The organism is Pedobacter sp. ISL-64, assembly GCF_018613605.1.
In the GTDB taxonomy this organism is placed as follows: domain Bacteria; phylum Bacteroidota; class Bacteroidia; order Sphingobacteriales; family Sphingobacteriaceae; genus Pedobacter.
Genome location: NZ_JAGGPU010000006.1, coordinates 749,728 through 807,398 on the forward strand (window position 1 = coordinate 749,728; position 57,671 = coordinate 807,398).

Below are 57,671 nucleotides of genomic sequence, written 5' to 3' on the forward strand. Positions count from 1 at the left end.
TTCTAAAAAGAACTTATGCGAAACTACTTTATGGTCTACTGTGGCATCATTACGACGTAACTGTTCAAAAGCTTCAGTTTCCTGTGCATTAAGTTTACCTAAAAGGTAATCTTCAATAATTGCATCTAACTCCAAATCGTTTCTCATTTCAAATTATGGTTGAAAAAATATTTTCTTTAACCTTTGCAGGCATTTATATTTCTGCGTTTTTGCATTATCGGTATTGGTATAACCAAACTTTTCGCAGATATCCTGCATGGATAAATTGTGGATATAAAAATCCTGAATAATGGTTTTACAAGGTTCGCCCAGATGATCGAGCGCCGATTGCATTTTTACAAAAGCAGCATCCTTTTCTTCATGATGCTCTACATCTTCCTCAACAGCAAATACATCTTCATAATCAGTAATATTACCGGCTTTTTTACTGTTTAGGCTAAGTTTTTTTAGCCAAATACGCCGACATACCGAATAAATGTAGGTTTTGAGTTTGCTGCTCAGCTCAAAATTGCCTTCCTTAATTTTGTTATATAAAATTATTATACCTTCCTGATAAACATCTTTTGCATCATCTTCATCACCGTTATTATTCAGGATAAATTGCAAAACCATTGCATAATAAGCCTTGTATAACTTGTTAAGTGTATCTTCTGAGTTATTTAGAATACCTAAAATAACCTCTCTATCTGTTGGAACTGAACTCTTTAAACTGTTATTCACTAGTTAATACATTTTTCTATAAATAGTAACCCAATATTAGACAAAAAAATATTTATAGCTACTATAATTGCTTAATACAAACTTAAAGCAAACGGTAACCCAAACCTCAAAAAAAAATATTTTAACTTTTTTGTAAATTATCGGGTTACCTTTTTACCTTTGCGGCATTAATAAGAAATTAATTACTTAAAAAAATTCAAAAATGAAAAATGCATTCAAATTAGGCTTTTTAGCTTTAGCTTTATCTTTATCAGTTGTTGCTTGTAACTCAGAAAAAAAAGCTGAAGGTACTGATACTACTTTAACTGATTCTTCTACTATCGTTACTGATACTACTGCAAAAGATACTACAGTTAAAGATTCTACAGTAAAAGATACAACTGTAAAAACTACTACAACTACAGAAGAAGTTAAACACTAGTCTAACTTTACTCATAAAAAAGGCTCCTGATGTAAAATCGGGAGCCTTTTTATTTTTTTTACTTTTTTTTTATTTTTTTGGGTTACCTTTTTAAATAAGTGGTATTAACAGGTAAATTAATTAATTACTTAAAAATACTCAAAAATGAAAAATGCATTCAAATTAGGCTTTTTAGCTTTAGCTTTATCTTTATCAGTTGTTGCTTGTAACTCAGAAAAAAAAGCAGAAGGTACTGATACAACAGCTACAGATTCTTCAACTATCGTTACTGATACTACTGCAAAAGATACTACAGTTAAAGATTCTACAGTAAAAGATACTACTGTAAAAACTACTACAGAAAAAACTGAAGTTAAACACTAGTCTAACTTACTTATAAGAAAAGCCTTTGGAAATTCATTTTCTAAAGGCTTTTTTATTTTATCAGAAAAACGGGTTACCTTTTATCATTTTAGGCATTAACAGTATATAGTAACCCTAAAACAGATATCAAAATGAAAAATGCATTCAAATTAGGCTTTTTAGCCCTAGCTCTATCTTTAACAGTTGCTGCTTGCGGCGAATCAGGTAAAAAAGCTGATGGTGCTGACACAACAGTTACAGATTCATCAACTATTATTACTGATACTACTGCTATTGATACTACAGTTAAAGATTCTACTGTAAAAGACACTACAGTTAAAGCTACTACTACAAAAGAAGAAGTAAAACACTAATTATTTTTACTAAATAACATAAAAAAGGTCGCGTTTTCATATCGCGACCTTTTTTATTTAAGAAAACAGGATTAATTCTTGTCTTTTTTGTATAAATTAGTAATTAATTAATTTTCAAAACCAAACAAATTAAAAAAAAATGAAAAATGCATTCAAAATGGGCTTCTTAGCTCTAGCTTTATCCCTATCCGTTGTTGCTTGTAAATCAGAAAAAAAAGATGGCGCAACTAATTCATCTAAAGTTGATTCTACAGTTGTAGATACTACTGTAAAAGATACAACCGTTAAAGACACTACAGTAAAAGACACAACTAAAAAATAGTTTTAGCTATTACTCCAAAAAGCCTTGGAAATTCTAAGGCCTTTTTTATTTTATATTAATTTCTAGGAATCAAGACCTTAAAATCCATCAATTGTAGTAAATTTGCGGCAAAAATATAATCCGCATAATGAATTTAACATCACTACAAGCTATTTCACCAGTTGATGGCCGTTACAGAAAAACAACCGAAAGTTTAGCTGCTTACTTTTCTGAAGAAGCCTTAATCAAATACCGTGTTTTTGTAGAAATCGAATATTTTATCGCACTTTGCGAAATCAACCTGCCTGGCTTAGAAAATTTTGATAAAAATCTTTATGCCCAATTGCGCAAAATCCACGAAAACTTCTCAGAAGTTGATGCCTTAGAAATTAAGGAAACTGAAAAAGTAACCAACCACGATGTTAAAGCTGTCGAATATTTTATCAAAAGTAAATTCGATGCGCTATCACTTCAGCACTATAAAGAGTTTATCCACTTCGGGTTAACCTCTCAGGACATTAATAATACTGCCATTCCTTATTCTATTAAATTAGCATTGAATGAAAGTTATTATCCGGCAATTAATACACTGATCGAAAAGATAAATGCCTTGGCTACAGAGTGGAAAGATATTCCGATGTTGGCACATACACATGGCCAGCCGGCCTCTCCTACCAAATTAGGCAAAGAGTTTTTGGTTTTTGCCGAACGCTTGGCTATTCAGGTAGAAAGTTTAAAAAACATCCCTAATAGTGCAAAATTTGGTGGCGCTACTGGAAACTTCAACGCACATCATATTGCTTACCCTACAGTAAACTGGGTTAATTTCTCTAACCAGTTTGTTAACGAGACTTTGGGCTTAACACGTGCACAGCACACTACACAAATTGAACATTACGATCAATTTGCAGCTCAATGTGATGCTTTAAAACGTATAAATAACATTATTATAGATTTGGACAGAGATATCTGGACATATATTTCTAAAAACTATTTCAAACAGAGAATCAAAGCAGGAGAGATTGGTTCATCGGCTATGCCACATAAGGTTAATCCGATCGATTTCGAAAATGCTGAAGGAAATGCAGGAATTGCCAATGCTTTGTTCGAGTTTTTCGCTGCTAAATTGCCAATCTCACGCTTACAGAGAGACTTAACCGACTCTACTGTTTTAAGAAACGTAGGCGTTCCTTTTGGACATACCTTAATTGCTATTAATTCTACGCTACGCGGATTAAACAAGATTTTATTAAATGAAGCTGCTTTACATGCCGATTTGGACGAAAACTGGGCAGTTGTTGCCGAGGCTATTCAAACGGTTTTAAGAAGAGAGAACTACCCTAACCCTTACGAAGCCCTAAAAGAATTAACCAGAACAAATTCAAAAATCAATGCAGCAAGCATTGCTGAGTTTATTGAAGGTTTAGCAGTTTCTGAAGCTGTTAAGGTGCAATTGAGAACGATTACACCTTTTAATTATACTGGCGTTTTCTAGTCAAATTAAATTGACGTTAAGCAGACAGCTTACAAAGGTTTTATTAGTGAGTAATTGTTAATTTTGTTTATTCAAATTGATTAAGACATGACGATTAACGTATATACAGAACAGACTCCAAATCCAGCTACCATGAAATTCATGGTAAACAAGCTGTTAATAAATGGCAGTGAGGATTTTGCAACTAAAGAGAGCGCAGAACATTCGCCTTTTGCTAAAGAGTTATTTAAGTTCAACTTTGTTTCTGGCGTTTTTTTCGCCAGCAATTTTGTTACCATTACCAAAACAGATGACGCAGAATGGGCTGATATTGAAGCTATTTTAAAAGAATTTGTTAAGGGCGCTGTAGAATCTGAATTAAAAATTAAAGAAGCAACTACCGAAGAAGCTCCTGCTTTTGAGGGTACAGAAACCGAAATTAAAATTCAGCAGATTCTGCATGATTACGTACGCCCAGCTGTTGAACAGGATGGTGGTGCAATTACATACAAATCATTCGATGAAGGTGTGGTTACAGTAGAATTACGTGGTTCTTGCAGTGGTTGTCCATCTTCTACCATTACGCTTAAATCTGGTATCCAAAACTTATTGCAGAGAATGGTGCCGGAAGTTACAGAAGTTGTTTCTGAAGCGCTTTAAAATTGTGCATTTTTCATAGTACATATAGTGAAAAGGTCCCGATGAGAATCGGGACCTTTTTTGTTATGCGCGTTCAGTTTCGTCATCTCGACTGAAGCACAGCGGAATGGAGAGATCTACAAGTTAATTTTAATATCTACAGATTTCTCCACTACGGTCAAAATGACGATCTACGAAGGTAGCACCTTAAAAATACTGCTTAATCGCAGTTAACATTTCAGCAGTAAGTTTACCATTGGTAGCCAAAATCTCTCTTTTTTCAAAGTAATCATTTCCACCTGAGAAATCGTAAACCTCTCCTCCAGCCTGCTGCACAATAAAGCATCCGGCTGCAAAATCCCATTGCTGCAGATTGTATTCAAAAAAAGCATCGAAACGTCCACAAGCTGTATATACCAAATCTATTGCTGCCGCACCAATTCTACGTACACCGTGGCTTTTCTGCATCATTTCGGTCAATAATTTTAAGTACTGAGGCTGTTTATCAAACTGATAATATGGAAAACCCGTCGCCAACAAACTTGAACGCAGATCAGGATTTATAGAAACTTTAATTTCTTTCTTATTCATAAAAGCAAGTCCGCCTTTATACGAATAGAACATTTCTCCCCTGTTTAATTCGTAAACTACACCAATTACAGGTAATCCATCTTCATAAAGCGCCACACTTATACCGTAAGTTGGAATGCCATGGATAAAATTGGTTGTACCATCCAAGGGATCAATTATCCAGGTATGGGTTTTACCTGTACGGTTAATGGTTTTCTCTTCGGTTATGAAACCCGCATCGGGAATTAATTTTTCGAGATTTTGAACCAGTTTCTGCTCTGCTGTCTTATCAACATAAGAAACCATGTCATTTAATCCTTTGTATTCTATTTTTTGAACATCGAACTGCATTGCTTCTTTACGGATAAAATTTCCTGTAAGCCTTACAATCGATATTACTTTTGTACACAGTAATTCGTAATTCATAACTATTTAACAGTAAAACGAGGCGTTTATTGGATGATAAATGAACTTATAGGGCATTAAGCCAGTTGATTCCTGTTCCTTAAAGCATAAGCACTTAATGCGATGCCGCCAACAACAAGAAAAGTAGAAATCATTTCTGCCTGGGTAAAAGACAAACCAAAAACATGGTATTTAGAGTTTACACGGATTAATTCTATGCAAAAACGCTCAATACCGTTCAAGATCATGTAAATACCAAACATTAAACCAGGCGCTTTTATTTTATCTCTGATTCGCCATAAAAAGGCAAAAAGGATTAAACATATAATTACTTCGTAAATTGGCGTTGGGTAAACACCTTGTGCCAATTCGTTGCAAAACTTCCCGGTACAACCAGGAATTGGAATTCCTTCGCCTACTACATTATTCGGATATTTGTAAGACCACAGCCAATCTGGAAGCCAGGAAAATGGCTTTGGATTATTATTTACAATGCCCCAGTCGCCATCTCCGGCCAAATGGCAACCAATACGTCCTACTGCATAAGCCAGCATCATTCCCGGCCCGCCTACATCAAGCATATGGAGCGGTTTAATACCATTTCTTTTAGCAATAATTAATACAGCCGCACCGCCGCAAATTAAACCACCATAAAAAGTTAAACCACTAAAAGATAATAACCGTTCGATGGGATGTTGAACAAAATCATCCCAATACTCTAAATTATCGAAGAATTTAGCTCCTAAAAATCCCCAGATCGCAGCCCAAACAATCAGATTACTCATCGTTTGGTATGGGTGGATGGTTACCTGTGTTTCTTTTGGCTTATCCAGCTTGTGTTTATTCTTTTCGGTATAATCCCAATAAGCAAACAAACCGGCGAAAAACAGCCCGCCAATTATATTTCCTTTGGTCGACATTAAAATAGCCTGTGCATCATTTACAAACAGTTTATAGTTTAACAATGCATAAACCAATTTATAACCAATAACAAAACCGAAAAGGCCATTCATGATCAGCTCTGAGGTGGTAGCAGGTTTGCCAACCACAATTGTCTTTTTAATTGGGTGGAGTATGCCTAATGCCTCTTTACGCTTAAGCTCTTTGGTAAAAGCCCAGTAACCGGCAACAAAGGCCAACGCTACAAAAACACCGAAAGTATTAAATGGAAGCGGTAAATTAATGCCGAATAAGTATTCTAAAAAATGTGAAACGGTAGGAAACATACAAATAATTTGTTGCGAAGATAGGAAAGAAAGACCAAAGCTGAAAGATTAAAGCGGAAAGCTTAAAGACTAAAGGAGAAAGACCAAAGCGCTTAGTTAAAAGGCCGAAAAAGCGTGTAAAAATCTTTTTTTTGGAAAAGAGTGGTTCTTTATTTCATCGGTTAGTACAGTCCTGCTCTGCGCTTTACTTCGTGTTCGCTCCAATCCAGGTTTATTTAACTAATTACGGTAGTTCCCAGGGGGTATTTTGATCAAGAGATATCAATTCCATCATCCATCTTATAATTTTCCATATTTAAGGTCCTTCGACTACGCTCAGGATGACTAATCGAGGGAATGTGAAAATATAAATTTTGACTCAAGACTTCCGTCCAATGACTCGGGACTAAACTAATGATGTGTGTGAATAGTTTCCAGTTCAGCTACTTCTACTTCTCCATCGGCAGTAATTTCTAAAAGCTTAACCGCTTTTAATTCATTTACCATAACCGGATCGTATTTGGCACGTACTTTTACATAGTTTTTGGTGAAACCATGCATGTAACCCGATTTCTGATCTGCCTCGAAAAGCACTTCGGCTTCAGCACCAATTTGAGATTCGTAGAAAGCCCTACGTTTTTTATCAGATAAAATATGGAGCATTTTACTGCGCTCATTACGCTCGCTGCCCTGCACAACACCTTTCATTTCGGCTGCAGCTGTTAATTCGCGCTCAGAGTAAGTAAATACGTGTAGATAAGAAATATCAAGCTGATTTAAAAATTGATAGGTATCCAAGAAATCTTCTTTCGTTTCACCAGGAAAACCAACAATCACATCAACACCAATACAACAATGAGGCATTACTTCCTTAATTTTGGCAACACGTTCTACATACAAATCGCTACGGTAACGACGGCGCATTAAACCTAAAATTTTATCAGAACCCGATTGTAAGGGAATATGAAAATGTGGAACAAACCTTTTCGAAGTGGATACAAACTGAATGATCTCATTGCTCAAAAGATTTGGCTCAATAGATGAAATACGGATTCTTTCAATTCCTTCTACCTCATCTAAAGCTTTAACAAGGTCAAAAAACTTATCTTCACGCTGACCGTTTCTAATTCCGAAATCGCCAAGATTTACACCAGTTAAAACAATTTCTTTAACACCGCTATCTGCAATCATTTTTGCGCGATTCACCACATTTTCAATGGTATCGCTACGACTTGCACCGCGTGCTAAAGGAATGGTACAATATGTACAAGGATAATCGCAGCCATCCTGTACTTTCAAAAAAGTACGTGTCCTATCGCCAATCGAATAAGAGGCAATAAAATTATGGTTTACTTTCTCTATATTTTGCTGATGAATAAGGGTTTTCGGTTGCTTGGTTAAATCGGTAATATATTCCACTATCCTGAATTTTTCTGCAGCGCCTAAAACCATATCAACACCTTCTATTTCGGCAATTTCCTGTGGTTTTAACTGCGCATAGCAACCTACAATAGTTACAAAAGCATTAGGAGAATATTTTAAAGCTTCTTTAACAACTTTACGGCATTTTTTATCGGCATGCTCCGTAACAGAGCAGGTGTTAATCACATAAACATCGGCCTGATCCTGAAACTCTACTACAGCATAACCCGCATCGGTAAATAACCGACCAATAGTTGATGTTTCAGAGAAATTTAGTTTACAACCTAATGTATAAAATGCGACCTTTTTCATTGAGGCTGCAAATATAAGAAATTTGTTCGGAGTTGGGAGCTTGCAGCAGCTATAGCACACAAATTACAGTGTATTAACAAAAGATTAGTTTGGGGTTCAGTGTTTAGAGTTTGGAAAATTTTATGAAATAGATTAATTTACTCAATACCCACAACTCAACACTCCTAACTAATCTTCCTGCCACCGATAACTTTCCTGCTCGAAACCTGCCAGGTCTAACACCCGGCTAATTACAGTGCCGGCAACTTCTTCTATTGTTTGAGGCAAACTGTAAAAAGACGGATTGGCCGGACAGATGATTCCACCCGCTTCGGTTACGGTTTTCATATTGTTGATGTGGATTAAACTGAACGGGGTATCTCTTACTACAGCTATTAATTTCCTGCGTTCTTTTAACACAACGTCTGCTGCCCTTGAAATCAAATCGTTCGATATTCCATGTGCTACCCTACCCAAAGTTCCCATAGAACAAGGAATAATAATCATGGTATCGTATTTTGCCGACCCTGAGGCAAAAGGAGCATTAAAATCGTTTTTGTTATAAAAGGTAAAGTCTTTAAAATGGTTATAATCCTGATTCCCCAGTTCGAATTGCCAAACCGCTTTTGCATTATCGCTCATCACTACACCAACTGCCTCAACCTGATCTTTTAATGTTAATAACCGGTCAAATAAAACCTTTGCATAAATAGATCCGCTGGCACCTGTAACCGCAACAATCACTTTCTTTTTCATCATAACACAAAAATAGTTTTTCTAAATCCATTAAAACAAAAAAGGGCCAGAACATTGTTCTGACCCTACATCTACCTATGAAAAACATACCCTCGAAAGGGTAAGAACAAATATATATAAATTTTTAAAAAAATTTAAGCAAGAAATGTTAAATCGCTTAAATCAAACATTTAATTTAAAAACAAAGCACAAAGCGCTGATTACCAGACAAATAATTTTAAAGAAAAAACACATAAAAGCTTTTTTCCTACTTAAAAAGACATCATTTTCAACAAATTATCGTTTAAGATTGTCTTAGAAATCAGTCATAAACACCAAGTAAGGTCCTACTTTATAATTAGGCTACTGATTTTTACACTTTTGACTTTACAATTTTTTCATATTGATATAACATAAAATCAATTCGATTGCATAAAAACATTCTGGCGATTTTACAAATATAATCTCGAATGAATGCTCTTTCGTAACTGAAGAGCAAACGAAATATTATATACCATTTTTATACTCCCTTATATGTATGAATGTTTAACGATAACAGACCAGGGACTAAATACTGAACCACAACAACTTACAATCAGACAGAAAAACATCACACTTACTATTTATACCGTTCTGTATGATAAATATTATATCATCCTTACAAATCGGTTGGTGATTAGCTGCTTAACGATTATATTTGAAAAAGTGTCAACTTAAATTTATGATAGATTTAGCCTCTCCATTCTTAAAAGCACTGTTAAAACATTCGAAGAACCCCATAATTATTTTTAAGGTAAAACCGATATTGGTGGTGGTAGAACATAACGATGCTTACCAAGCTTTAATTGGGCGGATTGGAGGAAAATTAAAATTCTATGATATTAACATTATCCCAAACCTCCTGTCTGCTACTGAAAAGGTACTTCTGATTAAAACAGTTCAGAAAGTAAGTGAGCTTAAAGCAAAAGCTACGATGGTTATTCATCCCATTTATTCTAACTCGCCAAATGTAAAATGGGAATTGGAATTCTCGCCGGTATTACAAAACGACCGCCCGGTTGAATATATCATCTGTTCATTAAAAGAAATTCCGTTAGATGAAAATGACCTTGAGCATATTTTATTTGAACTTTCAGAAAGTGAAGCACGTTTTAGAGGATTTTTTGAGCAGGCTCCTCTGGGCATGTGCGTATTAAAAGGTCCGGAGCTTATTACAGAATATGCAAACGATAATATATTAAAACTTTGGGGCAAGACAAGGAAAGAAGTAATCGGGATTCCACAAGAAAAGGCACGACCAGAGCTCGAAAAACAACAAGCACTTGTAGCGCATGTAAAAGATATTTTTAAAAACGGCCAACCCTTAACAATCAATGAATTAAAAATCTCGACACCTATTTCAGACGGTTATTTCATCGCTTTTTATGAGCCGTTAAAAAATGATAAAAATGAAGTAAGCAGAATTTTAGTGATTATTAAAGATATTACGGAGCAGGTAAATTTCAAAAAAGAACTACTTAAAGCTAAAGACATTTTAAAAATAGCCATGGATGCATCAGAAATGGGTTCATGGAATATCGATCTGGAAAGCAAACAGATACTTTTATCGGAAAGGGCACAACAAATTTACGAACTGGAAAATAACAGGTTGGGTATAGAAGAAGCCAAATCATTGATATCTATGGAAGACATCGGGCACCTTACCAGTGGCATCAGACGTGCATTACACCATCGAAATGCTTTTAACATCGAATATCAGATTAACTTGAGTGGCATAAGCGCTAAAAGCAAATGGTTAAGAACAGCAGGAAAAGCCTATTATAACGAACAAGGAAAAGCCGTTTATATTGCCGGAGCTGTTTTGGATATTACAGAACATAAACAGGACGAAATTAGAAAAAACGACTTTATCGGTATGGTAAGTCACGAACTTAAAACTCCACTAACATCGTTAAGTGCTTATGTACAACTTTTACAGCATAAATTTAAAGAAACGGATAACGACTTCACCATTCAGATACTTGACAAGGTAAATGTTCAGTTAAAAAGAATGTCGTTAATGATCGACGGCTTTTTAAATGTATCCTTATTAGAAGCTGGCAAAATTTTATTGAACAAAACAAATTTTGATTTAGTTCATTTGATTAAAACCATAGCTGAAGAAAATAGAATTGTTTTACCCAGTCATTTCATCCAGGTGATTGGTACGGAAGAAATGATTGTAAATGCCGATATGGAGAAAATCGGCAATGTGATCACTAACCTGATTGGAAATGCAGCGAAATACTCAAAAAAGAACTCTTTAATTGCAATAAAGTGCGAAACACAAAAGGATTATGTAGTTGTTAGTGTGGAAGATGAAGGTATAGGCATTAGGGAAAATGATATACCCAAACTTTTCGACCGTTTTTACCGCGTAGAGAGCCCCGACACTAAAACAATTGCAGGATTTGGAGTTGGCCTGTATATTTGTGCCGAAGTAATTGAAAGACATCATGGAAAAATTTGGGCAGAAAGCAAATTGGGTAAAGGTTCTACATTTTATTTCAGCTTACCCGCTACAAATGACCTATAATAATGTTTAACATTAATTTGCTTTGGGCAAGTGAAACTAACCTCTTATTTCTTCCATTTCTAATTTAACATTAACCGCTACCAAACCACGTTTGTGTAATTCTATTTCAAAAATTATTTTCGAATTTATATTAATTTGATCAGATATATTATCTAATTGAAAGTGAATATCCTGGCCATTTTCGTCAATAATGATTCCGTGTCCATATTCAAAGTCAATTTGAGTAACGTCTCCCTTCCTCCTATCGCCCATTACAGAATATTTTTTATAAATAACAGACAATTATAGTCATTTTACGTATAATTAAAAATACATAAAATTATTTTTCTGCACAATTATTAATATTTCATATACCTTTTATGATTACTAAAACGAATTAATAGAACAGAATGAACGATTTTGACTTTATTTTAATTATGATTGAAATGTTATTTTTTCTTTCAAACAGCTGGTTTACAAATTGTTATTACAAATAAAAAAAACTATTTTTATTGAACCAAATCGAGCTTGTGCGTGTTATTAACTGAATTAATCATACCAATCATGAAAAATCTCATCCAAACCCCGAGCATTAAAGAAGAAATCATCTTATTATCCGAAGAAACGGATCGAAATTATTGGGCTAAGCGTTTAGGCGTGAGTTCTGAAGTTTTGAAATCTGCGGTTAGGGCAACAAGAAGCATTATGTTAAATCAAATTACAACTTATTTAAACCAGCAAAAGAAAAAAATCAGCATTTCCTGATTGTTAAATCGGTATAATTATCTGATTAGAAAATTATAGTTCATTTAGTGTATTAACGGCGACAAGTACTTCTTTGCATTTAAATGAGATGGTTTTAAATCTTTTCATGAATGCAATGGCTCTTTATATATAATATAAAGAATTACGAAATGGCAACTACAATAAAAACAGCAAGCGCTACTAAAAGGCTTACATTCTCTGTAGTCATAAAATTTATTTCAATCGAACTTATTGCGTTGTCCAAAGGACTCCTACGGAGAGCTTGTCCAAACGTTTAAGAATGCCTTCGGCAGGCTACCATTGACAGATTCAAAAGAAAGGTCGTCATTACGAGGAGGAACCACGAAGCAACCTTTCACGCTAGTAATCCTTTCCGTAAAGATTGCTTCGTCGGCTGAAAAAGCCTTCTCGCAATGACGATAATCTGAGGAGATTTAATCTCTAAAATTCTCCCGTCACTAATATTGATTTTTATACAATAAATAACCCTCAGGATGACAAATCGATACTAATGATACAGCTTCTTCTATTTTACGATTAATACTTTAATCTTCCTGTACAATAAGCCAGTAGATTAACAGATTCTTTTGAAATTTTCTTGGGATTAAGGTTATCCTTGATGTTGGTAACTGCGGTTCCAAGCTTCTCTTGCAACAGATCGAGTATTCCAATTATATTTTCTGGTACTATGGTTAAGGATAATAAGGGATAATATTTATTCTCCAGGTCCTTTTTCTGATTATTTGTCGCCAAATCTAAAGTCCATTCTTCAGTTGCAGAAAAACCATATTCGTGCCTTGTATTATTAAGTTCGTACAAAAAAACTTTTGCCTGAACTTTCGGATCGTTACTTGCCATTTTTACCTGGCTTTTTTGCAAATAGATCTATCTCGACCTTTGCCGACTTACCTTTTCCTGATTGATAATCAGACGGTGCTTTTTTATTAACACCAGCCTCTTTCTTTTTGTCTCTACTCATCTTTAAATGATTACAGTTTGATAAGACCAATCATCATTGCATAAACAATTCGGTGATTGGAATAAAAAAATACTCATCTAAAATTTAAGATTAGAGAATACCGCAATGGCACATCAGCGAGAGAAAAGCAATGTAATTAGATTATTAATTACTGACATAATCAAATATACATTTATAATAGGCTAAAATCGTCATATCAATATGGTTATCGAGATATATTTTACCTGCGATAGCGATGCCAAACCCTATACCATTTTTTATTATTAGGGTAACTGCGATGCGATGTTCTGTTGTTTATCATTATAGCGACTAACAGTAAAATACTGGCGCCAGATAAAACCGGGCACAGTACGTACAAATAGCCTAACGAATGGATTTTAGCAGACCCGATATTGGCTATTAGTGCGGTAGCCCCACCTGGGGGATGCAGTGTTTTGGTAATCTGCATCAATACAATAGATAAAGAAACCGACAAGGCAGAAGATAACCACACTTCGCCGGGAATAAGTTTATGAACGGTAACGCCTACCAATGCACAAATCACATGCCCACCGATTAAATTCCTCGGCTGTGCCAGTGGGCTGTTTATAATTCCATAAATAAGTACCGATGAGGCACCAAATGAACCGATAAGAAATAGATTATCGTTGGCGGTAAAGTATTTAGAATGGAGTAAGCCAATAATGCCAATACCTAAAAACGCTCCAATAAATGTCCAAACGTGTTCTTTAAAATCTACTAGAGTTTCTTTGTAAACAATATATTTTGCTGTGCGAAGGTGCTTTCTTATTCGTGTTCTCATAACCTGTACTGGAGCGCGTGCAAAATTAGCAAAATATACAAGGGAAAAGAGAAAGCTTTATAAATAAAAAAGGGTTGAAAAATTAATCTCAACCCTTTAAAATGATTATTATTTCTGATTTTATTTTTGAGATTGCTCAGGCGCTTTTCCGATCAGATCCATAAACTGATCTAATTTAGGTGTAATAATGATCTGTGTACGTCTGTTTTTCGCTTTCCCTCCTGCTGTTGTATTATCAGCAATTGGATTAAATTCACCACGTCCACCTGCGGTTAACCGCTTAGGATCGACAGCATATTTGGTTTGCAATACCTGAACCACTGATGAAGCACGCAAGGCACTTAAATCCCAGTTGTTTCGGATATTGGTTTGAGCGATAGGCACATTATCGGTATTACCTTCAATCAGCACATCATAAGTATCGTAATCTTTAATGATTTTGGCGATTTTGTTTAAAGTTTCTCCCGCTTTATCGGAAACTTCGTAACTACCTGATTTATACAACATGTTATCAGCTAAAGAGATATAAACTACGCCTTTAAGCACCTGTACATCAACATCTCCCAACTCTTCTTTACTTAATGATCGTGTCAAATTATTAGTCAACACCATATTAAGTGAGTCACTTTTATTTTTGGCATTTACCAGTTGTTTGATGTATTTATTCGAGCTGTTAATTTCATCAACCAGTTTCGAAATGTTAACATTGCCCTGGCTACTAGAATTTAAACATTTGTTCAAAGCATCCTGCAATGCAGTTACATTGGCTTTTTCTGAGGCAATCTGTTCTTCTAAACTTTTAACCCTGCTGGTGCTGCCACTAAGCTCGCGTTGGCTATCCTGGTATTTATTACTTAACTCCTGGTTCCTTTCTCTCAACTTGGAATAGGTATCCTGAAGTTCTGCATATTTCTTATTGCTTACACAACCAGCTGCAAGCGCAATGGCAAAGAGCATTATGGGAATTGATTTGTATAATTTCATAATCTTATTTTTATTTATTATAATAAGTTAACAAATTCCTTGCCGCAAAGTTCAATACCGGCCTGAACCGGTGTTAAAAAGCGTTAATCTTTACCGAATCGAAGCTAGCCAAAGCTTTATACGTTCTTAATCCTATACTACCAGATTGATATTGATTATCTGTTGCAGAAAGAATGGATTTTGCCGACCCGTTTATAAAAACATCAAATTTATCTCCTTTCGCCACTATCTTTAAGGTATATATTTTGTTCATTTCAACAGGATATTTTCCTGAACTTATAACGGTCCATTTTTGTCCGTTAGCTTTCCCCAACAGTACCGTTCCATTAGACTGATCCAAACCCACATAATACCCTTGGTAAGCATCGGCACCAATTGCCGGGTCAGAAACCCTGAACATTAAACCAGCATCACCGGCAGTATTGATTTTAACATTTGCCTGGTAAGTAAAATCTTTAAAATCTGTCCCATTAGCCACATATTTAGATCCATTTATACCATAACCACCAGAGCCTGAGTTTGATGCCGAATTAACCTGTCCATCTTTCCAAAACCAGCCACCTCCATAAAAAACCCAATTATTGGCCATTCCCTGATCAAAATTTTCGGCCAAAGCCTTATTTATTTTTTTTGGCTGACCGATTACAGGAAAACAGCTTAAGCGTATATTTTCAGATCCATAAGGTACCAAGGTAACTTCTTCCTGCTTTTCGGTTGAGGAAATTGGACTAAAAGGCACATCAAAAGCGGCTACTTTGTTGTATCCTAGCGTCCATGACGGAATCTTTTTTGCCTGGACCTTTAATTTAACCGGTGCATTCGCGGCAATAAAAGGATTTTCGGGCATTGTAGCGCTCACCACATTAACGTCGCTTAAATTACCTTTATTTAATACTAAACCATAGTTCCATGCCGATTCCGGATGGATTTCGTAATCCGTAAAGCCAGCAACCGCATGTGTTTTGGTTACCTTATCTGCTGCCTTAATTTCTAATGCATACACAATAGGACCACGTTCTACGCTAATGGAATTGTTTACTTGGGCCTGAGTAGTAATTTGCATCGGGAAATTCAGTTCTATTTGATCCTGATTTTTCCATTCGCGGGATATGGTAAACATTTCACCGGCTTTTACTCCTTTTAATATAGTTCCATTTAATTTAATACTTGGTTTTACACTCCACGCTGGGATTCTTAAAATCAATGGAAAGGATGTAGAAGTGGTAAGCCCCATTTTTAACCTAATCTGTTCTTCGAAGGGATAATTGGTTTCTTCGGTAATTTTTATTTTTTTATTGTTGGCTAACACAGTTTCTATTTCCATTGGGCCATAGGTAATTACTGCCAAGCCGTTCTCGGGGGTAGCCACTACACTACTTTTTACAAAATAAGGCCAGCCCATATGCATATTATAGCGGCAGCATCCATAACCTGAATAAGGACTAGAAACGATACCTGAGCTATAATCTTGATTAAAGCCATGCTCACCATGAATACTTTGAACCTGATTGGGTAATGTATAATATGAATGGTTTTTAAAATCCCTGCTAAACTGAGCAGGTAAAGCATTAAAGGCCACTTTTTCCAACTGATCGCCAATACTTACATCGTGAATAACCTTTGCCGCAGTTTCTAAACTCTGCATCCATTCTACCACAGTACAGGTTTCTACTCCTTCTATGCTGCTTGTACCCGCCAGAAATTCAGTTCCTGAACCTAAACCTTCTGGCTGACCATGGTCGTGCATAATGTGCGCTATACCTTTGGAAAGTGCTTCAAGATTAGAAGCACGATCTTGAAGTTGAGCATAAAGCACTGGGAATTTTAAGGCTTGAGCTACATTAACCATATGTTTTGGCTGAAAATCATCACCAAAAAAGTAAAACCCGTTGTTGCTATAAATATCGATCCAAGGGTATGCCTGTTGTTTTAACTTTTCTACGAGTCGTAATAAATCCTGATTGCCGGTTTTATTGTAAAGCCAAATGGCTATTTCCATATTATCGCCTGCTCTTGATTTACCCCATTCCTTTAACGGATCGCCATCAAGATTAGCCAGTTCATATTTGAAATATTTTGACAGAAAAGGAATTACCCTTTTATCATTTGTGGCCTCGTAATAGCTTTGCAAAGCATACATCATTGGCATGCGTGGCCACCAATCTTTCATTTTCGGCGGGCCAAATAATCCGTTGGCTTGTTGATTGTTCAAAGTCCAATCGATGTACTTTTGTGCTTTTGCTTTTAGCCTAGGATCATCTAAAGTATAAGCCAATGCTACCAAACCTTTAACATAATATGGTACCCGCTCCCATCCATTCCCATCGCCTCCTAGCCAATCGGAATTTTTGCCCAGATTATCTTTTTCAGGGTATAGCTCTTCTGCCATTCCCGTTGCACCATCTCTTTGCTGCTCCAATTGTTTTAACAACCATCCTTTGGCTTTAATACTCCCCATGGGCAATTGCACATAAACATGTTGTTTTAAGGGTTTTTTGTTGAATTCAGTTAAATTCTGGGCATTTAAAGTATGAATAGATAGACAGGAAACCAGAAAATAGATTGGGGTAAATATTCTTTTCATAAAAAGGATTATTGGTTAGATAATATTTCATAAAACTAATAAATATGAGCGAATATTAAAACGATTTAGTAATCTTATATTCAAACAATTCAAAAAGCAATGTTAAGTTGGTTAAAGCACACCTAAACGCTGAAAATAATAAATTGAAAGGAAAAAAAATTATACAGTTTGCAAGCCTGGAGATTTACACCAGATTGTGATATATACCTATTTTTAACTTGCCACGGTAAGCATTGGCCTTGTTCTGTCATCAAGCTTTTGGTGGAAACTGAGATTAGTTCTATATTAGATCTAGAGAGCGTTAATTTAGAATCGGGGGATAGCCATTGGTATTCCCCGTTCTTATTTTTAAGCAAACATTTTATACTGAAATGCTTGTACAGCTGGCAGAAATTACTTTCCAATCTTCTCTCACTTTACCCCAAACCCTTAACCATTGATATTTGCCGTTAAGTAGAATATTTAAATAACTTCCCTTAATAAAAAGACTTGCAGAAACAATAACAATAGATTCAAAAACACGTATTTCCCGTTTGGATACATTGATTTTGGTAATTTTGATCATGCCACTCCGGTAGACATCCAGATCCATCTCTTTATCCAACACATTCCCATACTGATCATGAAAAAGCATTCCATCAGCAAACAATAAATCGAGTATCTTCAGGTCTCTTCTTTTAAATCCATCTAATAATTTTTCTTCTAGGTCGGCAATCAGGAGAATGGTTTCCTGGTCTGATAAAATATTTGGCATAATTTCCGGTTAGCTAGTAAAAATATAAAGTAAGCCACAAAGAATAGCGTAACTTTAAATATTGCCTGCATTACACGGATTTAACCACACACATTGCACAAATTTTTATCAATTATTTCTTTGCAAAGGTAAGGCCTTCCCAGGTATCTGTTCTGAATGGTGATGCTGGCAAGCCATCATTACTAACCAGGTTACATACAGGATTATTTCCCCATGCATAACGAACCGCAACAGGATTTGCCACTTGGTCGCTACTTACGATGATCTGATTCCCCTGGATGCTTGCTTTGGCCCAATAAAATTTCTTATCTGCTCCAGCGATAGCAAAACCGGTTAGTGCTGCACCGTCTACAGCTTTTAATCCATTTTCTGTATTGCTAAAAGTTAAACGGATCTGTTTTCCTTCTACTTTATTTGATTGATAAATGGGACCAGAATAGTTTATTTTCTGACCATATGTTTTAGCCAGGGCAATTAAGGCTAACCTTCTGCCCACCTCTTGTTTGTTTTTAGGGTGAATATCTTTTGCATCACCGATATCAATAATGGTAGCCATGCCTGTATTCGGTAGCGCAAGTGTTTTTTGTTGGGCCTCTCTAAGTTCTGCCCAGGCAGATTCTACTGGAAAATGATCAATCTGCATAAAATTGGCCAGTTGAACGAAATAGAATGGAAAATCTCCCTGCCCCCATTTCTGTCGCCAATCTTTAATCATCGTTGGAAATAATTCCCGGTATTGGTAAGCTCTATCGGCATTACTTTCTCCCTGATACCAAATGGCACCTTTAATTGAAAATTGCAGGTAAGGATGAATCATCGCATTGTACAAAACGGTTGGTCTGTTAGGGCCATTTTCTTCATAGGGTTTAGCTTCAATATTTTTAAAATCTACACCCACTTTATACTTCCAGTCGCCAGCTAAAGAAATTTTCTCTGCCGTGTTGTTTGTTAAGCTCAAATCTTTGGCATCACCATATATGCCGCCGCCACCACCACTATCAAAAACCCTAACGGTAATGGTATTTTCACCTATTTTTAGCAGATTTGCAGGGATCGCATATGTTCTACCAACATTATACCCTGCCGTTTCACCCACTTTTACTCCGTTTACGAAGGTAATATCGTTATCATCAATTGTACTTAAATTAAGTTTAGCACCGTTTGTTTTCCAGTTTTCGGGGATGTTAATCTTTTTTGTAAACCATACAATGCCATCAAAATTTTTAAGGGCTGCATCTTCCCACAAAGTCGGCAAAGTCATGCTTTTCCAGTTTATAGTTTCTGCCAAAGCCCATTTTGTTTCTCCAGCCTGATAACCCGAATCTTTCTCGGTTGTCATTTTAATCCAATTCTGCAGTTTTTCTTCGTAAGAAACTGTTGAAGGATTTTTAGCTAATTTTTGGATCTTATCAACTGCGGCAGAAAAATCGGCCATTTTTTTAAGCGATTCGGCACTTGTCCAGGCTTCAGCAATTGTTCCTCCCCATGAGGTATGGATTAGGCCAATAGGGATTTTAGTTTTTTCATACACTTCGCGGGCGAAGAAATACGCTGTAGAAGAAAACTCAGCAATATATTTTGGGTTACATTCCTGCCAACCACCATTAGTCACTTTGGCGTCGTTAAGTGGAAAACTACTGGTAATATGTTCTGCCTGCAATAAACGGATATTTGGAAATTTAGCATCAGCGATTTCTTTTTCGTGGTTAAGGATTTTCCCCCACCCCGCTAAAGGCATTTCCATATTCGATTGGCCGGAGCAAATCCAAACATCCCCTATTAATACATTGTTTAGCACCAATAATTCTCCATCGGAAATGGTGATGGAAAATGGACCGCCGTAACCTGGCGTTGCCACTTTAATTTTCCAATTGCCACTGGCATCGGCAATAGCCCCATAATTAATTTTATTCCACGAAACCGTTATCTTAACCGCTTTACCAGCTGTGGCTTTACCCCAAATGGCCGCATTTGTTTTTTGCTGCAAAACCATATTGTCGCTAAATACTGACGGCAATAAAATTTTTGACTGTGCTAGTAGCGAGCTGAAGAGGAATAATGCGATAATAAGTATAGATTTTAACTTAGAGATGCTCATATTTTAACCTATTTTTTGATGATTAGAAAGCGAATGTACATTTTATGTCTGTCAACATCAATATATATGTCTGCTCTTCACAAATTTATGATAAAAATGAAGCAAAATTCATTCAATTAGTTTGGGTAAGAATATCATTTTGCTTATTTTGCAGGTCTAAAAGAACATTTCTGGATTTAAGTTTGATTTAACCGGATGTTCTCTCAAATTACTGAATTAATGGTTAAGATTTTTATAGGTGGCCTTCCTGACAATATCCAAGAGATGGATTTGGCAATATTGGTTAGCCTTCATGGTAGGGTAGAAACGATTAAAATTGTCCGCGATAGAGCTACTGGCAAGTGTAAAGGCTATGCTTTTTTAGAAATATACAGTTTACCGGATGCTAAAAATATTGTATCTACCTTGAATGGAGAAACTTTTAAAGGCAATGTAATTACGGTTAAAATATCGGAAGAAGAAAGTGGTGTTCAAGCGGCAAAGCCAAAAACCAACCAACCTTTTAAGAGTAAAAGGCCTAGGTTACAGCGCTAATTCACTCTTAATCTATATTTTTCATTCTTCCCCTGTAATTTTTTTCCGTATTATAAAACGGTATTATCTCGTTTTAGCAATGCATCCATGCTTTCTTTTTTTATTGTATCATTAAGAATTGAAGGACATTAAAGTTTTATCCTTCTAATTTAACTGCATATCGCAGTAGAATTCTAGACATTCCCTCGTTTCATCGATTAATTTATTTCGGCCATAAACTTTTTAATCCAGTTCTAAACATATATTTTGCAAGTAAGTGTTTCGACTTCTATTAAACGCGTTTTGCAGATATGGAAAATTATGCCATTGTAATATTTATTTTAGCTGTGATGATTGGCCTTTCTGCTATTGCCGATCGAATTAAGATCCCATATCCTATTTTATTGATTATAGCTGGAATAGCAGTGGGTTTTGTTCCATCTTTGCCACCAATTGATATTAACCCTGAAATTATATTTTTAATATTCCTACCACCATTGCTTTACGATGCCGCTTTTAATATCTCATTCAAGGAATTTAAAACCAATATCAATACCATATTTACATTGGCCATTACGCTGGTTTTTATCACCGCTATTGGTATTGCTGTAGTTGCCCACTATATGATTCCGGGGATGAGCTGGCCGGTATCTTTTGTATTAGGTGCAATTCTTTCTGCTACTGATGCAGTTGCTGCCATGAGTATTACCAAAGGATTAGGTTTGTCTCACAAAACAAATACCATATTGGAGGGCGAAAGCTTAGTTAACGATGCTTCTGCACTGGTAGCGTATCGTTTTGCGGTTGCTGCGGTAACAGGAACAGCCTTTGTATTTTGGAAAGCATCGCTTGAGTTTGCCCTTTTAATGGCTGGTGGATTCTTAATCGGCATGGTGATGTCGAAAATTCTCGCCTTCATTATTAAAAGAATCCATAGTAACCGTTTGGCTACCATCAGCTTTATGTTATTGATGCCTTTTGTTACTTATTTAATTGCAGAACAAGTACATGTTTCTGGTGTTATTGCAGTTGTTATTTTAGGATTGGGCATTTCGAGGTTTAGCAACAAAGTATTTCCGGAACAACTTAAAAACCAATCAAAAAACATTTGGGATATTATTATTTTTTTATTGAATGGGCTGATTTTCATTTTAATTGGGCTACAATTCCCTTATGTGTACAAAAACATTAACAGTGCCGATATTTTACCTTACATAGGTTATTCGCTGGTGATCACTATTGTTGCGCTGTTGTTAAGAATGGCCCGTGTTTTCCTACAAAAATTCAATCTTCAAAAAGCCTTTCAGAAAGGGAAACACCGCATTACTGAGGGTGCATTGCTTGATTTCAAGAACAGTTTGATCATCAGCTGGTCGGGCATGAGGGGTATTGTTTCGTTGGCCATTGCCATTGGATTACCAGCTACTTTATCGGATGGAAGCACATTTCCGCAACGTAATGCTATTATATTTATATCTGTTGTAGTGGTATTGTTTACCTTAATCGGACAAGGGCTCACCTTGCCATGGCTGGTGAAGAAACTGGCGACTGAAGAGGATAAATAACTGGTTATTGGCGTAAATTATAAAGCACCATTAATTTCAACTTGTTTTACAGGAAAGATGCTGATCCCGAAACTTCGGGACAGCATGACGATTACAAGAAAGAGAGCTGTCTTCCTGAACTTGTTTCAGGATCTTTTAGAATGGTTAGTTTTATCATTAACGAATTAAGGTTTAAATTTAAATGCGAGCGTCTTCCTGAACTTGTTTCAGGATCTTTTAGAATGGTTAGTTTTATCATTAAGGAATTATTTAAATTTATAAGTAAGCGGATATTTTAAACGAAAAAAGGGATAAAATCTAATGACTTTATCCCTTTCCTATTTTACACACTACCGTTTACCAATATACACTATAAAGTGCAACCAATAATCCGATGATGATTAAAGCCCCTACTGCAAAACTGGTAGAGGTTTTGAACATTTTAGCATCGATAGCCAGTCCTTTAGCTTCTGCCTTAACTTTGTTGCTCGCTAAACTGATGATCACCATACCAAGGATACAGAATACAAATACAAAGCCCATACGATCTAAAAATGGAATTTCGTAAACACCCGTTGCATTTTTAACAGAGAAACCCATTCCTGATAACCATGAAAGATCGGTAAGTTTAGGTAAGAATTTAAGTAAAATTGACAGACCGAAACCACCAATGGTAGCGAATAGTGCCGCACTTGAAGTTGTTCTTTTCCAAAAGAAACCTAAAATAAACATGGCAAAAATACCTGGAGAAACAAAACCTGTATACTCCTGGATATATTGGAAACCACCTTTTTTATCGATCCCTAAATGTGGTGCAATTAATACACCAAGAATCATCGCTACAATAATCGAAATCTTACCCGTTGTTACCAAATTTTTCTCCGTAGCATCGGTCTTTAATACTTTCTTGTAAATATCCAGTGTAAAAATAGTTGCAATACTATTTGCTTTACCAGCCAAAGAGGCTACCACTGCAGCGGTTAATGCTGCGAACGAAAGTCCTTTTAATCCGGCGGGCAGTAAATTCAGTAATACCGGATATGCACGGTCTGGGTTTACTGATCCATCTTGTAGCATTTCCGCTTGAAAGGCACCATCTTTATATAAAACATAAGCTGCAATACCTGGTAACACGACAATAATTGGCATTAATAATTTTAAGAATGCAGCAAAAAGAATACCTCCGCGGGCAGTCTCCAGGTTAGCACCCAAAGCACGTTGAGTAATGTATTGGTTACAGCCCCAATAATTTAAATTCACAATCCACATACCGCCTACAAGGACGCTTAAGCCAGGTAAATCGATATAATTTTCGTTATCTGGCTTTAAAATCATGTGAAAATGTTCAGAAGCCTTTGAAGTCATTAAACTATAGCCTTCAAAAACACCTGTCGTTCCATAATGGGTAGAAACTAAGTTTAAAGCCAAATAGGTAGTCGCCAAACCACCCAGAATTAAGAAAAATACCTGAATAACGTCGGTATATCCAATAACTTTCATTCCACCCAGCGTAATAATAATGGCAAAACCCGCAATGGCATACATACAGAAACTTAAATCGAAACCAGAAATACTGCTTACTGCTAAAGCACCTAAGTAAAGGATCGAGGTTAAGTTAACTACAACATAAAGTAATAACCAGAAAACAGCCATTATCATGGCTACCGTTCCGTTATAACGCTGATGTAGGAATTGCGGCATTGTAGCAATTTTGTTTTTCAGGTAAACAGGAATAAAGAATACCGCAACAACCACTAAGGTTAATGCGCCCATCCATTCGTAGGTTGCAATGGCCAATCCCATTTTAAAGCCTGATCCGCTCATACCGATAAACTGCTCTGCAGAAATATTAGATGCAATTAACGATGCGCCGATTGCCCACCAGGTTAAAGAGCCTTCAGCAAGAAAATAATCTTTAGAACCTGTAGATTCTGACTTTTTCTTGTTATAAATGTAGAGCCCATAAGCGGCCACAATAACGAAGTAAATTGCAAATACAATGTAATCCTTCGTGTCTAGTAAATTATTTTTCATTGATTTATTTTGGTTAGTATACCTTTGGTTATTTAAATTTTAGCTGTATAAGCTGGTTCCGTTATCAGTTTGAACAGTGTAGGAACCAAGCTTGAGTCCGAACTGTAGTAAGTATTTTGAAGATAACGCCTCAATTAAATCAGCAATTTTTTCTTCTTTAACAATATTGATGGTACAACCACCAAAACCACCACCCATCATCCTGGCACCTAACACATAATCAAGAGGTTTAACCGCATCAACCAGGAAATCTAATTCTTTACAGCTCACTTCGTAATCTTTGCTTAAACCTTCATGCGTTTCGAACATCAGTTTACCCAAACCTTGCAGGTTACCATTTTCCAGTTGCTCCGCAGCGGTTAATAAACGGCCGATTTCTTTCACTACAAAACTACATTTGGTGTAAACTTCCAGATCTTTTGGTTTAACATGGGTTTCTAACATGGCTAAATCTACATCACGAAGCGTACTTACATTTGGATAATGCTCCTTTACCCAGGCAACACCTTGTTCGCACTGTGATCTTCTTTTGTTGTAGGCAGAATCGGCAAGTGCGTGTTTTACATTCGTATTTAAAAGCAAAAGTTTATATCCATCTAATTTTAATGGGATATAAATGTGTTTCATCGATCTGCAATCGAGCATAATGGCCTGGTCTTTCTTGCCAAATACAGAGGCAAACTGATCCATAATTCCACAGTTAACACCAGCAAAAGTCTGTTCTGCCTTTTGTGCAATCAATGCGATATCCATTTTCGGAACGGAAAGCGAAAAAAGTTGATCGAGCGCGAAGCCGGTAGCACATTCTACAGCAGCAGACGACGATAAACCAGCACCCAAAGGCACGTCACCATCGATATAAAAATTAAAGCCACCCAACTGATGGCCTCTTTCTTTTAACTGATCGGCAACGCCTAAAATGTAATTGGCCCAACTGTTCTCTGATTTTTTCAGGCTTTTAATCGATGAAATATCAAATTGCTGATAACTTTCTGAAAATAAATGTATTTCATCATCTTCTCTTTTTGATATGGCTACATAAATGGCTTTATCAATGGCAGCAGGCATTACAAAGCCGCCGTTATAATCGGTATGCTCGCCAATGATATTGATTCTTCCAGGCGAACGCACTAAAATAGGCTCAGCGTTGAAAAGTTTTTTAAATGTATTTTTTAAATCCTGTGCATTCATTATTTAATATTTAGTCTTCAGTTTTGTTGATTTTATAGTGGATTACAGACATCTCTTTTAAACGGTTAGCGGCAAATTCAGGGGTAATATCGCGTTGAGGGTTAGCTAGCATTTCGTAACCGACCATAAACTTTTTAACTGACGCCGAGCGCAACAATGGTGGATAAAAATGCATGTGCCAGTGCCATTCAGGGTAATAGCCATTGTTTACTGGTGCCTGATGCATGCCTGCAGAATATGGGAAGGAGGTTTCGAACAGGTTATCATATTTGGTTGTTAATACCTTAATGGCTTCAGCTAACGATTTTTTCTCAGTTTCTGTAAACAATTTAATGCTATTTACATGGCGTTTACTGATAATCATGGTTTCGTAAGGCCAAACTGCCCAAAAAGGTACAAGTGCCACAAAATGATCGTTTTCGAATACTATACGCTCTTTTTTCTTTTGCTCCAGTTTTAAGTAATCGCCAAGCAAACTTCTTCTGTGAATAGCATAGAAGGTTTTCTGACGTTCGGTTTCTTTGGCAATTTCTAATGGAATATCGCTCTGCGACCAAATCTGACCATGTGGGTGTGGATTACTACAGCCCATTATTTCGCCTTTGTTTTCAAAAATCTGAATGTATTTGATCCAATCATTTTCGGCAAGGCTATTAAATTCATTTTGCCAAACATTTACCACAGCAGTTATGGCTTCGACACTCATTTCGGGAAGTGTGAGGTTGTGTTTCGGGCTAAAACTGATCACCCGGCAAAGTCCCTTCTGATTATTGGCTACCAATAAATCATCTTCGTTCATATTACCTGCAGGCGTATCTTCAAGCAACGCAGCAAAATCATTGTTAAAAACAAAACTTTCGGTATATTCTGGATTGCTATCGCCATCTGCCCTGCCATTACCAGGACATAAGTAACACTTAGGGTCATATTCCGGACGGTTATCTGGTGTTACATCTTCAACCTTACCCTGCCAGGGCCTTTTAGTACGGTGCGGAGAAACTAAAACCCATTCGCCAGTTAATATATTTAACCTGGTGTGCGGATTACTATCGAGTTCGAATGTTTGGTTCATTTTATATTTTCAATTGGTTAGAGAAAAGAAGCATTGAGCTTAACCCATCTAAGCCGCCAAATTATAAAATTATTATTAATTGTCAAAACGACAATTAATAATAATTTTTATTTTCGTGAAAATTTGAACATATTAAGCCCTTTAAAATCTCAGATAAAAAATGATTGAATATTCTAGGCAGCCACATTACCTGGTTGCTGTTGATTGCATAGTGTTTGGGTTTGACGGTGAACACCTTAAAATTCTATTGGTTAAACGGGGTTTAGAACCCGAAATAAACAAATGGAGTTTAATGGGTGGTTTTGTGGGTGCAAATGAAAGTCCAGACGATGCAGCAAACAGGGTACTCAAAAAAATGACAGGTTTGGAAGGTGTTTACCTGGAGCAGATGCAGATTTATGGAGAACCTGACCGCGACCCAATTGAAAGAACACTTTCTGTTGGATATTTTGCCCTTATTGATATCCATAAATATGAGGCACAGTTAAATGACGATTACGAGGCAGAATGGTTTTTGATCAACGATAGGCCAAAACTTATTTTTGATCATAACCAAATGGTTGCCGATGCCCGAAAAAAATTAAGATACAAGGCTGCCCTCCATCCTATTTTATTTGAAATGCTCCCTAAAAAATTCACCATCCCACAATTGCACATACTTTTTGAGGAAGTAAACGATACTAAAATCGATACCAGGAATTTCAGCCGTAAAATTACTTCAACCGGACTATTGATTAAGCTAGCTGAAAAAGATAGAACAGGTTCTAAAAAAGGAGCGTTCTATTTTAAATTAGATAAAAAGAAATACCATGCTAATTCGCAGGCGTTCTTAAATTTAATGCCAAATTTAAAGGTTTAAATTAAATTTCTTTACACGATTAGCCTATTGTTCTTCATAATGATAGGTTAATCCTCCATCTACAAAATAAGTTGATCCGGTTACATAAGCGGCATCATCAGAAGCGAGGAAAGCCACTATTGCTGCCACATCTTCTACCTTACCCATTCGTTTTAAGGGGATATTTTGAAGTACTTTTTCCAGCTGTTCTTTATTGTTCAACAAATCTTGATTAATCGGTGTTGAAACAGCTCCGGGCGCTACATTGTTAATCCTGATATTAAATTGGGCTAATTCTGAAGCGAGATTTCTGGTTAACATCTTTAAGCCTCCTTTACTCGCACAGTACGCAGCAAAATGTGGAAATGCGATTTCTTCGTGTACAGAACTCATATTGATTACGGTTCCGGCTATCTTACTTTTTCTACAGTAATTTACAAACGATTGGATGCTAAAAAAAACACCTTTTAAATTTGTATTCATGATCAGGTCGTAATCTTCTTCAGTAACATCCCAAAAGCTGGCTTTTTTTTCTACGCCCGCATTATTTACTAAAATATCTAAATGGCCAAATGCTGCTACGGCATCGGTTATCAATTTAGCGGCTTCTTTGGCTTTACTTAAATCGGCCTCCAAAAAAGTTGCTTTCCTACCCATGTCTTGTATTTCTGCGATAAGTTTTTCGCCCCTTTCATCAAATTTATGGCCATTTAAAATAATATCACAGCCATCTTTGGCCAACCTTAAGGCACATGCAGCGCCAATTCCCTGACTGCTTCCGGTAATTAAAGCGATTTTGTTTTCAAAACGTTCCATAGTAAAATGTTATAATACATAAAGGGAATTGATGTGAATATGTTTGAGTAAAACTGAAGTTAAATTAGACGGATTAACACATTAAATATAACTTCTTCAAAAAAACACCGTTATAGCTGTAATCATTTATTAGTATGTTTGGGCAACAAACACACAGTAAACTTAAATTAATCTTAAAACATGAACATTACCAAAAACCTTTTATTTACTACGCTCCTCGCTTTGTTTACCCTTACAATGTACTCTTGTAAAACAAAAAAACTGGTAGCAAAACCAGCTCCAACACCTGTTGAAAAGCCAGCACCACCAGTAGAAGAAAAAAAACCAGCGCCTGCCCCAGAGAAAGAAGAAGCTCCGGCTCCAGTTGAAAAACCTAACTTTAACTTAGACAATATCCAGTTTGAGTTTAATTCGTTTGTACTTAAAACATCATCATTCGCTATCCTAGATAAAGCAGTGGCGGAAATGAAAAAGTCGCCTACCACCAAATTTGTACTTAACGGACATTCATCTGCTGAGGGTACACCCGATCACAATATGCAACTCTCTATCGACCGTGCAAATGCCGTAAAATCGTACTTTATAAACGCAGGTTTAAACGGCAGCAATTTTACTGTTGTTGGTCATGGCGAAAAAGAACCGATCAACTCGAACGATAGTGAAGAAGGTAGAATGGTGAACAGAAGAACTGAAATAAAAGTTCAACATTAATTCTTAGAAATATAATGGAAAGCGCCATGGTTTAATTTCCATGGCGCTTTTTATTTAGAACGCAGTCATCATCCTGAACTTGTTTCAGCCCTTCGACTACGCTCAGGGTGACAGTTTCAAAGGCATCTATTTCTGATACACCCTAACATAATCGACTTCCATCCTATTGGGAAATTTAGTATCATTTAACGATCCACCGTTCATACCGCCCATTGCCAGATCAAACAAGATGTAATGTTGTTGTTTAAAAGGATGAAAATCTGAGCCGTCATCGTTTTTAAGATCGGTTAACAGCGTTTTGTTCAAAAGCATTCCATCTACAAATAAACTAATGGCTTCGCTATCCCAGTCCATGCGCCATATATGAAATTCAGCTGCCCATTTTTTTCCGCCCAATTCGGCTACGGGTTTTGTGTTACTAAACCATTTCGCCTTTTTATCGGGCGCTAAACTTGCGATATTGGCCAATAATTTTCCCCGGTAGTATTCCATAATATCGATTTCACCGTTTGCAGGCCAGCGGCCTTTTATGCCCAGTGTCCAAAATGCTGGCCAAAGCCCATCTGAAATGTCGATCTTTCCTCTCATTTCGAACCGACCGTACCGCCAGCTTTGTAAACCTTTAGTAATGATACAGGCTGAAGTATATTCTATATTTTTTGTTTTTTTACGCCATTCGTTGCTTCCTTCTGCATATAGCGGATTAGGTTTTACTTCTTTTCGCGCTTCGATAATCAACTTGCCATCTTTGCAGAAAGCATTTTCGGGCTGATACCATTGTAGCTCTTCGTTACGGACAAAACCTTTCTCATAATCCCAATTGGCTGGATCGGGAGTACCATTTTTGTTAAATTCATCATTCCAAATTAGCTTATAGCCTTCCTTAACATAAGTATTTGGAAAATTGCGATCCTTGTTGATAGCGCAGGATTGGATTAAAATAATTATCCATACAATAAGGGTGAATGGGATTCTATTTGGCATAAGGATTTTTTGATCAACAAATTTAACATTATTCTAAAAAAGAAAATTCTCTGGGTTTTGATAAAACCCAGAGAATAAGCAATTAACTTTAATACGTTAAAGTGATTTAAGCATTACTTCTTTTACAATCCAGAATTGATTTCCTGATGCCGTCAGCATCGTGGCAAGAAAGCCTATTGAAACTGTTGTTGATTGTGTTAATGTAAACTGGAACTTATTATTTGCAAAATTGGTATAACCTAATGAAGTTGATACATCGGCCACATCTGGCAGGGTATTACCAGCTGCTGCTACGATGTAAACCGGATCCTTTGCTTCATTTTTAGCCATGGTAATTTCGAAACTATAGCTGCCCGCCGGAAGCGTAAAAGTTTGGTATATTTTACCATTTGTAATTTGTGCAGTGCCATCCCAACCCATTTCCATTGCCAAACAGCCACCTTGATCCGAGCACCAGCCACCTAAACCACCATGATTTTTAATATTTGCAGTAACGGTCCAATCGGCAATATTACGCCACCTGCCACCACTTGCAGCAGCTAAGAATGGATTACCTTTATTTTTAAAATAGGTTGAGGTGATATCGGCTCCTACCCGTTGTGTTTGAAAAGCAGTTGAAAATGTATCGATTGAAACGGTATCAGGTAAAAACAACGTACGGTACCTAAGGGTGGTACCTGGCTTAATATCTGAGATAGAAGTTGTTGTCTCATCAATTTTAGCTCTGATCTTTTTAATTACATTACTCAGGTTCGTGTATTCTACTTCAGTAGCAAACACACCTGTTAAACGGTCCATTCCCTGCCAGGTAATTTTAGTTAGCCCACTTGCATCAGTAAAAGCGGATTCTATTGGCCGGTTAAACAAGGATGATTGATACCTCTGGCCATAAGACCTCCCCGTTTTGTATACCGGAATTGATTTATTCCCAACACCATCATAGGTATAGATTTCGAAATTCTGTACACCCTCTTTTACATTTTCTACAAAGTATTTCAACGTATCGATGGGATATTTTTTCTTTACGGGGATAACGACAGAATCGGCTTTATTATTCCAAAAGATTTTACACTGCGTCACTTTTGGATCTGCAAGAAACAACCCACGGATGTACACCCTATTATTTCCAGACATTACTTTTACTGAATCCAATTTCCCAGTGTAAGAGATCTCTCCCGTTTCGGTAAATTTTTTATAGTCGTCGGCCTTTGTACAGGCGAGGTAAGCGCCAGCCAACAGGATCATAAAAGCTAGTTTTATGGTTCTTATATTTATTTTTTGATTATTCATCTCTAAAATTCTGTTAAGTTATTGCCTCTATCTTGGGTCTCCATAAAGTTGAACTTCTGATACACTCATAAATGAGTTACCCTGCCAATTATTAATAGATTTTATGCGGATGTACCTTACTTTTTTAAGGCCTACAGCAAAATTGTAGCTTATGCCGGCATTTGCAAAAGCGTAATCTTCACTTGTTTGCACACCATAAGCACTTTTAGAAGGTTTTTGAGAGCTGTATTTACCCAACATTACCCAGTTATTAAAACTTCCGTCAGCAGGTGGGTTATCGGTACCCCAGATTTCAAAATCTTTTAAATTGCCACCATAATAATAAGTACGGCCAGCATTAAGGTACTCAGGATAATTCCAAACCACAATACGGCTAAGCGTGGCAATTTTACCCAGATCAAAAGTTACCCATTGCGGCGTTAATACTGTGGTTTTGGTTAAGCATACACTAGGCCAATCGATAATGTTTCCGTCCCACATTTTAGCTACACCCGTGTTTGAATATTCTTGAGGAGTATCTGTTGGCAAAATTACTTCTTTATAGGTCGATTTAGATAAAACCGTTTCATAAAGTGGCTTTAATGTAGTAAAAAGCGTATCGCTATAGTTTAACCACCGATCTCTAATGGTGATGGCAAATTTTTGGCTTAAAGTATCTAAGCCCCTAACGGATTGATCGATATCTATAGCGGCGGTATAAATATTTTTTGATGTTGGTATATATTTACCTTTCGATAAAACCAAAATCTCTATGGCCAGATCGGCTTTTGATGGGTTAGTGCCTTTAAAGTTTAATCCACCAAAATCAGCAACAGCTTTTAAACTTCTGTAAACACCCCAAATTGGGTTTTCCAGTGGTTTAACCTTAACGATAACAGGTTCTGAAGCGGTTTCACTTCTGTTTACACTATATACTTTTACCTCATGCTCATTGGTATCTCCAAATCCTTCTACCAATAAACTATTGCCATAATAAGAAGTTTTTACTTCCATTTGTTGGCCGTTGGCTAAATTGTATACAGCTTTTATATACAATAAATCTTTATCGCTAGGTAAGCTGAAGGTAATGGTTGCATTGCCTGCACCATTGGTAACGGAAACATTGGACACTTTTCCGGGAGGATTGGTATTTTTTTCCAATGGAACAATTTCTTCTTCCTTGCAACTCGAAAAGGCTACTGCTAAACCAAACAGCAACACAAGCAGGTTTCTATTCATTCTTTTCATATTGAATATTTTTACAAAAATTAATACTACCAACCTGGGTTTTGAACCAGTTTAGGGTTAACTGTTAAGTCATAAGTTCTTAGTGGCCACAAATAATCGCGTGGTGCCACAAAATTCTGGTTAAATATGGTTCTAACACGGTAATACTCTGAAGCCGTTGGCTGATAAACGCTCCATCCTGTGATGGATTGGTTAAACATTTCTGCAGCTCTTTTCCAACGCTTAATGTCCCAGTAGCGGCTACCTTCAAATGCCATCTCAATCAATCTTTCTTGCTGGATAATTTCGCGCATACCGTCTTTTGAAGTGTACTTGCCCGGATTGTTGGAATAAGTGGTCCATGAGGTTTGCACCGTTTGTAGTCCAGCTCTTGTTCTAATTCTGTTTATGTATTCGTAAACATCAGCAGAAGGACTGGCCAGTGTTTCGTTTAAAGCTTCGGCATACATTAAATAAAGATCTGCCATTCTTACCTGCGGCCATGGATAGTCGCGATAACTGGCACCGTTGGTACCATTAATCATGTTCCAATCTACCAGTTTCTTGATAAAATAGCCGGTTTCGTTGTACCATCCAAAGTTGTTTGCACCGGCAACCTGATTAGATTTTCCTTCTAAAACGAAAGTTCCCTCGTCAGAATTGGTTGGACTATCATATTTATACCAAACACCACCATCAAAGCCTAAATCGGCATAAAATCTTGGTTCTCTATCGAAATTGATCCTCGCTGTGGTGTAACCTTCTTTAACATAAAACCGCTCACTTTTAACGGCTGTTCTCAGGGTATATTTATTGGTAAAATCGAGGGTTTTATCTTCATTGATCGGCACTCCGTTTCTACTGTAAAACATTTCGGCAATTTTTAATGGTGGCGCCAATTGCTGTCTGGCACTACCAACCACCACAGTTGCAGCTAAACGCGGCATAGCAGCTCTTTGCATGTTAAAGGTTCTGCTGTTCGGATTTGCCCAAACATGCTCCAGGTTTACATTGAAACGCTCAGTTACGGCACCCTTAATGGTTAATTGCCTCAAGGTAGTATCTGATAGTTTAAAGGTGGTACCCGGAAACTGATATAATTTAAATCCAGCAGCTTCTGCACCTTCAATTGCTGCTTTGGCAGCATCGGAAGCTCTTTTCCATTTATTGGCATCGTAAGTGGTATTAAACAACACTACCCCATCCTTATCTCTAAAATTACTATAGTCGGTATTGCCATTAAACAGTGGACTTGCAGCAGTTAACAGCAGTTTTGCTTTTATAGCAAGTGCAATGGGCTTTGTAATACGTCCAAGTTCAGTGCTTTTATCCGTAATAATTTGAGGTAGGTTAGGAATAGCCTGATCCAATAATCCAACTACATAGTTTACACACTCATCAAAAGGCATTCTTTTAACCCTCACGTCTTCTTCAGTAGCACTAATTCCTAAATTGACATCAATAATTGGAATAGGACCGTACATCCTTAAGAGATAAAAATTATAATAAGCTTTTAAAAACTTAACCTCCGCAATCCATCTTTGCCTTTCATCTAAGCTTAAATCTGGTATTTTGCTTAAATCCTGTACGTTTTCCAGAAAAATATTGCAGTTTCTAATGGCTTTAAATAAACCATAATTACCATTTGGGTTATCGTTATAGTTGAAAACATTGCCACCACCCTGATAGCGACCATTCCAGGCATCCAAATACGGATTTTCGGCACCCTGGCTACCTCTGGCCATCCGCCAGCCATAAGAAATAAACTCTCTTTCATCTAATGATGTCCATATTTCATCACCAGCCATGAAGCCAGCATTAAGCAGTGGTTCTCCATCTTTTGGAAGAAAGGAATAACAGGTAAACAGGTATTTTTCGGCCTCATTTCTTAGTGTAAAGGCATTATCTATTGTAGCTACGTTATCGGGCACAATATCCAGGTATTTTTTACAAGAACTAATGGATATCACGATAGCGAGTATGACCAGCGTAAGTTTAGCTAAACCTGGCTTTGCTGTATCTTTTCGAAATAAAATATTGTTGATTTTCATATTTATCTTTTTAAGCTCAATCGTTAGAATGAAACATTTAAACCTAAATTATATACTGTTTGTACAGGATAGCCTAAGCCATTTCCGCCCATTTCGGGATCCCAAAGTTTAAAATTGCTAAAACTGGATAGGTTGGTAGCATTTACATAAACCCTGGCACTATTAAGGCCAAGTCTTTTTTGCAGTTTGGTTTGCAGATTATAACCAAGTTCTACACTCTTTAATCTTAAGAAAGACCCGTTACGCATCCACCAGGTTGAGGTACGGGTATTATTATTTACAAAATTCGGGCTTAAACGCGGCCAAAAGGCATAGCTATCTCTGTTTTGCTCAGACCAGTGACTGTTGGCTATTACCTCTAATAATCCATTTTGTGTAACGTTAGGATTGCCAGTTTCGTTATTGAGTACGAAAGGAGAAATATTACCTGGATTAATGAAAAATGAAGACCTGGCCGAACCTTGTAAAAATGCAGAGATATCGAAGCCTTTAAAACCAAACGTACCTCCAAAACCATAAACGATTTCAGGACTGGTAGGTAAGCCAATAGGCACCTGGTCTACATCACTGATAATACCATCGCCATTTACATCTCTATACTTAATATCCCCACCACCATAGTCTAAGCCTGGTACGCCTGCAAACTGCACAGGTGAGTTTTTAGCTTCTGCATCATCAATAAATAAACGTTCGGCAATGTAACCAAATGATTGTGTTGTAGGTAAACCAATATGGTAACGATAAGCCTCTTTGGTACTAAATGAGGGTTCATCATAAATTAATATCTTATTGGTGGCATAAGTAAAGTTTCCCCTCATTTGTAGGAACATGCCGTTGTGAAACGATTTGTTATAGCTGGCAGAGAAATCGACACCTTTACTTTCGGCTTTATTGGTATTCGCCCTTACTGATGCCTGTAAGCCCATCGTACTTGGAATAAAAGTTCTGTCGGTTAAAATGTTCGAGCGTTCGTTTTTATAAATATCGAATGTTAGATTCAAGCTATTAAACAAGGTCATATCTAAACCAATGTTGGTTTGTCTAGATTTTTCCCAGGTAATGAATGGATTAGAATAACGCGAAATTGAAATACCATCTCTATAGTATAAACCATCTTCGCCAAAACTCGAACCAAATGTTCCGTTGTTCATGTTTACTTCAGAAAGGTAGAAGAAACGATCGGAATCATTTCCAATCTGATCGTTACCCACCAAACCAAAGGTTGCCCTTAACTTTAAACTATTGATTACGCTTGTAAGTGGCTTAAAATAGTTTTCATTCGAAATAATGTATCCTAAACCGAATGATGGAAAGAAACCAAAACGGGTATTTTCTGCAAAACGTTCAGAACCATTATACCCAAAGTTGAACTCGGCTAAATAACGGTTATCGTATCCATAAGTAGCTCTTCCTGATACTCCCTGATTACGCGATGGTAAAGATAGCTGAAGACTACCTGGATTTGCAGCCAGATAATTTCTCATGGTTGTAATCAACATCACGCCAACTGCATGTTTCTCTTTAAAAGTACGGTTGTAGTTTGCAGAAAACTCGGCATAAAAAGTCGAATTTAAATCCTTTTTACCTTCCGAATAACCTAGATATTCGGTACCTACCGGACCAATTGATAATGCACCGCCACCGTTAATTAGGGTGAGTCCGATTGATTTATCTGGTTGCTCGGTAGCCGAATAATAGAAAGGGTTATAAGCACGTGAAATATCAAAATAAGAATACCTACGGGCATAACTCATCATCCTGGCGGTTAAACCAGGTGTAATAAATTTTAAATCCTGCTTAATTTCTATCTGGGTTTGTAATGTAGAAGCATTTTTATCCTGATAACCTTTTACCATTTCGGCATAAGGATTCATATATAAACCACCTCTTGGTGAAATCGCATTACCAAATAAGGGGTGGTTGCTATAAGGTGATAAACTTGCCGGATAAACCGCAGGAAACATTACCGGGTTAGACCAAATTGCCCTGTTAAATGTAGCTCCACCGCCCCCTACTGGACCGGTATAATCATCAAACTGCCCATAAACACGGATAATCGCTTCGGTGGTGTTGGTTAAGTTAATATTTACGTTAGAACGGACAGAATAATTTTTTAACTTGATATTACTGTTAAAGTTATTTAAATCGGCAACTTTTAGTACCCCATTATCAATATTGTAAGTGCCTGCAATATAGTAGCTCGCCTTAGTACCCCCACCAGAGATATTTATGTTATATCTTTGATTCGTGGTATAATCTTTTATCAATTGTTCTATCCAATTGTTGTTTGGATAAAGCAATTCATTTTCGCCCGCAGCAGTTGCATCAATTTTAGTTTGGAGATATGGTAATATGGCCAACCTGTTACGGGTAAGCGCAGCTTCATTTGCCAGCTTCATATACGTTACATTATCTGCAAACTGGAAGTTTTTAGTATTTGAGGAAAGTGAAGACTCGGCCCTGAACCCAAATTTTGTTTGACCTGCAACGCCTGATTTAGTTAAAATAAGTACTACACCATTTGCACCCCTGGCGCCATAAACTGCCGATGCTGTTGCATCTTTAAGTACGTTAAAAGAAGAAATATCATCAGGCTGTAAACGCGCCATATCGTTCTGGCTCGATTCGATACCATCGATCAGGATTAAAGGATCTTGTTTACCTGCACCGAAAGTTCCTAAACCACGGATAAAAAACTGGGCATTATCTGCACCAGGCTCACCGCTTCTTTGATAAGCAATCATACCAGCTACCCTACCCGCCATCATAGTGGTTAGGTTACTGGTTGGCCCTTTAAGCTCTTTAGGATTAATGGCGGTGATTGAACTGATTACACTCGTTTTTTTCTGTGTACCAAATCCCACCACTGCAACTTCTTCTAATGAATTGGCATCTGATGAGAGGGTTACATTAATTACATAAACGCCTTCGGCATTTTTATCGTAATTGGCAATGGCAACATTTTTGGGTTTATAGCCCACCAGTGAGAACAATAATTTGCCTGTTCTTGGCAATTTGATCGTATACCGTCCAAACTCGTCGGTAGATATTCCACGGTTGGTACCCGAAACTTTTACGTTTACACCTGGCAGACCGCCCACAGTGTCTTTTACTATCCCCCTAACCGTTACATCCGTTTGTGCAGATACTGTTAAGCTAGAAGTTGTAATTACTAAATAAATCAAAAATTTTAAGATTGACCTAAGGGTAATACCCTGCTGGTGTAGCGGGATTTTTTTCGGTAGTTTTTTCTTCATAAAAATGGTTTAAAAATGGTTAGCTATATCAATATCCGGCCAGATAGATTACCATCATCTTGCGCTCGTAGAGGCATTAGGCAGTCATCCAATCGAAATATTCGTCAGTATGGTTTGGGAAATAGCACAATGCCCTTATCCCTGGCAATTGTTTTTGATTAGTGTGCTTTTTATTAAAAAGCACTAATGTTATTTTATTTTGCCAGCGGTTTTAAAAAACGGAATGTTGAGTAGATTTAGCTTTCTTCATAATTTTGGTTTAAGGATGAATAATTTGTTAAGGGTAATACTGATTTCAGGCAAACCTTCAATCAGCAATTAGTTAGACAGTAATGGGGTTATTTGTTTGTTTGTTTTAATCTTTTCATGATCGGTTAAAGGTTTAGGTTTTGCTTCTAAAAAACAGGATACAGCCGCTCTAAATTTGCTGCATCCATTAATTATTCTAGGTAGTTAATCTGGAATAATCTGGATCGATCTAATATTCTTATACTTGGTTGAAACAAATTAACTATAAAAAAAGCGGTCGTAGTGAGGGGTAATACGGTAATAAGTAGGGGTTAAATTGTTATTTTTAGGCCATTTTCAGTGATTTTAAGACTTTCAATAAAAATTAAACGTTTAATTGACGTTTAATTTAAAACACATATTCAAACCACTTTCCCTGTTAGGGTAAAAATTCGCTTGTACGATCTGCTTTAGATCTGTCTTTTGAAGTGCTTATTTTGATTAAGGTGCAGCAATAAACGTTCTATACCGAAGATTATGGCTGAATAGCCATTTAGGCTGTATCCTTGTAAGGAAGGTTCTGGTTAGATTTGTATATAAACAAAAAACTCTCCTTATCTTTCTTTGCAGAAAGATAAGGAGAGTAGTTAATCATTAAATTCAAATGCGTTAATAGCCAGGGTTTTGAAGCATTGAAGGCATCTTCGAAACTTCCGACTGCGGAATTGGCATTAAATAATGTTGTGGATTAAATACGTGCTGACGGATGGTATTCACCACCTGATAGGTATACACATTACCTGTTTTAGTAATATTGATTGCTTTATTAAAACCATTGTTCACATCAACAGCAATTTTCCATCTTCTAATATCGTTCCAACGGTGATCTTCATTCATCAGTTCGATGCGGCGTTCGTTCTGAATAACTGTTCTCATTTCATCAACAGACATATTGGCCTTTAAACCATATAAATTATCAGCACCAGCTGTTATACCTGCTCTTTTACGAATGGCTAGTAGTTTGGGATATGCCAGTGCTGTTTGTCCGGTTTCGTTAATGGCTTCCGCATAGTTTAATAAAATCTCTGCATAGCGGATTAACGGCCAGCCCCTTTCTGTATTGAAAGAACTGTTGCTTGATATATTTTCGTCGCACATTTTGCGGGCATAATAACCCGTTGTTGTTGGTCCTGTCCCGTTTGAAGTATACCCATCAGTTGCAGCTCCATTATAGGTATTTACCACAATTTTAGTACTGGTTGTGGTACTGTAATACAGCGATTGATTGTAGATAATGGAATAACCAAATCTTGGATCGCGGTTTGTGTACGGGTTTGCTGCATCATAGCCAGAAGTAGGGTCGGTAATTGCTTTTCCATTTTTCATTGGAAAAGCTGTTGCCAGTTGCTGTGTTGGTGTAGAATTTTTTGCGCCTCCCCTTGATGGTGGATTATAATAACCTTCAAAATCACGGTTAGACGGTCGGTTGAAGCTGAAAATATACTCAGAATTAACCCGTTTTAAAAACACATTGTAAAAACCATAACCCGGAGCAGTTACATTATCTTCGAACAAGCTGTAGGTGCCTGTATTAATTAATGTTTCAGCAGCGTCGGCTGCTTTTTGCCAACGTGCCACACTATAACTGGGATAACTTACAATTGGCTTTACAGCTGCCGATGCCTGGGTTATGGCGCCGCCATTAAACAACGGACTGGCAGCATACAATAAAACCCTCGATTTTAGTGCTAAACAAGCTCCTTTAGTTGCCCGGCCATAATCCTGTTCTGCATAATCAGTGGTAATGGGTAAAATATTTGCTGCAGCATCAAGCTCAGCCGTGATGTAATTAACGGATTCGTCAAATGATGACCGGGGAAGATCGATCACATCGGTAATGCCGTAAACATTATCACCTTCAAGCGGAATTCCACCAAAATTGATGAGCAGCAAGTGATAGTACCATGCCCGCAAAAATTTCAATTCGCCGGTAATACGTTTCTTCTTCGCTTCTGAAAGTGGAATAACGGGCAATTTAGATAACATCAGGTTTACCCTGCGGATATTGGCATACGGGGTTGTCCAAAAATCAGGCAAACTACCCCCACTCCAAAAGTTGGTTGGCGAAAGTGTCCCATTGTACATGATCACCGCATTCTGCGTTGGTCCTGAATAGGCATATTCCGCATCATCGGTAGCCATTTCGGTATTTCCGTGACTGCTAAAACGCCCTTTTGCAAAACTATAAGACGAACTGCTATAAATCTGGGTAAGAAAGCGGATAGATTTTAAACTATCTGAAAACACTGAAGCCTCAGTTTCTCCAGTATCCGCTTTACTATCTAAGAAATCGCTATTTTTTTTACATGCTGCTATTGAAGCACATAAACATATCATTAATACTATTTTTTTCATGTCAATCAATTATCAAAACGTAACACTTAAACCTAAATTGATCATTTTTTGCGGTGGATATTTAATCCTGTCCTGCCCTGTATTCGATTCTGGATCGAACTGATAACGTTTATCCAAGCTCGACCAGGTGAGGAGGTTATACCCATTGAGGTAGGTACGGATGTTCTGCACTTTTAATCTTTCGGTCAGCTTTTGAGGAAAATTATAACTGAACTCTGCATTTTTTAAGCGGAGATAATTCCCTGATACCAACCAAAATGTAGATGGATAAGCAGAAGGACTGCTTAAACCAGGACTTAAAGAAAGCAATGGATATTGTGCTGCATCTCCCAGTGCTGGTGTCCACGAGTTTTGGTGGATCGAAGTTAAATTAGAGGAAAATGCCTGAATGGCTTCTGCCACCCCACGAACATTAAAGTTGGTTGCGGCCTGAAACAATAAACTTAAACCGAAGTTTTTATAATTGGTTCGAAGTTCCAAACCGTAGTTTGTGTTTGGTAAGTTCGGATCTCCATTTATAGACATATCATAACCATCAATTTTACCATCACCATTTAAATCGGCATATTTTAAATCGCCAATTCTTGGTGCGGTTTGAGGAACCGGACTTGAAGCAATTTCAGCTGCCGAAGTATAAAAACCAATCCACTGATAGGTTAACATCTGGCCGATACTGTTACCTGTAAATGCCTGATAAGGATAAGCAGGAGTAGGTTCGTCGCGGTAAAGAATCTTGTTTTTGGCCAGTGAGTAATTTGCCCTCACAGAGAAATCAACATTGCCAATCTTATCTCTATAGCTGATTTCGATCTCACCACCCTGGTTTTGTACTTTACCCAAATTTACCGGTGGCAGGCCCACACCAAAAATTGATGAAACTGTACCTCTTGAAGTTAAAATATCGCTTCTTACATTGTGGAACAAATCGATTGAACCTGTGATCTTGCTTCCGAAGAGACCAAATTCCATCGCTACGTCTGTTTTCTTTTCCTTTTCCCAGGTTACATCATCATTACCCAATGTACCTTCTGAAATTCCGGTTTGTGTATTGTCTGAATAACCAAAAGATGCATTACCTCCATTGCTGTAATTTTGCTGGTAGTAATAGTTAAAACCATCGCCGATGCGGTCGTTACCTACAATACCGTAGGAGCCTCTAAACTTTAAAAAATCGATGAACTTTACGTTATCCTTCCAGAATTTCTCGTTCGATACCACCCATCCGGCAGATGCCGCCGGAAAAAAACCATACTTTTTCTTGCTCACGAAACGATCTGAACCATTGTAAGCCGCATTAAACTGAAATAAATATTTATCATCATAATCATAACCTACACGACCGGTATAACCTTTAAAGTTGTTTGGCACAAAATTATAAACCGCATTATCATTGTATTTGATTACCGTATTGATATTGGTTAATGCTGTTCCATAAACGTGGTGGCTGTTAAAACTTCTATCGTAATTTAATATGGCCTGAGTAGTTAAATTCCTGATTGTACTGCCCGCCCCATAGCCGATAAAATATCTTCTTACACGATAAATATTCGGATCTCTGGGTTCGTAGGTATTGTTATCTGAATTGTAGATAAAAGATGGAAACTGATCTCTCGTCATACTTCTGGTATAATCGTAGGTACTTGCATAAGAAAGCACCCCTTTTATCGATAATCCTTTGGTAATAAAATCTAATTTCTGGTTTACATTGGCCACTAAATTCATGTTATTACCGTATTTACGGTTATAACCATAATGCGTAATCCTTCCTACAATATTATTTTGATTGTAGTTCGGGTTCTCGTCTCTTTGCCACTTGCTATAGCCAAAACTTCCATCGGGATTGTAAACCGGATAATTAAATGGAGCTAGCGAAGCGAAACTTACATAATCGTAAAAGATATCGTTATAACCAAAAGCACTACCGATGTTATTGGTATTGGTTACGCCCAAATTACCATACAAATCGATTCTGATATCCATTGTATTGGTGGCCTTAATATCCAGATTTGAACGGTAATTGTACCGGTTATAGTAGAAATTGGAGTTTACACCCTGCTCTTCGCCGTAATTCCGCAACATACCATCCTGATATAGGAAACCCGCTGAAACAAAATACTTTACTTTTTCTGTACCGCCCGAGATATCAAAATTACCTTTTACCTGGCTACTGAAATCTTTGAACAAAATCTTTTTCCAGTCGTTGTTAGGATGTCCGTATGGATCAGAACCATCCTGATATTTCTGTAAATCAGTTTCGGTAAATCTTGGTGTCAAACCATCATTTGCCCTGGCCTGATTATATAACTTTGCCGATTCATAAGCATCTAAAAACTTTGGCATAACCGTAGGCTGCATTACACTGTATTCACTTCTAAAGGTAATCTGTGGTGTACCCAGTTTACCTCTACGCGTAGTAACAACCACCACCCCGTTTGCTCCTTTGATACCATAAATCGCTGTGGTTGCAGCATCTTTAAGGATACTGATGTTTTCTACCTCGTTAGCATCAATGGCTGCAAACTGCTCCGGACTGTATTCAATGTCGTCTACAATGATTAAAGGTGTGGTAGAACCGCCATTGTACGAACTGATACCCCTGATAAAAAATGTTGCACCATCTGATCCTGGTGCACCAGAACGTTGTTGAGAAAAGAAACCAGGTAACCTGCCAACCAAGGTATTTTGTAAACTGGCAGACGGATTTTGACGGATATCAGCTCCGGTTATGGTACTCATGGACCCTGTTAAGGTTATTTTTTTCTGTTTACCGTAGCCGATAACCACAACCTGTTCTAAGCCCTGTACATCATCTTCTAACTGTACGTTAACGGTTTTTCTGTTGCCAACCACAACTTCTTTCGGAGTTGAGCCAACAAATGAAACCACTATGGTACCGCTTGTTCCCTTTAACCGGAGGGTATAATTTCCTTTTCCATCGGTAACTACCCCATTGGTTGCTAAGCCTTTCTCTTTCACAGAAGCGCCTACTATAGGTCCTGTAGCATCGCTAACAGTTCCCGATACGACCTGGTTTTGTGCCATAACCAAATTGGAGGTTAAAAGCACAAGCAACACCAGTAAATATTGATATATATGTTTCATGTTATGATCTTATATTGGATTTGTACTGATTTACCAACCTTCGTTTTGAAGTAATAAACTGTTTTTGGTTGTTTCTGCGTAAGGTACCGGCATGTGGTAAAGTTTATTGGTAAAAACTGAAGTCACTACCGGAATATTTTCGTACGTGAAAGTGTTGTTGGCATTTTTGGTAATCTTAGTACCATTCAATGCTCCACTCAGTACGGTCGGTGCAATTTTCCACCTCCTGATATCCCAGAAACGGTGTTCTTCAAAAGCAAGTTCTACCCTTCTTTCATTCATAATCAGTGTTCTCATACTCTCCTGAGAGATCCCTACAGGAATGCCATAACGGGTGTTTGTGCCTGCTGTTATTCCTGCTCTGGTACGTAAAAGGATAATCTGCTTAACGGCATCTTCTGTTCTGCCTACCTCGTTTAATGCCTCTGCATAATTGAGTATAATTTCGGCATATCTGAAAATGATAAAATTATGCGATTGGTTGGTGTAAGTACTATTGGTAGCAAAATTTCCCATAAACTTGCGCATGTAGTAACCTGTACGGGTTTGCACCGTTGTTCCTCCTGGTTTATCCAAACCACCCTCGTAGGTTTGCACCCCTCTGTTTAACCAGTTTACGCCGTTATAAAAAATGGTATAATCTAACCGAAGGTCTCTGTTGGTATAAGGCGCCGCCGGATTGTAGCCCGATGCTGCATCGCTAATCGGCAATCCGCTCCGCATGGTAAATGCATTCACCAAATCGGCCGTCGGACTTGTTCTACCATTACTCAATGCAGGTGCTCCATAACCGGATGGTGCATTGGTGGTTTCTATACCCGTATTTACCGCAGCCTGTTTGCTCAGTATAACTTCAGTATTTTTATTGGTTAAAAACACATTGTTAAATACAGGCTGGAGTTGATAATAATTTAAAGCATTAAGTTCTACCGCGGCATCAATTACTTTTTGCCAACGGGTAGCATCGGCTGTTGGATAACCTGTTAAGACTTTTAATGTTCCATTTGATTCTACACCGCCACCATTATATAAAGGACTTGCCGCATATAAATAAGCCCTGCATTTTAACGCGATTGCTGCTCCTTTAGGAATTCTGCCCCAATCCGAAGTGGTATAATTTGCGCCTGTTTCTAATCTTAAGCTATCTTTAACTGCATCACATTCACTAATGATATAATTTATGCAATCAGCAAAACTATTTCTTGGCAATTCGAGGTTATCTTCGAGGGTAAAAACCTTATTGCCGATTAATGGAACACCGCCATATCTTTTTAATAATTCGAAATATAACAATGCCCTAATGTACCTGGCCTCTGCTCTCCAATATTGTTTGGTAAGCGCAGCAATCGGCACCACATTAATATTGGCCAGAAAAATATTGGCCGCTCTAATGCCGTAGTAACTGTTACCCCAATAAGGATCGGGATTGTTTAGCGTACTTATCCTGCCATTTGTAAAATATTCTACCTGGGTGTTGTTTCTTGATGGAATCGCATCTCCTGAAGCTGCATCTAAAAAATCGCCGTCTATCCGGTTAAAACCACTTGGCATATAGTTGTATACACTGTTTAAAAAGAAACCTGCCACAGTTCCGTTTTTATCCTGATCATCCCAAACTAAATCTGCCTGAATCCAATCGCGAGGTTCGGTTTCTACCTTTTTACATGAAGTAATGGCCATAGCCACCTGAAAACCAAATAGCGCAAGTATGATATATTGTTTAAAATTTTTCATGTGATTAAAGTTTAATGTTGATACCCATATTGATCGATCGCTGGATCGGATAATTTCCATTGTACACCTCCGGATCTACGCGATCGCAAGCGGCTAGTGTTAGCAAATTAGTAGCATTGCCAAATACCCTGATGCTCTGTAAACCAATTTTCTTAGCCCAATAGTCCGGTATCGTGTAACCTACCTCAACATTTTTTAAGCGTGCGTAATTGCCCGAGTGCTGCCAGAAAGTAGAGGTAGCTTCGTTATTGATGTTTGTACCAATCGATAATCTGGGCATAGCAGCGGTAGCTGCTGTTTGAGGAGTCCAACGGTCGAGATTTTGTTCCCAAGCCTGTCCAAAACCATTGTTTTGAAAGGCCCACTCCGTATTTCCGCTCAGGTAAATGGTGCGGTTCATTGCCCCTTGTATCAACGCACTAAAATCGAATCCTTTAAATTGAAAGCCTAAATTTAAGCCATAGTAAAACAATGGTTTTGCATTACCGATTGCTGTTTGATCCAGCTGATTGATGATTCCATCCCCATTCAGGTCGCGGTATTTAATATCACCAGGCTGTGCGGTGTACCCTTCCAATTTGGCGCTGCTATTTACTTCAGCGTTATTTTGAAATAAGCCATCAGCAATGTATCCAAAGCGCTGGCCAACGGCCTGCCCTGTTCTGGCCATCCAAGAAAAAGGTTGGTTTACCTCATTTTGATAGAGCACTTTCGATTGTTGCAATCCACCTGTAGCGGCAACATAATAGCTAAAATCATTCACCGTTTGCTGGAAATTCAGTTTGAAATCCCAACCGGTATATCTGCTCTGGCCAATGTTTTCTAATGGATAGTTCTGTCCGATAAGCGCAGAGTTTTTACCTCGTTGCATCAACAGATCATAATATTTATTACGGTAATATTCGACAGTAAAACTCAACTTGTTATCTAAAATCGCACCCTGTAAGCCTATATTAAACTTATTTGCTTTTTCCCATGTAATATTCGGATTGGCTAAAGGCTGTTCATAAATACTGGTATTGGAACCTGGAGTAGAACCAAAATAAGTAGCTGTTCCATCAAAATACCTTTGAATGTAAACAAAGTAGCCAGGATTATCGTTTCCGGTTTTACCATAAGAACCATACAGTTTTAAGCTGCTTAACCATTTAGTATCTTTTAAAAAATTTTCTTTATTGATGTTCCAGGCTAAAGCCATGGCAGGAAAAAATCCATACTTATAATCGCCTGATGGCGGATAATAATTTGATCCATTATATCCAAAAGCCACATCGGCAACATATTTCTCATCGAAATTATACGATGCCTTTCCCGAAATTCCTTGTACAGTATAAGGAAGATCTGAACCTGTAAATGAATTATCGTGGTTGGCGAGTAAAACTGCACTTACGCCATGTTTGTTAAAATTGCGGTCGTAACCAAGTGTTAGCTCCTCATAATCTGAGTGCCCCTGGTAATTAATGCCTGTATAATTGTTTTGTGTACCAATGCTACCATATTGCGTATAGACTTTGGTTGTTGGATTATAGAAAAAACTGGCGAACGACTTATTTCTATAGGTATTCTCAGACAATGTTGCATAAATTGAGGCCTTAGCTTTTAGCCAAAGTCCTTTTGTAATTTCATCAAATGTTCTTTTCAAGAATAAATCGGCAGATACATCTCTCTTATATGTTCCAATATAACCTGATGAAATAGCTTGGGCATAAACGTTGTTCTGATAAGATGAAGTGGTAGCAAAACTTCCATTTGGATTATAAATTGGATAGGCATTGTTCGGTGTACTATAAATGGAACCCAATATTGATTGCGAACCATAACCGGGTTCGTTTCCATTGATTAAACGCCCCATCAGATTAATTCCTGCTGATAGTTTCTTACTGATCTGCAGATCTACATTGGAACGGATGACATAACTTTTGTAATCGTTGTCGGTATTGTAAGTATTAAGATCTGAAGTCCTGAAAAGTCCATTTTGATCTACATGCTCAACAGCGACAAAGTATTTTCCAAAATCATTACCTCCCGATACATTTAAGGTATAATGATTGAAACGCGAAGTGGGCTTAGTTACCAAATCTTTCCAGTTTACATCGGGGTGGCCTTGTGAGTCGCTTCCGGTTTGGTAAGCCTGTAGGTCTGCTGCTGTATAAATTGGTGTTAGGCCATCATTCACCCTAGCCTCGTTGTATAAACTGGCATATTGAAATGAATTTAAGCCCTGTGGGAGTTTAAGTGATTTTTGAAATGCAGTTTGCGCAGTAAATGAAATCGTTTGCTTTGCCTTAGATCCCCTTCTGGTCGTAATTAAAATTGCACCACTTGCTCCTTTTACACCTAACATTGCTGTTGAAACAGCATCTTTTAAAACCGTAATCGACTCGATCTCTTCCATATTAAAAATGGTGAGTGGCCTTGGTATACCGTCGACAATAATTACCGGGTTTTGTCCTCTCAGCGACATCGTGACTGCATCAGAACCTAATGATCCAAGTGAAAGTAATGAAGCGGTTCCATCAGTCCGGCCTTCGGAGCCTAATCTGCCCGAATTTTGATTGGTATATAAACCTGCTAAACGTCCGGTAATGGCCGATTTTATAGAAGTTACAGCAGTTTTGGTTAAATCTGTCGTATAAACAGCATCAGTTGCCATGGTGGATAACGATTGTTTAACCGTTTGATCATAGAGTATTCTAACTGGTTTTAATGCTGCAACGCCTGGATTTTTGCTGCTCACCATAATCACATTCTGGTCTTTCCTGATCTCAAGTTTTAGCACCAATGCGTTTGAAGCATAAACTTCAATCAGATCGCCAGTGCCATAGCTTAACTCAGCAATACCGTTGACATCGGTAATGGCACTGGTTTTATTTTTCGTGTTAACAAGCTTAGCGCCTACAAGGGGGAGCTGATTTTCATCAACTAGGTAGAGGGATGGAGCCTTTTGCAGTGTATCAATATTCTGCTTAAAATTCAGGGCAGATTTAGCCTCGTTAGAAGCGTGCACCGGGATGATTTTAAACAGCAATAAAAACACAACCGAAAATTTCAGTAGTAATTTTTTTTGCATACTAAGGGATGGTTGGTTTAAAAAATTCTGCTCAGGTGAGCGGGTTTGTTTAATTGGTTATTTTAAAAAAGTATTAGTTAAATGCTTTTCAATTTGTAGGGAAAGATGTTAAATAAAATGTCGTTTTTTGCTCATATCTTATTTGTTTGTTACTTGGTCTAACAAAGTAACCATTAAATTACCCCTCAACTGAGGGGTAATACGGTAATAAATAGGGGTTAAATTGTTATTTTTAGGCCTTTTATGCTGTTTTTTTGCTTTTTGGCTAGAAATTAAACGTTAAATAAACGTTTAATTTTAGAAAAGAAAGATTCGATAATCCATCTTCTTAAAGTGATATTGATTTAACAGATTAACCAGTTACCTTGCTTTAAAACCGGATGGAAGCAAAAAATCTCCGAACCTTTCTTTACAGCAAGATCCGGAGAGTGAATTATTTAGGTAACCCGGATGTTTTAATAGCCCGGGTTTTGAGTCAACACCGCATCTTTATTTAATTGTATTTCGCTTAAAGGAATTGGCAATAACAAATTTTTTGTCGTTAAACCTGTAATAGGTTTTGATGCATCGTTCGCGTTTAAACGAAGTGTACGTTCTACTAAAGTTCCGGTCCTCATCAGCGTCATTCTCCTATTTTCCTCGCCGATCAACTCTCGGGCTCTTTCATCAAGAATAAAATCTTTAGTCATTTCAGCTGCACTAACCTGAGCTGCATTTGCCCTTGTTCTAAGTACATTTATTGTTGTGGCAGCTTCAGCTGTTTTACCTTGAGCAACCTGAGCTTCAGCTAACAGAAGGTAAGTTTCGCCCAAACGCATCAAAATAAAATCTTTGATCATCGCATAACCAAAAGTATCATTAGGATCAAAAGCGCCCCATTTGGTTGTACTTGGGCAAATATTGACTAACGTATCAGGACCGGTAAAAGGAACCTGTTTGCCATATCTTGCAGCATATATAGGATTCGGGTCATTGTAATAATATCTTCTGCGGATGTTGTATTGAGAGTTACGGATATCGTTACCTTTATACAATCCGTAAAGCACCCAGTTACTTAGGCGCAACCTGCCAATCGAACGCCCGCCTAACGAATCGGCCAAAGCCATTCCTGCAATGTTGTAATAAGCAGCGCCCCATACCCTTCTTTGCTGTGGATTATCGGTAATACCGCCAACTACCGCAGTTGGGTTTTCCTGCTCTAACACCCAAATAGCCTCTGTATTGCCCTGAACTCTTCTTTCATTTCCATATTGGAACATGTCTGAATAATAATCTCCTGGCTGGCCAGTTTTAACACCATAACGGTTTCTGATCAGACTAAATTTTCCACTACTGATAATGGCCTGTGCCTGTTGTTCAGCTAAATCAGGTTTCCCGATCCGGAGATAAACTTCAGCCAGAAGTTGCATGGCCATAAATTTATTTGCCCTGCCGTACATTTTTCCTTTGGTATTGGTTTTTACCGCTTCAATATCAGGAAGATTTGCTGCAGCAAAAAGCAAATCTGCTACGATGAGGTTGTTTACATCGGCTATTGGTGCCCTTACAAAATCTATTTTAGGCCCTGTCAATGCTTGCGTAACCAGCGGTACACCACCAAACAAAGTAGCTAAATTATTATAAGCATAAGCCCTGAAAAACTTAGCTTCGGCACTTACTGAATTTTTGCCTGCTGCACTTAAAGTGGTAACGCTTGGATTTTCTATGCCATCTAAAATAATATTCGTTAAGTTAACCATGATGTAGTTTCTATTCCAGGTGCGGCCAGCACCAACATCTAAAGATGTTAATAAAGCGTAGTTATAGTAAGGTATTTCTACACCTTGCTGGTTATTTGTTGCATTTGCAACATCGGTTCCTACCTGCCAAACACTTGGCCAGCCTTGTTGATCGGCCCAGGAGAATATAGTACTGGTATGATTATATAAACCAATTAGTGAGGCTTCAAACCCAAGTGAATCGGTAAGTGTTAATGGTGTATATGAAGAAAATGGTTTCTCATCTAAGTAAGATTTTTTGCAAGATGAAAATGCAATAAATAATACGGATAGAGATGCGAATATGGTTATATATTTTTTCATGATGATGATAATTAACGTAATGAAACATTTAAACCCAGAACAAAAGTTCTTGTTATTGGATAATTATTTGTCCAATCTGCCGCGAATGCCTGCTGATTAGCTCCAGAATTCCCTGATCCTCTACCATAAGTAGTTTGCTCAGGATCCCAGCCTACCCAATTGGTGAAAGTGTGCAGGTTACGGCCACTTGCATAAACGGTTAAACTACCCAGGTGAAGTTTATCTAAAATGTGTTGTGAAAATACATAGCTTAATGTTACATCCTTGATTCTGGTGTAACTCGCATCAGATGCATAACCGTATCCTAAAGTATTATTGTAAGACAAAGCCGGGCGGGTTTGGCTTTGGTTTTCTGGAGTCCAGTAACCGATCTCTGCTGGCGTATTTCTTCTACCTGTTTCATCTCCATAGGTTAAATCAGGATTGTTTCTCGTTATACCTTGTGCAGTTTGAATAAATACGCTTAAGTTAATATTTTTATAATGAAGAGTGTTGGTTATACCACCGGTCCATTTCGGGGCGGTTTGCCCAAGAATGGTTCTGTCATCACCAGTAATTTTTCCGTCACCATTTAAATCAGCAAACTTTAAGCTACCTGGTTTTGCTGTTGGATCCTGCTTAGAAACATCTTCGCCCGTTTGCCAAACACCAGTCATTTTGTAATCATATACGACATTGATGGGCTGTCCTATAAACCACCTGTTTCCCAAGTCGTCTTTACCATCGCCATACAAATCGTCGATCTTATTTTTATTGGTCGCAAAAACAACCATTGTTTCCCAACGGAAGTTTTTTCCTGCAATGTTTTGAGTATTCAAAGTTAGCTCTAAACCATTATTGGTCGTTTTACCAATGTTTTCTAAAACTCTTGAGTAACCTGTAATAATTGGCAAACTTCTATTCAGTAACAAACCACTTGTTTTATTCTGGTAGGCTTCTACACTACCGGTAACCCGGTTATTAAGGATTCCAAAATCTAAACCAATGTTTGCCGTTTTGGTGGTTTCCCATTGTAACATGATATTACCCAAATTATTTGGGATAACGCCAATTGTACTTATTCCGTTAAAAGGAGAACGGGATGAACCTTCAGTGGTGATGGTATTATAAACACCAACAGCTTCATTACCAGTTTTGCCATACGATAACCTCAATTTCAAATTGCTGATAAGTTTAACATTTTTCATGAAATTTTCGTTGATAACATTCCAGCCAATTGCTGCCGATGGGAAAACACCATACTTGGTTGTATTTGCACCAAATACGGATGAACCATCTCTACGTGCCGTTAAAGTAAATAAATAGCGGCTATCATAGGAGTAAAATAAACGGCCCATCTGTGAGTTCAGGCCATATCTATCGCGATAAGAACCACTTGTTTGTGTAGCACCTGCCCCTAGGTTATCCAAACCTAATTCATCATTAATAAAGCCGGTAGCGCCTGCCGTGGTTGAATTGTATTTACGTTCTTGTGCACTATATAAGGCAGTAAAATCGAAATGATGCTTTTTAATATCCTTAGAATACGTTAAGATATTTTCTATAGTATAACTATTGGTAGATGCATTAACACTTCTTGCAGTTCCATTATTATCATTTGCTAAGCGCCCTATGTAACTACCTGATCTTTCAGGAAAATAAGTATAACCGGCGTTTAATCTAAATTTAAGACCTGTTAATGCACCTGGAAATTTTACCTCGGCATAACCGTTTCCATTAATATTGGTTGTTCTACCAATCTGTGTTGTTTTTAAGCCTAATAATGGATTGGTGTAAAGCAACTCAGGACTCATTGGGAAGATTGTGTATGATCCATTTGCATTATACTCCTGACCATAAGGACTCATTGCAGTAGCGAACAACAAATTTGCCCTTCCACCATCGAAATTATTACTGGTTAAAAATAGTGATGTACCTACAGTTAAAAAACTGGTAACGTTTACATCTAAGTTTGATCTTAAGCTGACACGATTGAACTGGTATCCTTTTACCACTCCTTTTTGATCTAAATAATCTCCAGAAATAAAATATTTTACGTCAGGGGATCCGCCAGAGATACTTACGTTATGATCCTGAATTTTACCTTGCTGTGTAGCCTCGTCTACCCAATCGATAGTAGTACCTGCATTGTAAGCAGGAAGTTCTCCGATATTTGGAACCGGTCTGGTTTGTGTTTGATTGGTTTGTTTAAGAAAATCAGCATATTTCTGCAGGTATTCTGCTCCGCTCCGGGGTTCTAAAATATGGGCCATATTATCAATCCCCACATAACCGTTATAACGAATTACGGGTTTACCAGTTGTTCCCCTTTTCGTGGTAACTAAGATTACGCCATTTGAACCATTTGTACCATAAATAGCTGTGGCGCTCGCATCTTTCAAAATCTCTACCGATGCAATATCATTGGGGTTAATATCATTTAACGAGCCACCTGTTTTAGTTAACGGAACACCATCTACCACTACATAAGGACCTGCATTGGCTGTTATAGAGTTTTGTCCGCGGATTAAGGCACTAGGCTGACTTCCAGGAACAGATGATGTAGTGGTAACATTTACCCCTGCTACTGCGCCTTCGATTGATTGAAGGACATTCGTTACAGGTAGTTGCGACAACCTTGCTTTAGGTACAGAAACAATCGAACCAGTAACATCAGAACGTTTTTGCGTACCATAACCTATTACAACTACATCTTGTAAGTTTTTATCCTTATCCTCTGCAAGGATGATGCTCAATTGCGTGTCATTAGCTACCAATATGGTATTGGTTACATAACCTACAAAAGTAATCACTAAACTTTCTCCTTTTTGGGCTGATATTTTGAAATTTCCATTGGCATCGCTGGCCACCACCTGAGTAGTTCCCTTAACACTAATGGAGGCACCTGGAATGGGGTTACCTTGATTATCTTTTATTTTTCCAGAAATTGAGATTTGAGCAGTTTGTGCAATTGAATCGTTTGATTTACCTAAGGATAGGATTAAAGCAAACAAAAACATTACCGCACACTTAGATGTGGCTAGTAGTTTTCTTTTCATTTTTTAAGATTATTTGGTTAGTTAATAATTGAACCGCGAGAGGAATTCAAAAGGGTAGTCTGTCAAAATATTTTATTAAAATATTAGTCAGACCTGATGTGGAAATTATGCATGAATGGAGATGAATTGATTACAACAAAGTAACCATAAAATCCTAGTGGAGTGAGGGGTAATACGGTAATAAGTAGGGGCTAAATTGTTACTTTTTGTTAGAATTTGGCTTTTTAACCCCTATTTTGAAGATTTTTAAACGTTTAGTCTACGTTTAATTTTTTTATTGTATTTAAGATTGGTTGATCTATTGCCTTTAAAATATTCTGATCAGGCTTAATCAGTTCTAAAACGGCGATATCATTCTTGCCTTTTTTCAACCATTCTTGAGGGATATATAACGTTTGTTGTGGACCAATTGCCCAGTATTTCCCTAAGTTGTGTCCATTAACCCACACTACCCCTTTTCCCCAATCGGTCATATCTAAATAAGTATCTGCAACTGTCGAAATTTGGAAAGCTCCTTTTTGTAATATTGGTCCGTTTCCACTTTGTTTTGAAAGGGCAGCCTTAGCAGTATAGCCAGCAATATTATTAAAAGGGAAGCCGTACATCGACCAGTTTTTAACTTCGGTACCATCAAAAGTTACCTGTTCGGTAATTCCTTTTTTGTTTTCTAACAGATACTTTCCAAAGTTTACCCTACCCATATTTTCTACAAAAATATCGAGTTGTACTTCGCCTTTCGGGAGTGTTAATGCCAAAGTATTTTGGTTTAACCTGCGGTCTAAAATACCTGCCCTTTTCTGGTTAATAAAAACCAGCGCATAATCCCGTAGTTGTTTAATCTGAAGTTCACCTTTTTTACCTCCCTTAATGGTAGTTCGGTAAAGCACATAACCATAATCTTGGCTAAGATCCTCGAAAGTTAAAGGTGTGCTATTTTTCACTGCTTTTGGCAGCGCATTAAACAAAGCTACTTTACTTCCCAGTTTAAAAGGCGCAATTGCGATACTTGGTTTAGCAGCTGGAATTGGCGGTAAATTTTGTCCTGTTGGAAGATGTTTTTCGATCACACTTCTAAAAGCCTTGAATTTTTCAGTTGCGTTTCCAGCCTCATTTAAAGGCGCATCATAATCATAACTACTGGTTTGTGGCTCGTAAGGTGAAATATCCTTATAGTTTGCCCCATTCATAAAATCGCGCGTTGTACCGCCATGGAACATGTACATATTGATCGAGATGCCTGCTGCTAAAACAGAATCTAACTTTTTGGTGTATTGCGCTGCAGGAACGGTGTGATGAGGTGTTCCCCACCAATCGAACCATGCAGGATACCACTCAGCTATAAAATATGGGCCTTTCCCATTATGGTTCTCATTTACCAAAGCCTTAATTTTTGCCGGATTATCGATTCCGTTTACGGCTGGTAGTAATCCGTCTAAATGTCCATCTTTTACATCTGCAGCCGGATCGCAGGTATAAAGCAATCCATCAAAACCTGCTTCGATAAACATTTTTCTGTTGATATCTAAATAATTTTTATCAGCAGCGTAAGAGCCGTATTCGTTCTCTACCTGTACCATAATAATATTACCACCATGGTTAATCTGCAATGGTGCCAACTGTTTCCCTACTTCAATAATATATTTCTTATACTCATCTAAATATTGTTTTTCGGTACTTCTCACCACAAGGCCTTTTTCGTTCTGTAGCCAATAAGGATAACCACCAAACTCCCATTCGGCACAAACGTAAGGGCTTGGTCTTAAGATAACCCAAAGGCCTTCTTGTTGGGCGATTTTCACAAATTCGGCAATATTATTATTGCCCGAAAAATCGAATTTTCCTTTTTGTGGTTCGTGCAGATTCCAGAATACGTAAGTACCAATCGTATTTAGCCCCATTGCTTTGGCCATCTTCATACGGGCGCGCCAGGCCTCTTTTGGTACACGGGGATAATGTAACTCCCCAGAAATTATCTGAAAGGGTTTTTCATCTAATAGAAAGTCTGTTTCTCCTAGCGTAAACGTATGTTTAGCTTGCTGGCCAAAAGCTGATAAGGAGAAACATATCGCCACCAACCATAATAATTTTGCTTTCATTTTTTAAAGTTGTTTTAAGATGACCCGAATTTTGGGCAAAAAGAATCCCATTTGCGCATTTTTACGCAATTCAGCATCTAGATTTATATAAAAATTTTGTTTTTTTCTCTACTTTTTAAACACGCTCAGATCCCATTTATCTGCCCAGTTTATCGAAATTTTATCGTTCTCAAATTTGATTGGCAACCACAAGTAACGGCCATCAATAGCGTTTTTCGGTTCCCATTTATCAGCCATAAAAATAAATTCTCCTTTTTTGCCTGGTGCTGGCAATACGTGCGTACTCTGCCCGCCATAGGTTAGCTTAGCCCCTTCGCCCTGGCATGGATTTCCCATATAAGTCCAAGGTCCCCAGATGGAGCTTGCTTTGAACCATCTGGCCGGATTTGGTGCCCATCCTGTACAGCCCGAACCAACCATATAGTAGGTTCCGTTTTTCTTAAACAAAGCTGGTGCTTCTGTTTGCTGCCCCACATAAATTCTGATAAATTTTCCTGTATGCCCTAAATAATCAGGGGTTAATTCAGCCAAATGCAACGTAAAATTTTCTTCCGAAGAGAATATATGATAGGCTTTTCCATCATCGTCTACAAAAACTGTCATATCTCTTGCCATTTGCCCACCGGGTAAATCCCTACAGAAAAAACCATCACTTTTATTGGCCGGTTGTTGGCAATTTATCATATCTTTTTCTGCTGTTCCTGCTGCATAAAAGGGCATTTTCTCCGGATTTGGACGATAACTCTTGATAAAAGTATATGGACCAGTTGGGCGATCGGCTACCGCAACACCCGATCTTGCAGCTGCATAACCTTTACCTAAAAGTTCTAAGTGAAACCACATCACAAACTTTTTGGTTTTCTTGTTATACACCACTTTGGGGCGCTCCAAGATCGAGCCTTTAGCAATGTCACTTTTCAGATCTTCTGAAACCGGAAGTGCAATACCTTCATCTTTCCAATTGTATAAATCCTTTGATGAGTAGCAATGTACGCCTACCTGTGCCGTATTGCCTTTTTCACCTTCAATCTTATGCTCACCAAACCAATAGTAAATGCCTTTATATTCGACAATGCCTCCGCCATGGGCGTTAATATGAACACCTTTATCATCCTTCCAAAGTTTACCGGGAGTAAAAGAAGTATATGTTTGTTGTGCTGAAACATAACTATTTAGCCCTAAACTGAAGGCGATAAATCCTAAAACAAAACTGATTCTCTTATTCATCATTTTAATCAAATAATTTTTAACGTTACAAAGACGGTAATTTACCCACATCTTCTCAATTGTATAGCTATCTGCTATTTATTTTAAACTGGCACTGTGATCGTTTTCAAAATTCTCTCCACTCCAGATCTTTTGCGCGCTCCATTTCTCTGCTGGGTTGGCCCAAAATGCGTCTGCTTCTGGCAAACCTAATGGCAAAAAGATATTTGAAGCAATATATGGGCTTCCCTGGTTGTTATAGAAATCGCCCAGATTTGGCTGATCGCCATATAAACCTATCGTTAACCAACCATTTTTATAGGTAGTAGGGCTCTCTAAAGTTTTTTTGATTACGGCGGTTAAAGCGCAACGTACCTGAGCGGGACTTAACTGTTTTGGTAATGCTTTTCTCCAGGCCATATCGGCCAAATGATGAAATGCAGCACCACGATAAATGATGGAGCGACCTGTTGCTGGGTAAGTGCCATCGGCATTGATTAATCTTTCCTGAATGATGGCATACCGCTCATTGCGCTTCTTAATCTTCTCGAACATCTCTTTATAACTGTTCGTTTTAGCACCAATGATATTGGCCAAAGTAGCCAGATAAGGGTGGATAACATAACTATTGTAATAATCGAATGCAAAGGATGTTCCATCGGTGTACATTCCGTCGCCGGTGTACCATTGTTCCATTTGCTGCAGGGCATAATCAACACGCATAGGATCCCAACTGTAACCGAACTTAGCCAGAAAAGCCTCGTTCATGGCAGAA

The 57,671-nt window shown here is 37.6% G+C and carries 44 protein-coding genes (2 of these 44 only partly in view); 12 read left to right on the plus strand and 32 right to left on the minus strand.

Annotation, left to right across the window (positions count from 1 at the left end; genetic code table 11):
• A protein-coding gene (locus J7E57_RS11125) for a S1C family serine protease (protein ID WP_215127987.1) crosses the window boundary here: on the minus strand, window positions 1-147 show its 5' portion. 948 nt of this gene lie to the left of the window's left edge; 147 of the gene's 1,095 nt are visible here — the first part of the coding sequence; it begins with the start codon at window positions 145-147; the stop codon falls past the left edge of the window.
• Window positions 148-153: 6 nt separating this feature from the next.
• Window positions 154-720 (minus strand): RNA polymerase sigma factor, encoded by a 567-nt coding sequence (locus tag J7E57_RS11130; protein WP_215127989.1) that lies wholly within the window; start codon window positions 718-720, stop codon window positions 154-156.
• Window positions 721-922: 202 nt separating this feature from the next.
• Here J7E57_RS11130 and J7E57_RS11135 point away from each other — a divergent pair, with 202 nt between their 5' ends.
• The 6 genes from J7E57_RS11135 to J7E57_RS11160 all read left to right on the plus strand — a co-directional run bounded on the left by J7E57_RS11135 (window position 923) and on the right by J7E57_RS11160 (window position 4,292).
• Window positions 923-1,141, plus strand: coding sequence for a hypothetical protein (locus J7E57_RS11135; protein ID WP_215127991.1), 219 nt, complete (start codon window positions 923-925; stop codon window positions 1,139-1,141).
• Window positions 1,142-1,285: 144 nt separating this feature from the next.
• Window positions 1,286-1,504, plus strand: coding sequence for a hypothetical protein (locus J7E57_RS11140; RefSeq protein ID WP_057934271.1), 219 nt, complete (start codon window positions 1,286-1,288; stop codon window positions 1,502-1,504).
• Window positions 1,505-1,635: 131 nt separating this feature from the next.
• Window positions 1,636-1,857 carry a hypothetical protein gene (locus J7E57_RS11145; protein ID WP_215127993.1) on the plus strand — a complete coding sequence of 74 codons (222 nt, stop codon included), beginning with the start codon at window positions 1,636-1,638 and terminating at the stop codon, window positions 1,855-1,857.
• Window positions 1,858-1,996: 139 nt separating this feature from the next.
• Window positions 1,997-2,179, plus strand: a complete 183-nt coding sequence (locus tag J7E57_RS11150; protein ID WP_215127996.1) for a hypothetical protein — start codon at window positions 1,997-1,999, stop codon at window positions 2,177-2,179.
• 127 nt (window positions 2,180-2,306) lie between these two features.
• Window positions 2,307-3,653 carry an adenylosuccinate lyase gene (gene purB / locus J7E57_RS11155; RefSeq protein ID WP_215127998.1) on the plus strand — a complete coding sequence of 449 codons (1,347 nt, stop codon included), beginning with the start codon at window positions 2,307-2,309 and terminating at the stop codon, window positions 3,651-3,653.
• Window positions 3,654-3,740: 87 nt separating this feature from the next.
• Window positions 3,741-4,292, plus strand: coding sequence for a NifU family protein (locus J7E57_RS11160; protein ID WP_057934267.1), 552 nt, complete (start codon window positions 3,741-3,743; stop codon window positions 4,290-4,292).
• 186 nt (window positions 4,293-4,478) lie between these two features.
• Here J7E57_RS11160 and J7E57_RS11165 read toward each other — a convergent pair whose 3' ends face one another.
• From J7E57_RS11165 to J7E57_RS11180, 4 genes are all read right to left on the minus strand, one after another.
• Window positions 4,479-5,267, minus strand: a complete 789-nt coding sequence (locus J7E57_RS11165) for an inositol monophosphatase family protein (protein WP_215128000.1) — start codon at window positions 5,265-5,267, stop codon at window positions 4,479-4,481.
• Between the two features lie 56 nt (window positions 5,268-5,323).
• On the minus strand, window positions 5,324-6,472 hold the full coding sequence (locus J7E57_RS11170) for a prolipoprotein diacylglyceryl transferase (RefSeq protein ID WP_215128002.1): 1,149 nt from the start codon (window positions 6,470-6,472) through the stop codon (window positions 5,324-5,326).
• A 390-nt stretch (window positions 6,473-6,862) separates the two neighbouring features.
• Window positions 6,863-8,185 carry a tRNA (N(6)-L-threonylcarbamoyladenosine(37)-C(2))-methylthiotransferase MtaB gene (gene mtaB / locus J7E57_RS11175; RefSeq protein WP_215128004.1) on the minus strand — a complete coding sequence of 441 codons (1,323 nt, stop codon included), beginning with the start codon at window positions 8,183-8,185 and terminating at the stop codon, window positions 6,863-6,865.
• A gap of 168 nt (window positions 8,186-8,353) precedes the next feature.
• Entirely contained in the window at window positions 8,354-8,923 is a 570-nt protein-coding gene (locus J7E57_RS11180; protein WP_215128007.1) for a UbiX family flavin prenyltransferase, read from the minus strand.
• 697 nt (window positions 8,924-9,620) lie between these two features.
• Here J7E57_RS11180 and J7E57_RS11185 point away from each other — a divergent pair.
• Entirely contained in the window at window positions 9,621-11,474 is a 1,854-nt protein-coding gene (locus J7E57_RS11185; protein WP_215128009.1) for an ATP-binding protein, read from the plus strand.
• Window positions 11,475-11,510: 36 nt separating this feature from the next.
• Here J7E57_RS11185 and J7E57_RS11190 read toward each other — a convergent pair whose 3' ends face one another.
• The gene (locus tag J7E57_RS11190) at window positions 11,511-11,756 is read right to left on the minus strand and encodes a hypothetical protein (protein WP_215128011.1); all 246 of its coding nucleotides are present in this window, start codon (window positions 11,754-11,756) and stop codon (window positions 11,511-11,513) included.
• A gap of 261 nt (window positions 11,757-12,017) precedes the next feature.
• On the opposite strand from J7E57_RS11190, the gene J7E57_RS11195 reads away from it, so the two are divergent.
• Complete coding sequence (locus J7E57_RS11195) at window positions 12,018-12,218, plus strand: DUF3606 domain-containing protein (protein ID WP_215128013.1); 201 nt, start codon at window positions 12,018-12,020, stop codon at window positions 12,216-12,218.
• A 537-nt stretch (window positions 12,219-12,755) separates the two neighbouring features.
• Here J7E57_RS11195 and J7E57_RS11200 read toward each other — a convergent pair.
• The 7 genes from J7E57_RS11200 to J7E57_RS11225 all read right to left on the minus strand — a co-directional run bounded on the left by J7E57_RS11200 (window position 12,756) and on the right by J7E57_RS11225 (window position 20,419).
• Window positions 12,756-13,076 carry a hypothetical protein gene (locus tag J7E57_RS11200; protein WP_029276354.1) on the minus strand — a complete coding sequence of 107 codons (321 nt, stop codon included), beginning with the start codon at window positions 13,074-13,076 and terminating at the stop codon, window positions 12,756-12,758.
• A complete protein-coding gene (locus J7E57_RS27260; RefSeq protein WP_262897887.1) occupies window positions 13,066-13,197 on the minus strand; it encodes a hypothetical protein in 132 nt (43 codons plus the stop codon). The genes J7E57_RS11200 and J7E57_RS27260 overlap by 11 nt, the downstream gene beginning before the upstream one ends.
• Window positions 13,198-13,417: 220 nt before the next feature.
• Window positions 13,418-13,999 carry an HPP family protein gene (locus J7E57_RS11205; protein WP_215128015.1) on the minus strand — a complete coding sequence of 194 codons (582 nt, stop codon included), beginning with the start codon at window positions 13,997-13,999 and terminating at the stop codon, window positions 13,418-13,420.
• 120 nt (window positions 14,000-14,119) lie between these two features.
• Window positions 14,120-14,983, minus strand: coding sequence for an OmpA family protein (locus J7E57_RS11210; protein ID WP_215128017.1), 864 nt, complete (start codon window positions 14,981-14,983; stop codon window positions 14,120-14,122).
• Between the two features lie 73 nt (window positions 14,984-15,056).
• A complete protein-coding gene (locus J7E57_RS11215; RefSeq protein ID WP_215128019.1) occupies window positions 15,057-17,567 on the minus strand; it encodes a beta-L-arabinofuranosidase domain-containing protein in 2,511 nt (836 codons plus the stop codon).
• Between the two features lie 361 nt (window positions 17,568-17,928).
• Window positions 17,929-18,321: a nuclear transport factor 2 family protein gene (locus tag J7E57_RS11220; RefSeq protein WP_215128021.1), complete on the minus strand. Its 393-nt coding sequence runs from the start codon at window positions 18,319-18,321 to the stop codon at window positions 17,929-17,931.
• A 112-nt stretch (window positions 18,322-18,433) separates the two neighbouring features.
• On the minus strand, window positions 18,434-20,419 hold the full coding sequence (locus J7E57_RS11225) for a sialate O-acetylesterase (RefSeq protein WP_215128023.1): 1,986 nt from the start codon (window positions 20,417-20,419) through the stop codon (window positions 18,434-18,436).
• Window positions 20,420-20,638: 219 nt separating this feature from the next.
• On the opposite strand from J7E57_RS11225, the gene J7E57_RS11230 reads away from it, so the two are divergent.
• Together J7E57_RS11230 and J7E57_RS11235 are read left to right on the plus strand one after the other, a co-directional pair.
• Window positions 20,639-20,953, plus strand: coding sequence for an RNA recognition motif domain-containing protein (locus J7E57_RS11230; protein ID WP_057934255.1), 315 nt, complete (start codon window positions 20,639-20,641; stop codon window positions 20,951-20,953).
• Window positions 20,954-21,243: 290 nt separating this feature from the next.
• On the plus strand, window positions 21,244-22,497 hold the full coding sequence (locus J7E57_RS11235) for a Na+/H+ antiporter (protein ID WP_215128025.1): 1,254 nt from the start codon (window positions 21,244-21,246) through the stop codon (window positions 22,495-22,497).
• Window positions 22,498-22,833: 336 nt separating this feature from the next.
• Here the strand turns inward: J7E57_RS11235 and J7E57_RS11240 are convergent, their stop codons facing one another.
• Genes J7E57_RS11240 through J7E57_RS11250 form a run of 3 tightly spaced genes read right to left on the minus strand, consistent with a single transcriptional unit; the run spans window position 22,834 to window position 26,773 of the window.
• Window positions 22,834-24,510: a sodium/sugar symporter gene (locus tag J7E57_RS11240; protein ID WP_215128027.1), complete on the minus strand. Its 1,677-nt coding sequence runs from the start codon at window positions 24,508-24,510 to the stop codon at window positions 22,834-22,836.
• A 39-nt stretch (window positions 24,511-24,549) separates the two neighbouring features.
• Window positions 24,550-25,701: a galactokinase gene (locus J7E57_RS11245; RefSeq protein ID WP_215128029.1), complete on the minus strand. Its 1,152-nt coding sequence runs from the start codon at window positions 25,699-25,701 to the stop codon at window positions 24,550-24,552.
• 10 nt (window positions 25,702-25,711) lie between these two features.
• Window positions 25,712-26,773, minus strand: coding sequence for a UDP-glucose--hexose-1-phosphate uridylyltransferase (locus J7E57_RS11250; RefSeq protein ID WP_215128031.1), 1,062 nt, complete (start codon window positions 26,771-26,773; stop codon window positions 25,712-25,714).
• Window positions 26,774-26,933: 160 nt separating this feature from the next.
• Here J7E57_RS11250 and J7E57_RS11255 point away from each other — a divergent pair, with 160 nt between their 5' ends.
• Complete coding sequence (locus J7E57_RS11255; RefSeq protein ID WP_215128033.1) at window positions 26,934-27,632, plus strand: NUDIX hydrolase; 699 nt, start codon at window positions 26,934-26,936, stop codon at window positions 27,630-27,632.
• A 24-nt stretch (window positions 27,633-27,656) separates the two neighbouring features.
• Here the strand turns inward: J7E57_RS11255 and J7E57_RS11260 are convergent, their stop codons facing one another.
• Window positions 27,657-28,427, minus strand: a complete 771-nt coding sequence (locus J7E57_RS11260; RefSeq protein ID WP_215128035.1) for an SDR family NAD(P)-dependent oxidoreductase — start codon at window positions 28,425-28,427, stop codon at window positions 27,657-27,659.
• A 180-nt stretch (window positions 28,428-28,607) separates the two neighbouring features.
• Here J7E57_RS11260 and J7E57_RS11265 point away from each other — a divergent pair, with 180 nt between their 5' ends.
• On the plus strand, window positions 28,608-29,138 hold the full coding sequence (locus tag J7E57_RS11265; protein WP_215128037.1) for an OmpA family protein: 531 nt from the start codon (window positions 28,608-28,610) through the stop codon (window positions 29,136-29,138).
• A gap of 126 nt (window positions 29,139-29,264) precedes the next feature.
• Here J7E57_RS11265 and J7E57_RS11270 read toward each other — a convergent pair whose 3' ends face one another.
• From J7E57_RS11270 to J7E57_RS11335, 14 genes are all read right to left on the minus strand, one after another.
• Window positions 29,265-30,122, minus strand: a complete 858-nt coding sequence (locus tag J7E57_RS11270; RefSeq protein ID WP_215128039.1) for a family 16 glycosylhydrolase — start codon at window positions 30,120-30,122, stop codon at window positions 29,265-29,267.
• A gap of 96 nt (window positions 30,123-30,218) precedes the next feature.
• Window positions 30,219-31,412, minus strand: a complete 1,194-nt coding sequence (locus J7E57_RS11275) for a DUF4998 domain-containing protein (RefSeq protein WP_215128041.1) — start codon at window positions 31,410-31,412, stop codon at window positions 30,219-30,221.
• A gap of 27 nt (window positions 31,413-31,439) precedes the next feature.
• The gene (locus J7E57_RS11280; RefSeq protein ID WP_215128043.1) at window positions 31,440-32,639 is read right to left on the minus strand and encodes a DUF5000 domain-containing lipoprotein; all 1,200 of its coding nucleotides are present in this window, start codon (window positions 32,637-32,639) and stop codon (window positions 31,440-31,442) included.
• 26 nt (window positions 32,640-32,665) lie between these two features.
• Entirely contained in the window at window positions 32,666-34,669 is a 2,004-nt protein-coding gene (locus tag J7E57_RS11285) for a RagB/SusD family nutrient uptake outer membrane protein (RefSeq protein WP_215128045.1), read from the minus strand.
• A gap of 23 nt (window positions 34,670-34,692) precedes the next feature.
• Entirely contained in the window at window positions 34,693-37,926 is a 3,234-nt protein-coding gene (locus tag J7E57_RS11290) for a SusC/RagA family TonB-linked outer membrane protein (protein ID WP_215128047.1), read from the minus strand.
• A gap of 897 nt (window positions 37,927-38,823) precedes the next feature.
• Window positions 38,824-40,569: a RagB/SusD family nutrient uptake outer membrane protein gene (locus J7E57_RS11295; RefSeq protein WP_215128049.1), complete on the minus strand. Its 1,746-nt coding sequence runs from the start codon at window positions 40,567-40,569 to the stop codon at window positions 38,824-38,826.
• A gap of 12 nt (window positions 40,570-40,581) precedes the next feature.
• Window positions 40,582-43,671: a SusC/RagA family TonB-linked outer membrane protein gene (locus tag J7E57_RS11300; RefSeq protein ID WP_215128052.1), complete on the minus strand. Its 3,090-nt coding sequence runs from the start codon at window positions 43,669-43,671 to the stop codon at window positions 40,582-40,584.
• Between the two features lie 30 nt (window positions 43,672-43,701).
• Complete coding sequence (locus J7E57_RS11305) at window positions 43,702-45,405, minus strand: RagB/SusD family nutrient uptake outer membrane protein (RefSeq protein ID WP_215128054.1); 1,704 nt, start codon at window positions 45,403-45,405, stop codon at window positions 43,702-43,704.
• 4 nt (window positions 45,406-45,409) lie between these two features.
• On the minus strand, window positions 45,410-48,475 hold the full coding sequence (locus J7E57_RS11310) for a SusC/RagA family TonB-linked outer membrane protein (RefSeq protein ID WP_215128056.1): 3,066 nt from the start codon (window positions 48,473-48,475) through the stop codon (window positions 45,410-45,412).
• A gap of 455 nt (window positions 48,476-48,930) precedes the next feature.
• Window positions 48,931-50,556 (minus strand): RagB/SusD family nutrient uptake outer membrane protein, encoded by a 1,626-nt coding sequence (locus tag J7E57_RS11315; protein WP_215128058.1) that lies wholly within the window; start codon window positions 50,554-50,556, stop codon window positions 48,931-48,933.
• An 11-nt stretch (window positions 50,557-50,567) separates the two neighbouring features.
• Window positions 50,568-53,594, minus strand: coding sequence for a SusC/RagA family TonB-linked outer membrane protein (locus J7E57_RS11320; protein ID WP_251029881.1), 3,027 nt, complete (start codon window positions 53,592-53,594; stop codon window positions 50,568-50,570).
• Between the two features lie 254 nt (window positions 53,595-53,848).
• Window positions 53,849-55,690, minus strand: a complete 1,842-nt coding sequence (locus tag J7E57_RS11325) for a glycoside hydrolase family 35 protein (RefSeq protein WP_215128060.1) — start codon at window positions 55,688-55,690, stop codon at window positions 53,849-53,851.
• Between the two features lie 108 nt (window positions 55,691-55,798).
• Complete coding sequence (locus tag J7E57_RS11330) at window positions 55,799-56,920, minus strand: glycoside hydrolase family 43 protein (RefSeq protein ID WP_215128062.1); 1,122 nt, start codon at window positions 56,918-56,920, stop codon at window positions 55,799-55,801.
• A gap of 75 nt (window positions 56,921-56,995) precedes the next feature.
• Window positions 56,996-57,671 carry the 3' portion of a DUF2264 domain-containing protein gene (locus J7E57_RS11335; RefSeq protein ID WP_215128064.1) on the minus strand. Its footprint extends 572 nt past the window's final position, so only the last 676 of its 1,248 coding nucleotides appear in the window; the start codon falls outside the window, past its right edge — the gene reads right to left on this strand; the stop codon is at window positions 56,996-56,998.

Coding starts and splice junctions, on each gene's coding strand:
- J7E57_RS11135 (WP_215127991.1), top strand. CDS start 923: ATGAAAAATGCATTCAAATTAGGCTTTTTAGCTTTAGCTTTATCTTTA.
- J7E57_RS11140 (WP_057934271.1), top strand. CDS start 1,286: ATGAAAAATGCATTCAAATTAGGCTTTTTAGCTTTAGCTTTATCTTTA.
- J7E57_RS11145 (WP_215127993.1), top strand. CDS start 1,636: ATGAAAAATGCATTCAAATTAGGCTTTTTAGCCCTAGCTCTATCTTTA.
- J7E57_RS11150 (WP_215127996.1), top strand. CDS start 1,997: ATGAAAAATGCATTCAAAATGGGCTTCTTAGCTCTAGCTTTATCCCTA.
- purB (WP_215127998.1), top strand. CDS start 2,307: ATGAATTTAACATCACTACAAGCTATTTCACCAGTTGATGGCCGTTAC.
- J7E57_RS11160 (WP_057934267.1), top strand. CDS start 3,741: ATGACGATTAACGTATATACAGAACAGACTCCAAATCCAGCTACCATG.
- J7E57_RS11165 (WP_215128000.1), bottom strand. CDS start 5,267: ATGAATTACGAATTACTGTGTACAAAAGTAATATCGATTGTAAGGCTT.
- J7E57_RS11170 (WP_215128002.1), bottom strand. CDS start 6,472: ATGTTTCCTACCGTTTCACATTTTTTAGAATACTTATTCGGCATTAAT.
- mtaB (WP_215128004.1), bottom strand. CDS start 8,185: ATGAAAAAGGTCGCATTTTATACATTAGGTTGTAAACTAAATTTCTCT.
- J7E57_RS11180 (WP_215128007.1), bottom strand. CDS start 8,923: ATGATGAAAAAGAAAGTGATTGTTGCGGTTACAGGTGCCAGCGGATCT.
- J7E57_RS11185 (WP_215128009.1), top strand. CDS start 9,621: ATGATAGATTTAGCCTCTCCATTCTTAAAAGCACTGTTAAAACATTCG.
- J7E57_RS11195 (WP_215128013.1), top strand. CDS start 12,018: ATGAAAAATCTCATCCAAACCCCGAGCATTAAAGAAGAAATCATCTTA.
- J7E57_RS11200 (WP_029276354.1), bottom strand. CDS start 13,076: ATGGCAAGTAACGATCCGAAAGTTCAGGCAAAAGTTTTTTTGTACGAA.
- J7E57_RS27260 (WP_262897887.1), bottom strand. CDS start 13,197: ATGAGTAGAGACAAAAAGAAAGAGGCTGGTGTTAATAAAAAAGCACCG.
- J7E57_RS11205 (WP_215128015.1), bottom strand. CDS start 13,999: ATGAGAACACGAATAAGAAAGCACCTTCGCACAGCAAAATATATTGTT.
- J7E57_RS11210 (WP_215128017.1), bottom strand. CDS start 14,983: ATGAAATTATACAAATCAATTCCCATAATGCTCTTTGCCATTGCGCTT.
- J7E57_RS11215 (WP_215128019.1), bottom strand. CDS start 17,567: ATGAAAAGAATATTTACCCCAATCTATTTTCTGGTTTCCTGTCTATCT.
- J7E57_RS11220 (WP_215128021.1), bottom strand. CDS start 18,321: ATGCCAAATATTTTATCAGACCAGGAAACCATTCTCCTGATTGCCGAC.
- J7E57_RS11225 (WP_215128023.1), bottom strand. CDS start 20,419: ATGAGCATCTCTAAGTTAAAATCTATACTTATTATCGCATTATTCCTC.
- J7E57_RS11230 (WP_057934255.1), top strand. CDS start 20,639: ATGGTTAAGATTTTTATAGGTGGCCTTCCTGACAATATCCAAGAGATG.
- J7E57_RS11235 (WP_215128025.1), top strand. CDS start 21,244: ATGGAAAATTATGCCATTGTAATATTTATTTTAGCTGTGATGATTGGC.
- J7E57_RS11240 (WP_215128027.1), bottom strand. CDS start 24,510: ATGAAAAATAATTTACTAGACACGAAGGATTACATTGTATTTGCAATT.
- J7E57_RS11245 (WP_215128029.1), bottom strand. CDS start 25,701: ATGAATGCACAGGATTTAAAAAATACATTTAAAAAACTTTTCAACGCT.
- J7E57_RS11250 (WP_215128031.1), bottom strand. CDS start 26,773: ATGAACCAAACATTCGAACTCGATAGTAATCCGCACACCAGGTTAAAT.
- J7E57_RS11255 (WP_215128033.1), top strand. CDS start 26,934: ATGATTGAATATTCTAGGCAGCCACATTACCTGGTTGCTGTTGATTGC.
- J7E57_RS11260 (WP_215128035.1), bottom strand. CDS start 28,427: ATGGAACGTTTTGAAAACAAAATCGCTTTAATTACCGGAAGCAGTCAG.
- J7E57_RS11265 (WP_215128037.1), top strand. CDS start 28,608: ATGAACATTACCAAAAACCTTTTATTTACTACGCTCCTCGCTTTGTTT.
- J7E57_RS11270 (WP_215128039.1), bottom strand. CDS start 30,122: ATGCCAAATAGAATCCCATTCACCCTTATTGTATGGATAATTATTTTA.
- J7E57_RS11275 (WP_215128041.1), bottom strand. CDS start 31,412: ATGAATAATCAAAAAATAAATATAAGAACCATAAAACTAGCTTTTATG.
- J7E57_RS11280 (WP_215128043.1), bottom strand. CDS start 32,639: ATGAAAAGAATGAATAGAAACCTGCTTGTGTTGCTGTTTGGTTTAGCA.
- J7E57_RS11285 (WP_215128045.1), bottom strand. CDS start 34,669: ATGAAAATCAACAATATTTTATTTCGAAAAGATACAGCAAAGCCAGGT.
- J7E57_RS11290 (WP_215128047.1), bottom strand. CDS start 37,926: ATGAAGAAAAAACTACCGAAAAAAATCCCGCTACACCAGCAGGGTATT.
- J7E57_RS11295 (WP_215128049.1), bottom strand. CDS start 40,569: ATGAAAAAAATAGTATTAATGATATGTTTATGTGCTTCAATAGCAGCA.
- J7E57_RS11300 (WP_215128052.1), bottom strand. CDS start 43,671: ATGAAACATATATATCAATATTTACTGGTGTTGCTTGTGCTTTTAACC.
- J7E57_RS11305 (WP_215128054.1), bottom strand. CDS start 45,405: ATGAAAAATTTTAAACAATATATCATACTTGCGCTATTTGGTTTTCAG.
- J7E57_RS11310 (WP_215128056.1), bottom strand. CDS start 48,475: ATGCAAAAAAAATTACTACTGAAATTTTCGGTTGTGTTTTTATTGCTG.
- J7E57_RS11315 (WP_215128058.1), bottom strand. CDS start 50,556: ATGAAAAAATATATAACCATATTCGCATCTCTATCCGTATTATTTATT.
- J7E57_RS11320 (WP_251029881.1), bottom strand. CDS start 53,594: ATGAAAAGAAAACTACTAGCCACATCTAAGTGTGCGGTAATGTTTTTG.
- J7E57_RS11325 (WP_215128060.1), bottom strand. CDS start 55,690: ATGAAAGCAAAATTATTATGGTTGGTGGCGATATGTTTCTCCTTATCA.
- J7E57_RS11330 (WP_215128062.1), bottom strand. CDS start 56,920: ATGATGAATAAGAGAATCAGTTTTGTTTTAGGATTTATCGCCTTCAGT.